Annotated in this window: 56 protein-coding genes, 6 tRNA genes and 1 other annotated feature (1 of these 63 running past the window's edge); of the genes, 22 read left to right on the forward strand and 40 right to left on the reverse strand. The window is 40.1% G+C overall.

The genetic code is table 11. The features are described 5' to 3' along the window. Both L2764_RS00710 and L2764_RS00715 read left to right on the forward strand, forming a co-directional pair. The coding region (locus L2764_RS00710) for a transposase (protein WP_248938330.1) at window positions 1-322 on the forward strand (322 nt) is incomplete at its 5' end. 667 nt (window positions 323-989) lie between these two features. Then, window positions 990-3,164, forward strand: coding sequence for a M4 family metallopeptidase (locus L2764_RS00715; protein WP_248938331.1), 2,175 nt, complete (start codon window positions 990-992; stop codon window positions 3,162-3,164). Between the two features lie 92 nt (window positions 3,165-3,256). On the opposite strand, the gene L2764_RS00720 is transcribed toward L2764_RS00715, so the two are convergent. Continuing rightward, window positions 3,257-4,426 (reverse strand): benzoate/H(+) symporter BenE family transporter, encoded by a 1,170-nt coding sequence (locus L2764_RS00720; RefSeq protein WP_248938332.1) that lies wholly within the window; start codon window positions 4,424-4,426, stop codon window positions 3,257-3,259. A 191-nt stretch (window positions 4,427-4,617) separates the two neighbouring features. Here L2764_RS00720 and L2764_RS00725 point away from each other — a divergent pair, with 191 nt between their 5' ends. Beyond that, window positions 4,618-5,202 (forward strand): helix-turn-helix domain-containing protein, encoded by a 585-nt coding sequence (locus L2764_RS00725; protein WP_248938333.1) that lies wholly within the window; start codon window positions 4,618-4,620, stop codon window positions 5,200-5,202. 134 nt (window positions 5,203-5,336) lie between these two features. On the opposite strand, the gene L2764_RS00730 is transcribed toward L2764_RS00725, so the two are convergent. Continuing rightward, window positions 5,337-5,912 carry a YceI family protein gene (locus L2764_RS00730; protein WP_248938334.1) on the reverse strand — a complete coding sequence of 192 codons (576 nt, stop codon included), beginning with the start codon at window positions 5,910-5,912 and terminating at the stop codon, window positions 5,337-5,339. 106 nt (window positions 5,913-6,018) lie between these two features. Further along, complete coding sequence (locus tag L2764_RS00735) at window positions 6,019-6,570, reverse strand: cytochrome b (protein WP_248938335.1); 552 nt, start codon at window positions 6,568-6,570, stop codon at window positions 6,019-6,021. Window positions 6,571-6,928: 358 nt separating this feature from the next. Between L2764_RS00735 and L2764_RS00740 the strand changes: the two genes are divergently transcribed. The 6 genes from L2764_RS00740 (at window position 6,929) to L2764_RS00765 (ending at window position 7,541) form a co-directional block, all read left to right on the forward strand. Beyond that, window positions 6,929-7,004 (forward strand) — tRNA-Phe (locus L2764_RS00740). Between the two features lie 35 nt (window positions 7,005-7,039). Continuing rightward, a tRNA-Thr gene (locus L2764_RS00745) sits at window positions 7,040-7,115 on the forward strand. A gap of 20 nt (window positions 7,116-7,135) precedes the next feature. After that, window positions 7,136-7,211 (forward strand) — tRNA-Phe (locus tag L2764_RS00750). Window positions 7,212-7,252: 41 nt separating this feature from the next. Next, a tRNA-Thr gene (locus L2764_RS00755) sits at window positions 7,253-7,328 on the forward strand. A 20-nt stretch (window positions 7,329-7,348) separates the two neighbouring features. Further along, window positions 7,349-7,424, forward strand: a tRNA-Phe gene (locus L2764_RS00760). Between the two features lie 41 nt (window positions 7,425-7,465). Next, window positions 7,466-7,541: transfer RNA gene (locus L2764_RS00765), tRNA-Thr, on the forward strand. A 191-nt stretch (window positions 7,542-7,732) separates the two neighbouring features. Here L2764_RS00765 and L2764_RS00770 read toward each other — a convergent pair. After that, window positions 7,733-8,071: a P-II family nitrogen regulator gene (locus L2764_RS00770; RefSeq protein ID WP_248938336.1), complete on the reverse strand. Its 339-nt coding sequence runs from the start codon at window positions 8,069-8,071 to the stop codon at window positions 7,733-7,735. Between the two features lie 267 nt (window positions 8,072-8,338). Between L2764_RS00770 and L2764_RS00775 the strand changes: the two genes are divergently transcribed. Beyond that, window positions 8,339-8,848, forward strand: a complete 510-nt coding sequence (locus L2764_RS00775; protein WP_248938337.1) for a GspH/FimT family pseudopilin — start codon at window positions 8,339-8,341, stop codon at window positions 8,846-8,848. Window positions 8,849-8,955: 107 nt separating this feature from the next. On the opposite strand, the gene L2764_RS00780 is transcribed toward L2764_RS00775, so the two are convergent. The 11 genes from L2764_RS00780 to murJ all read right to left on the reverse strand — a co-directional run bounded on the left by L2764_RS00780 (window position 8,956) and on the right by murJ (window position 22,805). Further along, complete coding sequence (locus L2764_RS00780; RefSeq protein ID WP_248938338.1) at window positions 8,956-9,351, reverse strand: type IV pilin protein; 396 nt, start codon at window positions 9,349-9,351, stop codon at window positions 8,956-8,958. Between the two features lie 76 nt (window positions 9,352-9,427). After that, window positions 9,428-12,994, reverse strand: a complete 3,567-nt coding sequence (locus L2764_RS00785) for a pilus assembly protein (protein ID WP_248938339.1) — start codon at window positions 12,992-12,994, stop codon at window positions 9,428-9,430. Window positions 12,995-12,996: 2 nt separating this feature from the next. Further along, the gene (locus tag L2764_RS00790; protein WP_248938340.1) at window positions 12,997-13,419 is read right to left on the reverse strand and encodes a pilus assembly PilX family protein; all 423 of its coding nucleotides are present in this window, start codon (window positions 13,417-13,419) and stop codon (window positions 12,997-12,999) included. Between the two features lie 124 nt (window positions 13,420-13,543). After that, window positions 13,544-14,497 (reverse strand): PilW family protein, encoded by a 954-nt coding sequence (locus L2764_RS00795; protein WP_248938341.1) that lies wholly within the window; start codon window positions 14,495-14,497, stop codon window positions 13,544-13,546. 14 nt (window positions 14,498-14,511) lie between these two features. Then, window positions 14,512-15,063 carry a type IV pilus modification protein PilV gene (gene pilV / locus L2764_RS00800; RefSeq protein WP_248938342.1) on the reverse strand — a complete coding sequence of 184 codons (552 nt, stop codon included), beginning with the start codon at window positions 15,061-15,063 and terminating at the stop codon, window positions 14,512-14,514. A gap of 203 nt (window positions 15,064-15,266) precedes the next feature. Further along, window positions 15,267-16,196: a 4-hydroxy-3-methylbut-2-enyl diphosphate reductase gene (gene ispH, locus L2764_RS00805; RefSeq protein ID WP_248938343.1), complete on the reverse strand. Its 930-nt coding sequence runs from the start codon at window positions 16,194-16,196 to the stop codon at window positions 15,267-15,269. Next, complete coding sequence (fkpB, locus tag L2764_RS00810; RefSeq protein WP_248938344.1) at window positions 16,193-16,621, reverse strand: FKBP-type peptidyl-prolyl cis-trans isomerase; 429 nt, start codon at window positions 16,619-16,621, stop codon at window positions 16,193-16,195. The genes ispH and fkpB overlap by 4 nt, the downstream gene beginning before the upstream one ends. A gap of 4 nt (window positions 16,622-16,625) precedes the next feature. Beyond that, the gene (lspA, locus tag L2764_RS00815) at window positions 16,626-17,141 is read right to left on the reverse strand and encodes a signal peptidase II (protein WP_248938345.1); all 516 of its coding nucleotides are present in this window, start codon (window positions 17,139-17,141) and stop codon (window positions 16,626-16,628) included. A gap of 12 nt (window positions 17,142-17,153) precedes the next feature. Beyond that, the gene (ileS, locus tag L2764_RS00820) at window positions 17,154-19,976 is read right to left on the reverse strand and encodes an isoleucine--tRNA ligase (RefSeq protein WP_248938346.1); all 2,823 of its coding nucleotides are present in this window, start codon (window positions 19,974-19,976) and stop codon (window positions 17,154-17,156) included. Between the two features lie 31 nt (window positions 19,977-20,007). Next, window positions 20,008-20,943 carry a bifunctional riboflavin kinase/FAD synthetase gene (gene ribF, locus L2764_RS00825; RefSeq protein ID WP_248938347.1) on the reverse strand — a complete coding sequence of 312 codons (936 nt, stop codon included), beginning with the start codon at window positions 20,941-20,943 and terminating at the stop codon, window positions 20,008-20,010. Between the two features lie 305 nt (window positions 20,944-21,248). Continuing rightward, on the reverse strand, window positions 21,249-22,805 hold the full coding sequence (gene murJ, locus L2764_RS00830) for a murein biosynthesis integral membrane protein MurJ (RefSeq protein ID WP_248938348.1): 1,557 nt from the start codon (window positions 22,803-22,805) through the stop codon (window positions 21,249-21,251). Between the two features lie 248 nt (window positions 22,806-23,053). Between murJ and rpsT the strand changes: the two genes are divergently transcribed. Beyond that, window positions 23,054-23,320: a 30S ribosomal protein S20 gene (rpsT, locus tag L2764_RS00835; protein ID WP_248938349.1), complete on the forward strand. Its 267-nt coding sequence runs from the start codon at window positions 23,054-23,056 to the stop codon at window positions 23,318-23,320. A 202-nt stretch (window positions 23,321-23,522) separates the two neighbouring features. Here the strand turns inward: rpsT and L2764_RS00840 are convergent, their stop codons facing one another. After that, window positions 23,523-23,837, reverse strand: a complete 315-nt coding sequence (locus L2764_RS00840; RefSeq protein WP_248938350.1) for an ArsR/SmtB family transcription factor — start codon at window positions 23,835-23,837, stop codon at window positions 23,523-23,525. Between the two features lie 139 nt (window positions 23,838-23,976). Between L2764_RS00840 and L2764_RS00845 the strand changes: the two genes are divergently transcribed. Beyond that, window positions 23,977-25,380, forward strand: coding sequence for a M20/M25/M40 family metallo-hydrolase (locus L2764_RS00845; RefSeq protein WP_376708362.1), 1,404 nt, complete (start codon window positions 23,977-23,979; stop codon window positions 25,378-25,380). A 38-nt stretch (window positions 25,381-25,418) separates the two neighbouring features. On the opposite strand, the gene yaaA is transcribed toward L2764_RS00845, so the two are convergent. Next, the gene (gene yaaA, locus L2764_RS00850; protein WP_248938351.1) at window positions 25,419-26,195 is read right to left on the reverse strand and encodes a peroxide stress protein YaaA; all 777 of its coding nucleotides are present in this window, start codon (window positions 26,193-26,195) and stop codon (window positions 25,419-25,421) included. A gap of 141 nt (window positions 26,196-26,336) precedes the next feature. Further along, the gene (locus tag L2764_RS00855) at window positions 26,337-27,845 is read right to left on the reverse strand and encodes an alanine/glycine:cation symporter family protein (RefSeq protein WP_248938352.1); all 1,509 of its coding nucleotides are present in this window, start codon (window positions 27,843-27,845) and stop codon (window positions 26,337-26,339) included. A gap of 616 nt (window positions 27,846-28,461) precedes the next feature. On the opposite strand from L2764_RS00855, the gene L2764_RS00860 reads away from it, so the two are divergent. The 4 genes from L2764_RS00860 to L2764_RS00875 all read left to right on the forward strand — a co-directional run bounded on the left by L2764_RS00860 (window position 28,462) and on the right by L2764_RS00875 (window position 32,948). Next, entirely contained in the window at window positions 28,462-29,574 is a 1,113-nt protein-coding gene (locus tag L2764_RS00860; RefSeq protein WP_248938353.1) for an OmpA family protein, read from the forward strand. A 298-nt stretch (window positions 29,575-29,872) separates the two neighbouring features. Beyond that, window positions 29,873-30,829 carry a transaldolase gene (gene tal / locus L2764_RS00865; protein WP_248938354.1) on the forward strand — a complete coding sequence of 319 codons (957 nt, stop codon included), beginning with the start codon at window positions 29,873-29,875 and terminating at the stop codon, window positions 30,827-30,829. An 18-nt stretch (window positions 30,830-30,847) separates the two neighbouring features. After that, complete coding sequence (pgi, locus tag L2764_RS00870; protein WP_248938355.1) at window positions 30,848-32,485, forward strand: glucose-6-phosphate isomerase; 1,638 nt, start codon at window positions 30,848-30,850, stop codon at window positions 32,483-32,485. 277 nt (window positions 32,486-32,762) lie between these two features. Beyond that, the gene (locus L2764_RS00875; protein ID WP_248938356.1) at window positions 32,763-32,948 is read left to right on the forward strand and encodes a DUF3545 family protein; all 186 of its coding nucleotides are present in this window, start codon (window positions 32,763-32,765) and stop codon (window positions 32,946-32,948) included. A gap of 104 nt (window positions 32,949-33,052) precedes the next feature. Here L2764_RS00875 and thrC read toward each other — a convergent pair whose 3' ends face one another. From thrC to thrA, 3 genes are all read right to left on the reverse strand, one after another. After that, complete coding sequence (thrC, locus tag L2764_RS00880; RefSeq protein ID WP_248938357.1) at window positions 33,053-34,336, reverse strand: threonine synthase; 1,284 nt, start codon at window positions 34,334-34,336, stop codon at window positions 33,053-33,055. Window positions 34,337-34,430: 94 nt separating this feature from the next. Then, a complete protein-coding gene (gene thrB, locus L2764_RS00885; protein ID WP_248938358.1) occupies window positions 34,431-35,375 on the reverse strand; it encodes a homoserine kinase in 945 nt (314 codons plus the stop codon). Continuing rightward, complete coding sequence (gene thrA / locus L2764_RS00890) at window positions 35,372-37,840, reverse strand: bifunctional aspartate kinase/homoserine dehydrogenase I (RefSeq protein ID WP_248938359.1); 2,469 nt, start codon at window positions 37,838-37,840, stop codon at window positions 35,372-35,374. The genes thrB and thrA overlap by 4 nt, the downstream gene beginning before the upstream one ends. Window positions 37,841-38,467: 627 nt before the next feature. Here thrA and L2764_RS00895 point away from each other — a divergent pair. Continuing rightward, window positions 38,468-39,001 carry an FKBP-type peptidyl-prolyl cis-trans isomerase gene (locus tag L2764_RS00895; protein WP_376708360.1) on the forward strand — a complete coding sequence of 178 codons (534 nt, stop codon included), beginning with the start codon at window positions 38,468-38,470 and terminating at the stop codon, window positions 38,999-39,001. 90 nt (window positions 39,002-39,091) lie between these two features. Here the strand turns inward: L2764_RS00895 and trpR are convergent, their stop codons facing one another. Then, window positions 39,092-39,367, reverse strand: coding sequence for a trp operon repressor (gene trpR, locus L2764_RS00900; protein ID WP_248938360.1), 276 nt, complete (start codon window positions 39,365-39,367; stop codon window positions 39,092-39,094). A 200-nt stretch (window positions 39,368-39,567) separates the two neighbouring features. Between trpR and L2764_RS00905 the strand changes: the two genes are divergently transcribed. Further along, window positions 39,568-40,041, forward strand: coding sequence for a c-type cytochrome (locus L2764_RS00905; protein WP_248938361.1), 474 nt, complete (start codon window positions 39,568-39,570; stop codon window positions 40,039-40,041). Window positions 40,042-40,121: 80 nt separating this feature from the next. Here L2764_RS00905 and L2764_RS00910 read toward each other — a convergent pair whose 3' ends face one another. After that, a complete protein-coding gene (locus L2764_RS00910) occupies window positions 40,122-40,793 on the reverse strand; it encodes a cytochrome b/b6 domain-containing protein (protein WP_248938362.1) in 672 nt (223 codons plus the stop codon). Between the two features lie 300 nt (window positions 40,794-41,093). Between L2764_RS00910 and hpf the strand changes: the two genes are divergently transcribed. Continuing rightward, window positions 41,094-41,456, forward strand: a complete 363-nt coding sequence (gene hpf, locus L2764_RS00915; RefSeq protein WP_248938363.1) for a ribosome hibernation-promoting factor, HPF/YfiA family — start codon at window positions 41,094-41,096, stop codon at window positions 41,454-41,456. A 123-nt stretch (window positions 41,457-41,579) separates the two neighbouring features. Continuing rightward, window positions 41,580-41,699, forward strand: a sequence feature (Phe leader region). A 35-nt stretch (window positions 41,700-41,734) separates the two neighbouring features. Then, window positions 41,735-43,723 carry a prephenate dehydratase gene (gene pheA, locus L2764_RS00920; RefSeq protein WP_248938364.1) on the forward strand — a complete coding sequence of 663 codons (1,989 nt, stop codon included), beginning with the start codon at window positions 41,735-41,737 and terminating at the stop codon, window positions 43,721-43,723. A gap of 427 nt (window positions 43,724-44,150) precedes the next feature. Here pheA and L2764_RS00925 read toward each other — a convergent pair whose 3' ends face one another. The 8 genes from L2764_RS00925 to ffh form a co-directional block, all read right to left on the reverse strand. Beyond that, window positions 44,151-44,501, reverse strand: coding sequence for a hypothetical protein (locus tag L2764_RS00925; RefSeq protein WP_248938365.1), 351 nt, complete (start codon window positions 44,499-44,501; stop codon window positions 44,151-44,153). A gap of 256 nt (window positions 44,502-44,757) precedes the next feature. Continuing rightward, window positions 44,758-45,897 (reverse strand): bifunctional chorismate mutase/prephenate dehydrogenase, encoded by a 1,140-nt coding sequence (gene tyrA, locus L2764_RS00930; protein WP_248938451.1) that lies wholly within the window; start codon window positions 45,895-45,897, stop codon window positions 44,758-44,760. Between the two features lie 29 nt (window positions 45,898-45,926). Continuing rightward, window positions 45,927-47,003, reverse strand: a complete 1,077-nt coding sequence (locus tag L2764_RS00935) for a 3-deoxy-7-phosphoheptulonate synthase (protein ID WP_248938366.1) — start codon at window positions 47,001-47,003, stop codon at window positions 45,927-45,929. Window positions 47,004-47,233: 230 nt separating this feature from the next. After that, window positions 47,234-47,587, reverse strand: a complete 354-nt coding sequence (rplS, locus tag L2764_RS00940; RefSeq protein ID WP_248938367.1) for a 50S ribosomal protein L19 — start codon at window positions 47,585-47,587, stop codon at window positions 47,234-47,236. Between the two features lie 33 nt (window positions 47,588-47,620). Then, window positions 47,621-48,367, reverse strand: coding sequence for a tRNA (guanosine(37)-N1)-methyltransferase TrmD (gene trmD, locus L2764_RS00945; RefSeq protein ID WP_248938368.1), 747 nt, complete (start codon window positions 48,365-48,367; stop codon window positions 47,621-47,623). 15 nt (window positions 48,368-48,382) lie between these two features. Then, on the reverse strand, window positions 48,383-48,913 hold the full coding sequence (gene rimM / locus L2764_RS00950; RefSeq protein ID WP_248938452.1) for a ribosome maturation factor RimM: 531 nt from the start codon (window positions 48,911-48,913) through the stop codon (window positions 48,383-48,385). Window positions 48,914-48,933: 20 nt separating this feature from the next. After that, entirely contained in the window at window positions 48,934-49,185 is a 252-nt protein-coding gene (gene rpsP, locus L2764_RS00955) for a 30S ribosomal protein S16 (protein WP_248938369.1), read from the reverse strand. A gap of 344 nt (window positions 49,186-49,529) precedes the next feature. Next, window positions 49,530-50,903: a signal recognition particle protein gene (ffh, locus tag L2764_RS00960; protein WP_248938370.1), complete on the reverse strand. Its 1,374-nt coding sequence runs from the start codon at window positions 50,901-50,903 to the stop codon at window positions 49,530-49,532. Window positions 50,904-51,257: 354 nt separating this feature from the next. On the opposite strand from ffh, the gene L2764_RS00965 reads away from it, so the two are divergent. Then, complete coding sequence (locus L2764_RS00965) at window positions 51,258-52,046, forward strand: cytochrome C assembly family protein (RefSeq protein ID WP_248938371.1); 789 nt, start codon at window positions 51,258-51,260, stop codon at window positions 52,044-52,046. A 119-nt stretch (window positions 52,047-52,165) separates the two neighbouring features. After that, complete coding sequence (locus tag L2764_RS00970; protein ID WP_248938372.1) at window positions 52,166-53,455, forward strand: HlyC/CorC family transporter; 1,290 nt, start codon at window positions 52,166-52,168, stop codon at window positions 53,453-53,455. 36 nt (window positions 53,456-53,491) lie between these two features. Here L2764_RS00970 and L2764_RS00975 read toward each other — a convergent pair whose 3' ends face one another. From L2764_RS00975 to L2764_RS01015, 9 genes are all read right to left on the reverse strand, one after another. Then, complete coding sequence (locus L2764_RS00975) at window positions 53,492-53,920, reverse strand: hypothetical protein (protein WP_248938373.1); 429 nt, start codon at window positions 53,918-53,920, stop codon at window positions 53,492-53,494. A gap of 61 nt (window positions 53,921-53,981) precedes the next feature. Continuing rightward, on the reverse strand, window positions 53,982-54,401 hold the full coding sequence (locus L2764_RS00980; protein ID WP_248938374.1) for a hypothetical protein: 420 nt from the start codon (window positions 54,399-54,401) through the stop codon (window positions 53,982-53,984). Window positions 54,402-54,443: 42 nt separating this feature from the next. Beyond that, window positions 54,444-54,872, reverse strand: coding sequence for a hypothetical protein (locus L2764_RS00985; RefSeq protein WP_248938375.1), 429 nt, complete (start codon window positions 54,870-54,872; stop codon window positions 54,444-54,446). A 38-nt stretch (window positions 54,873-54,910) separates the two neighbouring features. Continuing rightward, window positions 54,911-55,351 (reverse strand): hypothetical protein, encoded by a 441-nt coding sequence (locus L2764_RS00990; protein ID WP_248938376.1) that lies wholly within the window; start codon window positions 55,349-55,351, stop codon window positions 54,911-54,913. A gap of 11 nt (window positions 55,352-55,362) precedes the next feature. Further along, complete coding sequence (locus L2764_RS00995) at window positions 55,363-55,782, reverse strand: hypothetical protein (RefSeq protein ID WP_248938377.1); 420 nt, start codon at window positions 55,780-55,782, stop codon at window positions 55,363-55,365. A gap of 47 nt (window positions 55,783-55,829) precedes the next feature. Further along, entirely contained in the window at window positions 55,830-56,309 is a 480-nt protein-coding gene (locus tag L2764_RS01000) for a hypothetical protein (RefSeq protein WP_248938378.1), read from the reverse strand. A gap of 68 nt (window positions 56,310-56,377) precedes the next feature. Further along, window positions 56,378-56,818 (reverse strand): hypothetical protein, encoded by a 441-nt coding sequence (locus L2764_RS01005; protein WP_248938379.1) that lies wholly within the window; start codon window positions 56,816-56,818, stop codon window positions 56,378-56,380. A 66-nt stretch (window positions 56,819-56,884) separates the two neighbouring features. Beyond that, window positions 56,885-57,304, reverse strand: coding sequence for a hypothetical protein (locus tag L2764_RS01010; RefSeq protein ID WP_248938380.1), 420 nt, complete (start codon window positions 57,302-57,304; stop codon window positions 56,885-56,887). Between the two features lie 119 nt (window positions 57,305-57,423). After that, window positions 57,424-57,671, reverse strand: partial view of a hypothetical protein gene (locus L2764_RS01015; protein WP_248938381.1) — the 3' portion only. It continues 193 nt past the right edge of the window; the window shows 248 of its 441 coding nt (coding positions 194-441); the start codon falls outside the window, past its right edge — the gene reads right to left on this strand; the stop codon is at window positions 57,424-57,426.

The following is a 57,671-nucleotide window of genomic DNA, read 5'->3' on the forward strand; positions in this document are numbered from 1 at the left end:
ATCGGATGGACTGGCTTGCTTTACAGCGGTTAATGATGCGGAATGTAGCCATTTCAGTATTGTTACAGGTGGTGGGCCCAAGAGTGTTACCAAGCAACAATTTATTTGGGTAAATACGATGATAGGGAATGTAAAAAATGCAATAACAGGGACTTATCATTCAATTAATCCCAAACATTTGCCTAGATATTTAGCTGAGTACTGTTATCGTTTTAATCGAAGGTTCTCGCTTGAAGACATGTTGCCACGATTTATGTATGTCGCACTACGAACTGCTCCTATGCCACAGAAGTATTTAAGCATGGCTGAGCTTTATGGGTAATCAGGAAAATAAATACGCATCTATATTGAATTTATGTTTTCCCGAGTTTAACTCGATGCTAAGTAACCAAACGCACTAAAACTCAGTGCCCTGTTCATTTTTTATTGATATCATTAATATTATTTTAATTAAAGTCGCTTTACAAATGACTCATGTGTTTATTTGTCTCACTATGTATATTATATAAAGCCAATAGTTATGCATTATTGATTTAAGCAAATTGATTAAAATAAGCTAGAGTATTAAAAATATCATTCACACGTCGTTTTGATAAAAGGGTTAATATTGATATTATCGGACACAAAATATTATTTTTTAATTATAAATCATGTAGTAATATAAACTTAACCGCATCAGCCATCACAAAATCACCACCCCACATAATTAACAAAATAAAAACCTTTTATCAACTCTTTTATTACAACCTTACAACATAAAAATACCAAGTGTATATAATGAATATATATTATGCTAAATTAGAATTAGCTTAATAACACCTAAACACCTGATATTCATCTAGTTAGTACTTTTATACTATATGCAAATTTTCAACGCTTCAACAAAGATAACAAAGCTCAGCTCAGGATAGTGGATGTCTTTAATCAAAGCGTGGTCGAGTTAGCAACTTAATTTAATCCATACTTTCTATATAAAGGATCTACACATTATGTCGCTTATCTATAAGCTCACTCCCCTTGCTTTGGCCATTGGTTTAAGTGTGTCTGCACAAGCAGCGCAATGGCAAATACTTTCACACACAGAAGCTAACCTTTCTAGCTCTATTGATAGTTCATCATTATTACAACAACTCAATTTAAATGATGCTTACCAACTAGAAGAAGTCCGTCGCGTTAACATTGCCAATGGAAAGGAAAAGATCCGTTATAAGCAATTATATAAAGGCATTGAAATTTATGATGCCAACGTCGTGACTCAAGCGAATGAATGGAATATCGAGCAAGCACAATTTGCTAATACCTTACAAGATGTTGAAGTCGATCTTAGCAGCACCGCACCTAAACTTACAACTGAACAAGCCTTTAATACGTTATTAGGACAGCACTTATTATCAGGCGGCATCGAAAATAAAAAAAGCCAACTCTTCGTCTATATGGACGATGAAAGTAATGCTCGCTTAGTTTATCAAGTCTCTTTCTTTGATGCAGGCGCAAACCCTAGCCGCCCTTTTGCCATTATTGATGCTCATTCAGGTGACATAATAAAGCAATGGAATGGCCTCAGTCATGCACTCATTGGAACCGGACCCGGTGGTAACGAAAAGACAGGGGAGTACGAGTATGGAACAGATTTTGAGTACCTAGATGTGACTCAATCTGGCACGACTTGTACCATGAACAACGATAATGTGAAAACCGTTAACCTTAATGGCTCCACTTCTGGTTCCAGCGCACACAGTTTCACCTGCCCTCGCAATACTGTCAAAAGTATCAATGGCGCATTTGCTCCCCTTAATGATGCGCACTTCTTCGGTGGTGTTGTATTCAATATGTATAACGATTGGTATGGCACGGCGCCACTCTCTTTTCAATTAACCATGCGGGTACATTACTCTAGTAACTATGAAAATGCTTTTTGGGATGGCTCAGCAATGACCTTTGGTGATGGCGCCAATACCTTTTACCCACTGGTGAGCTTAGATGTCTCTGCTCACGAGGTCAGCCATGGCTTTACTGAACAAAATTCAGATCTCGCCTACAGTGGTCGCTCTGGTGGTATGAATGAAGCCTTCTCCGATATGGCGGGTGAAGCCGCTGAGTTTTTCATGCATGGCAGTAATGATTGGTTAGTGGGTGCACAAATTTTTAAAAGTACTGGCGCATTACGTTATTTTGCCGATCCCACTCAAGATGGCAGCTCCATCGGTCATGCCGATGACTATTCATCAGGCATGAATGTCCATTACTCTAGCGGTGTCTTTAACAAAGCCTTTTATCTGCTCTCCAACACATCAGGCTGGGATACCAAAAAAGCATTCGCTATCATGGTAAAAGCGAATCAGCTTTATTGGTCATCAAACTCTGACTTTGATGAAGGTGGCTGCGGCGCAAAACAAGCGGCTGATGATTTAGGCTATAGCGCTGATGATGTCATTAGTGCCTTCAGCCAAGTCGGTATTAATGCCAGCTGCGGTACGACTCCCCCAGCTGAAGCCATCGAGCTTGTCAATGGCGTGGCACTTTCAGGCTTATCTGGAAGTACCAGCTCACAAACACATTACTTTATTGATGTCCCTGCAGATGCATCAAACTTAAGTGTGCAAATGAGTGGTGGTAGCGGTGATGCCGATCTTTACCTAAAAGCAAGTACCCAACCGACTACCAGTAGCTATGATTGCCGCCCTTATGATAGTGGGAATGATGAAAATTGCAGTGTTACTACACCCGATGCAACTCGATATTACGTCATGCTAAATGGCTATTCTAGCTATTCTAGCGTCACATTAGCGGCAAGCTTCGACGGTGGTGATGGTAATGGTGGTGGAGATCGTTTTGAAAATAATGAGAGTGTTTCTATCCCAGACAATAGTAGCGCTGGTGCCACCAGCTCAATCGCAGTTGACTTAAGCAGCAATGCTGCCAATGTATCAGTAGACGTGAGTATTAGCCATACTTACATCGGTGATTTGGAAGTCACACTAACCAGCCCTAGCGGACAGAGTTACATCTTACACAACAACACAGGTGGTAGTGCCAATAACATTAATGAAACTTATTCTATTAATTTAAGTGGCGATAATGTCGGTGGCGCTTGGCAGCTCAAAGCCGTCGACAGCGCTCGTGTCGATACGGGCTCGATTGACAACTGGAGTCTTACTTTCTAGAAAACAAAAAGTGAATGTGCTTCTTCATTAATAAAAGATCAGCAGCAATGCTGATCTTTTTATTTAATCTCACAAACCGCTCAAGATGATTGTTAATGATTGACCCCATTACTGCGTTTTTTATCCAGCATGTAATAGATTATCAATCCCACCAATATGCCCCAAAAAGCACTGCCTATGTTTAATATCGCCACACCCGATGCTGTGATGACAAAAGTGAATAAAGCCCCTAGACTTTTATCTGCCAATGCAATTTGTAAACTTGTAGAAAACGTCCCTAATAATGCCAGTCCTGCTAACCCCATCACTAATGCACTGGGAAAGAGTGTTAATATTTGTGCTACGGTGGCGGCAAATAAACCCAGAACGACATAAAATCCCCCCGCCCAGACAGCCGCCCAATAACGTTTATTCTTATTCGGGTGAACCTCTTTCCCCATACAAATGGCTGCCGTTATCGCTGCTAGATTAAAAGCAAAGCCACCAAAAGGGGCTAAGCATAAACCGGTGATCCCTGTTGTCGTGATTAAAGGTGATGCCTTCACCTGATAATCATGAGCCTGAAGCACTGCCAATCCGGGTAAATTTTGAGAACACATGGTCACAATAAATAACGGCACCCCAACGCCAATAAGCCCTTCGTATGTCCATTTAGGTTCAATCAATACTGGGGTGGCCAAGTGCCAGTCCAAAGCCACAAAAGATAAGTCCCCTAACAGGTAACTCATCCCAATACCACTGATCAAAACAACGGGAATATTAAATGTCGGCCAACGATATTTACCCAGTAAATAAAGCACCAACATAACAAGGATTAATAATAAATGGGTTTGCGCTGCAACAAAAATATCCAATACGAACTTAAGTAATACCCCAGCAAGCATTGCCGAAGCTAACGATTTAGGAATGAAGCGCATCATTTTATCCATTAAGCCCAATGCGCCGCTCAATGTGATCAATAATGAACATAATAAAAACCCTCCTATCGCTTCATTCAATCCCACACCACTTAAGCTGGTTACCAGCAAAGCCGCCCCAGGCGTTGACCATGCAGTGAGTAATGGCACTTTATAATAGAGAGACAATGCCAGCGTTGATAATCCCATCCCCAACCCAAGAGCCCATATCCATGAAGTGATTTCTGCCGCTGAAGCTCCTACAACATGAGCCGCATTAAACACAATAACCGCTGAACTTGCATAAGCCACAATAACGGTAACGGCTCCCGATAATGCTAAAGAGAGCTGATCTTTAATCGCCATATTGTTCCCTTTCTAGATTGCGCATTAATTATTGAGTCATTTCAGTTAGCGTTTAAACACCCTCTAAAAAGACGGCACTTAAATTCAACACATTTTAACCATAATCAACGCTGTGCGCTATAACATACGTAATGGACAAAGCTAACACAATGCGCTATAACGCACAACAGGTGAACTAAAAAGTCTCTACAATGAATAATCCCAATCAACACTTAGCAAGAATGCTTAAATATTATCGACATCAAAAAAGCTGGAGCTTAGATAAAACAGCACAAGAAACCGGTGTTAGCAAAGCCATGTTAGGCCAAATCGAACGAAAAGAGTCCAGCCCAACGGTGGCAATACTCTGGAAAATAGCCACTGGAATGCGACTTTCTTTATCGCAACTACTTGAACCTATTGACAACGGTGGTGATGTTCAAGCTACAATTATTCACAATCAAGCTCCCATATTTAGACACGCAAGTGCCTTACGATCCCAGCCCACAACAGATAATATGTTGATTGCACCTTTATTTCCCTTTGATCCACAGCTAAAGTTTGAAATTTTTGAATTGACACTGCTTGGTGGCTTTGAAAAACGGTCACAAGCCCATGCAACAGGAGTGATTGAACACATCATTGTCATATCAGGTTCAATAGACGTATTCTTAGGTGCTCAATGGCAAAGAGTGAGTGTAGGCGAAGGGGTTCGTTTTGCTGCAGATACATATCACGGCTATCGAAATCTATCTGATTTGCCTGCAGTATTCCATAACATCATTTATTACCCATAAAAGTCTTCTGCTACTGATCCCAGCTGTAGTCTTTTAAAACTTCATCGCAGACATAAAAAAGGCCCATTGACGGGGCCTTTTTACCATTCTGCTTTTGACTATAAATGCCATAAAATCATGTAGTTACATGTAAATTATTTTTTAATACCTTCGATCACTAAATCAAGCTTTACATGGCTCGAGGCAGGGCCTAAATCCATTTTAATATTATAATCTTTTAAAGCAAATTCGGTACTGCCTTCAAAACCCGCTCGATAGCCACCCCAAGGATCATTACCTTCGCCAATTTCATGCGCAGTGATCGCCAGCGGCTTAGTAACACCATTCAGCGTAAAATCACCATTAATGATGAAATTACCTTGCCCTTTATCAACAACTGACGTTGAGCTAAAGCTTGCTTTAGGAAATTTACCTGTATTTAAAAAATCACTGCCGCGTAAATGCTTATCACGTTCAGCATGATTAGAGTCGACACTGGCGGTATTAATGACGACATTCACTTTCGCATCCGAAACTTTATTTTTATCAAAACTAAAATCGCCTTCAAACTCGTTAAAACGACCGACAACAAAGCTATAGCCTAAATGACTGACTCTAAATTCTATTGATGCGTGTGCACCTTGAGTGTCGATAACGTAATCTGAGGCTTGTGCCACACCACCAAACAGTAACGAAGTCGATAGTGCCATTGATAATAAATGCTTTTTCATGTTTATATCCCTAATATATAATGACGGTAGTCAGAGCCTAATCAATTGAATTAAACTCATTTTAATTTTTAATTTCTTTAATACTAAACGTCGCTGTTTTGCTGTCTTATTTAGATGCTATTTTAAACATTCTAATGAGAGTATTGTCTTTATCTAAAAAATGATGCTTTAGCGCACCAAGGCTGTGAAGGATAGCAAGACCTATTAAGCTATACGCCAATACTTGATGAATTAAACCGGCAATATCAGCTTGATCAGTAAAAAGCTGTCCTAAACTCGGTAACTCGAACCAATCGAATACCCAAATACCTCTATCATCCGCCGTTGAGATTAAATATCCGCTAGACATAATGGCAAACAGTAGTAAGTAAATAATCATATGGGTGTAATGGCTTACTTTCTTCTCCCATTGCTGATGTTCGATTGAAGCCCTAGGTTTAGGGTTAGCAAGACGCCAAGCAAACCGAAACACCGTCAGTAATAACAACAAAATACCGACACTTTTATGTATGTGTGGTGCCGTTTTATACCAAGTACTGTAATAGGTTAAATCAACCATCCAAAACCCGAGAAAAAAGATTCCGAATACTGTCAATGCACTGATCCAATGCACTGCGATACTAACAATACCGTATCCATCACTTGTATTGCGAAACATACCTCCCCCTATTCCTTTACACTCTGTCGATATCATACCGAGAAATTATTAAATTAAAATCAATAAAAATAGATAATTAACTTCTACTTTTTAGAAAGGCCAGAACGCCTCATTAAACAAACAAAAACATAACAAGCTAACCCCTAATTATTGTCATTTAAGTTTCATGTTTGACTCTTCTTCTTGTTAATGAATGAAAAACCATCAACTAACACAGAAAAAGCACAGTTTGCATATTAACTAATCGAACAGTAACGAGATGATAAAAATGACTTGCAGCAAAAGGATCACCGCTATATTATACGCGCACTCCAAAGTGAGATGACGTGAAAATATCTACTGGAAGTCAACATTTATTGCCCGAATAGCTCAGTCGGTAGAGCAGAGGATTGAAAATCCTCGTGTCCCTGGTTCGATTCCGGGTTCGGGCACCATATTAAGTTGTTGATAGATAGCTTAAGCAGTATTTGCCGGTATAGCTCAGTTGGTAGAGCAACTGACTTGTAATCAGTAGGTCCCGAGTTCGACTCTTGGTGCCGGCACCATAAAAATATGAAACAAATTAGCCCGAATAGCTCAGTCGGTAGAGCAGAGGATTGAAAATCCTCGTGTCCCTGGTTCGATTCCGGGTTCGGGCACCATATTAATATTAAGTTGTTGATAGATAGCTTAAGCAGTATTTGCCGGTATAGCTCAGTTGGTAGAGCAACTGACTTGTAATCAGTAGGTCCCGAGTTCAACTCTTGGTGCCGGCACCATAAAAACATGAAAAAAATCAGCCCGAATAGCTCAGTCGGTAGAGCAGAGGATTGAAAATCCTCGTGTCCCTGGTTCGATTCCGGGTTCGGGCACCATATTAATATTAAGTTGTTAATAGATAACCTAAGCAGTATTTGCCGGTATAGCTCAGTTGGTAGAGCAACTGACTTGTAATCAGTAGGTCCCGAGTTCGACTCTTGGTGCCGGCACCATCTCTTTCATTTATCAGAAGCTAATTCTCTTTGTTCTACTCCATGCTACGCTTTATTTTTAAAAGCCCCTACACTCGCTAAATGATACATTCTCATTAACTCAGAAACATTCATCTTCTATTAGATTAAACATAATAGATCATCAGTAAAATGACTTGCCAGTGATTATCATTTATCACTGGCAAATAATATCACACCGCTTCTTCGTTCTCTTCTCCGGTACGAATACGGATAACACGTTCTATATCTGTTACAAATATTTTACCATCACCTATCTTCCCTGTTCTTGCTGTATCCACAATGACTTCTAATGCTTGCTCCAGCAACTCATCTTGGATCACTAACTCTATTTTGACTTTTGGTAAAAAGTCGACCATATACTCAGCACCACGGTAAAGCTCTGTATGGCCTTTTTGCCTACCAAAGCCCTTCACTTCCAGTACCGTCATTCCCGTGATCCCAATTTCAGCAAGCGATTCGCGCACATCATCTAATTTAAAAGGCTTAATAATGGCTTCGACTTTTTTCATCAAACACTCCTGTTATCTTGCAAAATAAGGAAAATACTTGACTTCAAGCTTAACACGATGTCGATTAACACTAAAGCCTCTTATTCATTGAAAAGTTGCGTATTTATTCTAATTAATCCCGTTATCATCTTGAAAAAACAACTAAATTTAAAATAAAAATGAAGCTTCAACATATTAATACTCACTTCTTTTTATGGGATATGGTTATATTTTGTCTATACTTAAAGATGGTATCCGCCTTCCTTCTCGTAAGGGAAAATCGACTATATGAAAATAAATCATGGTTTTACTCTCGTTGAATTAATGACTATTCTAGCCGTTGCAACTACACTCGTTCTAGTGGCCGTACCCTCCTTAACCGCCATTTATCATCATTTAAGGGCTGATTCGAATATTAGGCATATATTGCAAACCTTACAGCTCGCTCGAAATCAAGCCATGAATTATGGTTATACTGTGACAGCTTGCCCCTTAATAGAGAAGACCTGTACAGAAGATTGGCATCAGGGAATTGATGTTTTTTTTGATAACGACCAAGCCAATAAACTTGATGGTGATGATAAGCTTATCTATCAAACCGGCAAGTTCAATGATGCCGATTTTGTCACCTTTAATCGAACATCGATTCGCTTTAAAACCAATGGAATGGCCTCAGGAACAAATGGAACGCTCAAATATTGCCCAGGAGATCCCAGTAGTAGCTACTCTAAAGCCATTATTATTAGTCAATCAGGGCGTGTTCGCTTTTCTAGTGACACCAATATTAGTTGTGAATAGTATTCGTTGGCATTTATGACCCTATGCAGACATTAGCTGTTAATCTCAACACTCAAATGTTCAGCACTCTGAGATTTTGAATACTCAATATTTTCCTTACATTACTATCACCAACAACCCACTGGTGTACGACTACCTTCATAGGTGATGGTTATTTCACCGCAATCGCTATCTCTTGATGCTTGTATGCCTTGTGCTGTCGCCACCATCGTAAAGTCCGTCGTTCCTGTTGAGCTTATACTGTAAAAACCTTTATCCGTAATGTAAGGATCCGCATTCACACCTAAGTCTGTTAAATCCGTTGCATATTCTCTATTATCAAAGTAAAACTGCTCTTGTAAGTTCGTCAGATGAGTTAAGGCTGTAATCGCTTCAGTACGAGCACTTTGAGTCATGTAATCGGCATATAAGGGATAGCCCATAATAGAGAGGATCCCAATGATAATCACCACTATCATTAACTCGACTAATGAATAGCCCAATGTTAGACAGCGAATTTTCATGTTATCTCCTTAAACACTATTTTGTTACTCATCATTCATTTCAGTATTAATCAACATTTGGTATGAAACCATCCAACTATTCATGTCCATGAACATAAATGCGATTTACTCCTGGTTGCCCACCAATACATTGGCTATCTTCTGGTGGGCAATCATCGAGTGGATCCTCTATCCTTTCCATTTCTTCGCCCGCAGCACCAATTCCAATTAAATACATGTAACTGTCATCACTTCCATTAGCGGGGATCACGAGTTGAGGTGTATCAGGCACTCTTTCGCCCATCTCTAAATATTCATGGGTATAAGCGCGTGTTCCACGATGTAAATTAAAGCCATATAGACGTCCCATACCCGATATTAAGCATTGATCAGTATCATTCAAATCACCTGGCACATAAGAAGTAAAAAAGACCGTCCCCTCAACGATTGTGGCTGCAGCCAAGCTTTTTTCACCATTATCAGAGAAATGATAGTACCAACCCCGTTTTTGCCCAAACGCCAAATACTCAGATTCCGTTACAGGGGGAGCGGCAGTGACATCATAAAGATTGTCCAGTGTTAACGGCTCGGGAATATCTCCATCTTCAGTTCCAGTAAACGATTTAGTCACTACATTACGATCTTGCAAAGTGAAAAAATTGTCACTTCTCGACAAGTCAGACGGCTGCGCTCTATGCCCTGTTCCTATCACCACAGCATCATAAGGCACCTTTTGGTAAGTCACTGTTGTCGTTGTTTCTCCGCCTTCTTCTATACTCACTTCCGAAATATTGGTAAATACAGTTTGTACTGCAACTGGTTCAGAGAAAAAGCGTCTATCATTTGACAGTCCTTCAGCACCTAACTCAGCAAATTTAAACGCCGTCCAAGGGTGCTCACTATCAAAAGGATCGCCACCCGGTAAATCCATTCGCCATACATTGCCCCCCGTATCGGCGGCATATATGCGGTCAGTCAACTGATCGCCATTGGCATCTAACACGGCCACTGAACTAGGAATACTGTCGGTTAACGTTGGAATATTGGTTACTTTGCTACCCGTCATTGCTCCAAATGCATGGATAAGCTCCCCGGTTTTCGCATCGACAATAAAGACACCTCTTCCTTGAGCGTCTGGTGTACCTTGCTCTACACCATCTTTTGTTGCTGGTGAGTAACCCGCGCCAAAAACTAATACCGGCGTAGCTCCTTGTCCCCCAGTGTCAACGTTTGATTTAGGAATGAAGGTGATCACAGGTTTTGACCATGTTTGACCCAGTTCTGTCATGCCTGATGAATCGGAACTGATTTTCCACATCATTTTCGGTGAATCTGGCAGGGTAATATCTAATGCATAATAAGATTTCCCGCCACGGCGCATGCCAAAAAACACCCATGCTTTTTCAACCCCATCACTGCCCGTTTCAACATAAGCAATAGGAGGGCTATCGAGCCCATAAACCGAATGCACCCCCGTTGGCACATTAACTCGTAAATCCACTAAATTAGGTAATAACTCATAAGGCATAAATGCCCAAGACTCAGACACACTGTCACCCACATCTTTAAACATATGCATAACGCCGTGATTCGTGCCCACTAAAATACGTAAATCCGGCACTGCAGGCGTACCAAAATTAATGGCGAGGGGTTTAGAATGTAATGGATCGCCAAAAATATCCTGCCGATTATCAGACGTGCTTCCATCATTATCATCATCATCGACATCTTGCCCTTTTGCCCAATTAAATAACGAGTCCAATTGAGATGAGGCCACGCCCATGTAACTGGCTAAATCACTTTCACTGCCCGCTCGGCTTATTGCATTGTTTTTTGAAAAAACGCTTAACATTCCTGAAACACCAAAGTCACCATATAAAGTCCGACTCGAATTATTATTCATTAAGTGCTCAGCCACGCCACCAATTCGAACATCATTGCCATCTCCGCCACCACTGGCAGCACTGCAGGTACTGGTATGAGTCCAATACGAGCAAGCCGATGACTTTAAATTGCCATCAAGGCCAATCGCCAATGCATCATTTTTATCGACGATGTCGCCTGCTCCTGTTACCTTAAATTTTTTAAGATTGCCGCGCCATCTAGGGCCTTTATTGGGGAGAAACATCGCATAATAAACCGAATCAAAAGTTTGGGTTCTATCGAAATTATTACTGGCAATGGAAGGCGAGGTAAAGCTAGCATTGACCTCCAAAATTTGTGAAAAAATTTGTTGCAACGCGGCTTGTAATTGAGACGCATCGTTAGCCGCAAAATAAAGTCCACCGCCATAATCTGCCGCCGCTTGTAATATCGGGGCAGCATCAGCGGCACCCTCGCTAAAGCCGATGGTAAAGGTAGTGACATATTGCTCACCCGCAAGATTAGTATTGACATCTTCTCTATTTAATATGCCTGCTAAGGCGGGTAAATAACTGGTACCAGAACGAGTGCAAGTACGATTATTCCCACAATCATATTCATATTCATAATCTGTGCGCTCAGATTGTCGATAACCGGGTAAATCATCAATATAACTATTTGCATTGGTATCATTTGTGGGAACACCATCAGTCATGTACACCACATAAGCTCGATTGGCACATTGGCTGGCATCGAACGGCGAGATATAACTGCCATTAAGTTCTATACTAGTGTCTCGGCTTGGCATCGAAGTATTGTCATTGTCACCATAAAACACTGATTTACCAGAAAAATAGCGATAGACTTCATACAAGGTTTCACACAAAGGCGTGCTGCCATCATCATCTAAATTATTCACTGTATTAATTAATGCTATTTTATCATTGGTGTCTAAACGTTGAATCCCCGAAACCACTCGGCCTCCATGTTTAGAATTACTATTTCTATTAAAAACAGCTAAACCAAAGTCAACGCTTGGCGTAGTCACTAAAGTATCTTCGATGACTCTTTTTGCTATTTCCATTCGAGTGGATGTTAAGGTCTCTTTGTCACTGTGATACCAAGTGACATAACGCTCAGTATATAAAGTCACCGACTTACCAATGCCTAAATTGGTTAACTTGGCTTTATTTAGCGCACTGGCTATATCGGCTTCAGAAGAGCCACTGCTAACATAGGTATATGGAATAGGTGAAGCTTGAGAACCTAAGCTATCCACTGGAAGCCCGTGCCCCATATCACTGGCATTGATAAATTCAAGTGCAGCACTGTTTTCAAAGTCTTCAAAACAATCTATGGTATTAATGCTACTCGCTAGCTCATCGGATAATTCAGACCAACTGCCACTGTCTCCGACAAAGGAATATTCACGAATAAAACCAGTAAAAAAACCATAATTTTCTAACATAGAGTATGAGGATTTGCAGCCATTGTTTGCCTGATAAATAAAGTTTGAACTGCTCAGCGCTGGAATATCTCCTCCCCCTTTAGTGTAATAAAGCTTGGTCGTTGAGGTTAAGCTTTCTCCCCTGTCATAAGGAGTTTCAGTCTCTTCGTCGTCTCCCATACTCCCCGAGGTATCAAAAATAATCAGCACTTGCGGACGGGCCCCCGAGCGGGCTGAAGATTCAAACACATAAAGCTGGGTATCATCACTATAACTGACACTAATGATTAGAAAAAATAAGCCACCGAAACATAAGCCCACCCATTTAACCTTCCATTTCATTAAATTATTCATGATTAATCCGCCAATACTTCTTGCTCTAAACCGGTCACAAAAGACAACTGAGCGGCATTATCGCGACCAAAACTCACTTGACTGGTTACCTCAACTTTTCGACAAGCCACTCCCGCCGTCGGACGAGTACTGCGCGCGCAGGGTACATCCCCTTCATTTAATGGAATTAGGGTACTCGTGGCTTGATAATCGGGATCATTGATCACAAGCGAGTCATATAAATTCGCGAGTACACTGCCTTGGTTGTCGAGAACCACAGCATTGAGGGCCCCTTGCACAGCGACACTCGCCTTAACCCTATCGGCTCCGGCCTGTGACATGCGTAAAGATTGGGTTGAACTCATGGCAATTGCGACACCAACCACCGTCATAATGAGTAATATGATCAATGAAAAAAATAATACCATCCCTTGCTGATCCTTCATGAGACTGTCCTTAAGATTCCATTTAAAGTACGTTTAACGACATTAAAAATAATGATCTTCTTTCAATGCCCAACGTTAATCACCTCCACCGTATAACCTGTTCTTTAACCTCCATTCAAACAGATCAATCTGCTATGAGAGCATTTTCTAGTGCAAGCGTCTTCATCATTACTTTACGTCTAAAGCCGTCATTACTCGCGGCAATCTCTTTATCCCCTAATCGATAAGATGTCGTATTGGTAAAATTTTTATCTTCATACAATGTTCTGATTAATAAAAATATCCGTAATGCAACCGCGCCTTGGTCCCACATAAGAGACGTCACGTTCTCGGCTGGCATAAAGCTATCAGCACTTCTATCACCATCATTATCAAAGCCGTATAGCACTCTTATATTTTCAACACCTTCAACCAATTGCTCTACACTGCTTGACGTTTTCATTCCGCCATTAGCCAAGATCCGCCTCATTAGAACAGGCATGCCATTGTCTTCTTTAATAAAATACACATGATGCTGATACTCCCAAAAACGGGCATTGTCTAATATTGGCGTCGATTGATCTCCAGCAAAAAATATCGCTTCATTATTAGACATTCCGACATAATATCGATTGTCATCAAAAACAGTTACATTAGGCCCGATTAGTCGCTTAAGCTGTAATACATCGGTATTTGTCGTCACCCCCGTTAGACAGTTCAACGATTCATCACTCACACCTTGCTCATAACCCCAAAGTAATCTAAAGTGCGCAGGCATTAAATTAGGAAAGCTCTCATTATTCAGCCCACTTCCTATACAGTCTTGTTCATCTGTCAAAGCGGGTGCGTTTATTTGTGTATTCACTCCCAGCAAAAAATCCTCACCCGTAAATTCGGCCATAAACCCCTGCATCTGTAGATCTCTCTCAATAAAATCTAGCGCGATACGGCCATTTTCTTGCAGTTGATTAAAATGACTCGTGGTGGTGACATTATTTGCAGACATAATAAAAATAGTCAGTACACCTGCGCTCACAAATAAACCTATAACCATGGCTATCATAAGCTCAACAAGCGATAGTCCTTTTTGTCCGTGCATTTATGTTTACCTGTTTATATAATGAGTGTATTAATGACATAAACGCGTCGCCTTACACTACTCGTACCGCATGCTTGAACAAAGTCATCATATTTTGCTGCTCCATCACTCATACTATTAATGCCTCTCCAAGTCATCACGATTAACACATCACCATTTCCATTCGCTTGAATACACCCCACAGCGGAGTCTAAGCCTCCGACACTATTCTCGCCCTGGAGCTCATAACCACCACTCATGAGTAGCTGCCATTGATAACGATCCCAAGCCAGTGTTTGTGCGGGTGTACACATAGGAGAAGCCGAATTGGCAAGATCGCAGGCAGGTTCTGAAGACGTTGGGGCACTATTATAGGTCCCATTATAAGCTGCTATTTGAGTTGGATTGAGTTTCATCCGATTGATCATATCGCTAGCTAACAAAGCCGCTTGTGTTTGCTGAAAAGATTCAAAGCTACTGCGTTTAGCTATTAAATGAAGATTAAAAATACCGATTAATCCGACCACGAGAATAACGAGTGCAACTAATACTTCAATTAACGTGAATCCTTGTTGCCATTTTTTCATCCTTGTATCCTCTACTGATATGATTACAGAGGAAAAAAACTTTGTTTAAGTAAGTGATCAATATTGAGCTTATACTCAAAATAACCCTAACAAAAATCCAAGCTAACAATGCTAAAGTATAGTATAAAGATGAGGGGAAGGAGGGATTAATAAGAAAAACATAAAAAAGAGGCTGAACGCCTCTTCTTTCATCACGTTATAAGTTAACGCAATTCAGCGGGGACCGCAAAAACAGTATCTTCTTTTCGTCCTTCCACTTCAGTGATCACACTCGGTGCAAGCTCTGCAATGGCTTTAATTACCTGTTGAACTAAAACTTCAGGAGCTGATGCCCCAGCTGTCACAGCGACTCTAGTGACATTATCAAACCACAGAGCCTTGACATCATCGGCATTATCTACAAGGTAAGAATTCGTCCCCTTCTTCTGTGCCAGTTCTTTTAAACGATTCGAGTTAGAACTGTTCTTAGAACCCACCACAATGAATAAATCGACATCTTCAGCCACATTTCTTACCGCATCTTGGCGATTTTGTGTTGCATAACAAATATCATCTTTACGCGGTCCTTCAATAGCAGGAAAACGCTGCTGAAGTGCTTTAATCACATCAGCGGTATCATCCATAGATAACGTCGTTTGCGTCACAAAACACAAATTATCAGGATTTTTAACCTTGAGATTTTCAACATCTGTAGACGACTCGACTATATGTACCCCACCATCAGGGTTATCATATTGCCCCATAGTACCTTCGACTTCAGGATGTCCCTCATGACCAATTAAAATGCATTCAATCGCCTTACGGCTCGCTCTAGTAACCTGTAAATGCACTTTAGTGACCAATGGGCATGTCGCATCAAACACTTTAAGCCCACGTTTTTTTGCCTCCCGACGAACTGCTTGTGACACACCATGCGCACTAAAAATCACAATGCTATCATCAGGAACTTGATGCAGCTCTTCAACAAAAACGGCACCACGATCCTTAAGATTCTGTACCACATAGCGATTATGTACCACCTCATGTCTCACATAAATAGGCGGTGAAAATAGCTCTAATGCACGCTCGACAATACTGATCGCTCTATCGACGCCGGCGCAGAAACCACGAGGATTAGCCAAAAGAATATTCATTTATCAAGCACCTCAACCACTTCAAGCTCAAAAGTAAGCACTTGCCCTGCGAGGGGGTGATTTAAGTCCACCGTCACAGAATCACCGAGTACTTCTCTTACTATTCCGGGGATCTCACTGCCCCCAGGACCAGCAAAACTCACAATAACCCCAGCCTCTAAAGATAAGTCTGCAGGGAAACGACTCTTATCCATATGATGTATAGCATCAGGATTTGAGTCCCCAAAAGCATCTTTAGGCTGTAAAGTAAAACGGTGCTTATCTCCTTGTTTGAGTCCTTTAATTTCAGACTCAAATGCTGGACTTAAACTTTCATCACCGATATTAAATCGAGCTGGTTTACCTGATGCTTTTGTATTATCAGCAGTTGAACCATCTTCGAGTAAGATATTCATATGACATAAAATAGAGGACATACTCGACATTAAACTACCCCTTCACATCATCATTGGCTTTCTTGCTCTCTTTTCCAGCAACCAATGAATCGAGAATAATTAATCCTGCACCCACACAAATAGCAGAATCCGCTAAGTTAAATGCCGGAAAATGACTATTTTTCCAATACACATCCAAAAAATCAACAACAAAACCATGTTGTAACCGATCAATTAAATTACCTAATGCACCACCTATGACCAAGGTGTAAGCTAAATTAAGCCGCCAAGCTTTAAAGGATTGCTGTCTTAACCAAAAGCTCAATAATAAGCTAAACCCTATTGCAACGACGGTAAATAACCAACGCTGCCAGCCGCCGGCATCGCTTAAAAAGCTGAACGCTGCCCCATAATTTCGCACATAGGTAAAATTAAAAAATGGCAACAACTGTATAGAGTCATAAAGTGCAAAATTCGATAACACCCATTGCTTTGACAGTTGATCGGCCAATAATACTAACGCAACAACCCAGTACCAACGTAAGCCACTCTCTTTCCAACTCGACGGCATAACTCTTTCCTTTTATGCAAACTGACGAATTTCACCGTCACCTTCAATATTGGTCACGCAGCGTGTACACAAGCTAGGGTGAGCTTCGACTTGACCCACATCTTCTCTATGATGCCAACAGCGTTCACACTTTGGCGCCTCTGTTTTATGCAAGCCGAGTTTCAAGCTATTCAAATCTGTATCAATCGCATTTTCAGGCGCGTCAGCCAATGCACACAAGGTTGCTTCAGACGTTAATAGTGCAAACCGTAATTCATCACCGATAAGGTTTAAAGTTGACAGTAGCTCAGGCTCAACATATAACGTGACTTTAGCCTCTAATGCCCCACCAATTTGCTTATCGCGTCGAGCTTGCTCAATGACTTTATTGACTTCAGCACGAACACTAAGCAATTGCTCCCAAAAGTCATCACTTAAATCATTGTCTAATGTGATAAATTCAAGACCTTGAAACCACTCTTGGGTAAAGACGAATTGCTCGCGCTCACCCGGTAATAATTGCCAAATCTCATCAGCCGTAAAACTTAAAATAGGCGCAATCCAACGCACCATGGCTTCACTAATGAGATAAAGTGCTGACTGACAACTGCGACGAGCATGACCATCTTGCTTAGCGGTATATTGTCTGTCTTTAATAATGTCTAAGTAAAAGCTGCCTAACTCAATAGAACAAAATTGCATCAACTTTTGCGTCACTAAATGGAAATTATATTGCTCATATGCCTCTAACAATTCTTCTTGCAATACTGACGCACGACGGAGCACCCAACGATCAAGTGCCACCATATCTTCAATAGCAACAATATCAGTAATGGGATCAAATCCATTAATATTGGCTAACAAGAAACGAGCAGTGTTGCGTATACGACGATAAGCATCAGCGCTGCGTTTTAAAATCTCATCAGAGACCGTCATTTCACCGCTATAATCTGTTGCCGCTACCCATAAGCGTAAAATATCTGCGCCTAATTTATTGGTGACATGCTGCGGTGAAATTACATTCCCAACAGACTTTGACATCTTACGACCTTTACCATCAACGGTAAAACCATGGGTTAACACTTGCTTATAAGGGGCTTTACCGTTCATTGCTGTTGAAATCATCAAAGATGACATGAACCAACCGCGATGTTGATCTGAGCCTTCTAAATATAAATCGATATCATGGCCATTAAACTCTGGCCTTGAAGCCACAACTGTCGAGAAACTCGAGCCTGAGTCATACCATACATCTAAGGTATCCGTCACTTTACGGTATTGATCCGCCTCATCACCTAAAAGCTCCTGAGCATCCAGATCCCACCAAGCTTGAATACCTTCTTGTTCGATACGATTAGCCACTCTTTCCATTAAAGAGACACTGTCCGGATGTAACTCTTCCGTTTCTCGATGAACAAACAAGGCAATGGGGACGCCCCAGGTACGTTGTCTTGAAATACACCAATCAGGACGGTTCTCAACCATTTTTTCAATTCGGCTTTGTCCCCAATCTGGGATCCATTGAGTTTGCTCTATTTCACTCAATGCTTGTTTTCTTAAGCCGTTATTATCCATAGAGATAAACCATTGAGGTGTGGCTCTAAAAATAATCGGCGTTTTGTGGCGCCAGCAATGTGGGTAACTATGAGAGATATCGACGTAATGCATTAACGCCTTTTTTTCAGCTAAAAGCTCAATGACATTTTTATTCGCTTTGAAAACATGTTGTCCCGCAAAAATCTCAGTATCAGGCTTAAAAACACCGTTATCACCAACGGGGTTGGCTACTTCAAGCCCATATTGTTGACCGACAATAAAATCGTCTTGGCCGTGACCTGGCGCAGTGTGTACCACTCCCGTGCCCGACTCAACAGTCACATGGTCGCCCAAAATAACAGGTACATCAAAATCATAGAAAGGGTGATTAAACCTTAATAATTCAAGCTCGCTACCTTTAATATGACCAAGAATGCTATGAGAATCTGCACCATAACGTTCAACGCAAGACTCAGCTAACGCTTCAGCTATCACGAAAGCCTGCTTCTCATCTTCGTTGATCATTTCAACTAGCACATAATCTATATTCGCGGCTACCGATAACGCACGGTTCGCGGGTAATGTCCAAGGTGTTGTGGTCCAAATCATCATCGATACTTTTGCCGAATAATCACTCAAACCAAATTTAGAGAGTAACTCAGCCTTATTAACTACCGAAAAAGCCACATCGATAGCGGGTGACATTTTATCTTCATATTCAACTTCCGCTTCAGCCAATGCCGAACCGCAATCGGTGCACCAATGCACAGGCTTAACACCTTTGTGCAAATGCCCACTATCAATCACTTTTGATAATGAGCGAACAATGTTTGCTTCTGTACTGAAATCCATTGTTAAATACGGGTTTTGCCAATCAGCAAATACACCTAAACGAATAAAGTCATCCCGCTGCCCATCCACTTGCTTAGCCGCATACTCTCGGCATTTTTGGCGAAAATCACTGGCACTGATCTTATGGCCTGGCTTACCGACTTTTTGCTCAACTTTGAGTTCAATAGGTAATCCATGACAATCCCAACCTGGGATATAAGGTGCGTCAAACCCTGATAACGTTTTCGCTTTAATAATAATATCTTTTAAGATTTTATTAACCGAATGCCCAATATGAATATCACCATTGGCGTAAGGGGGGCCATCATGCAAAATAAAAGGTTTACAGCCAACACGACTATCACGGATCTGCTGATACAGTCCGTGTTCGGTCCAGGATTTCAACATCTCTGGCTCACGATTAGCCAAATTACCACGCATCGGAAAATCAGTTTCCGGCAAATTCAAAGTAGATTTATAGTCGCTCATTGATCCTACACCGTATTATTAGCTAACGTTATTAGCCAGCATCACTGCCAAGCAAAGCTTTTGCTTTGTCGGCATCATTTTTAATTTGTTGTTTAAGCGCATCTAAAGACTTAAATAGCTGCTCATTTCTAATTTTTGCCACCAGTTCCACCATAACGGCTTTACCATAGAGATCACCTGAAAAATCAAATAGGTGAACTTCTAATTGGCACTTTTGACCCTTGATTGTAGGCCTAAAACCCACATTGGCGACTCCTTCGTAAATATCGCTTCCTTGCCAATAAAATTTGACAGCAAAAACCCCTTTAACAGGACTCACTTTTCGTTTTAATGCAATATTTGCAGTTGGAAAGCCAAGCGTTCGCCCTATCTGGTCACCATGGAACACTTTACCACTTAACACAAAAGGATGTCCTAATAAACGCCTTGCTTGCTCTAGGTTACCTTTAGCCAGCACATCTCTAACTTCTGTGGAACTGACTCGTTTATCTGCCAGCATAAAACTTTGCGTACTCACCACAGCAAAGCCATTTTCTTCGCCGGCACGCTTAAGCATAGAAAAATTGCCTTTACGCTGCCGCCCAAAACAAAAATCATCACCCACAACAAGATATTTGACACCGAGTTTTATCACTAAAAGATCATCAATAAACTCATCAGCGGACAAAGTGGCAAACTTAGTATTAAAATTTACGCATAAAAGTCTATCGATCCCAAACTCATCGAGTAAAGCCAACTTATCACGTAATGAACTTAATCTCGCAGGTGCATTCTCACCGTTAAATAATTCTTGTGGCTGAGGCTCAAAGGTCATCAAAGTCGCGGGCAAGTTAAGGTGCCTCGCTTTTTTAACCAGTTGAGTAATCACTTCAGCATGACCACGATGAACACCATCAAAGTTCCCTATGGTGAGTACACAAGCGTGATGCGCTGGTAAAATGTTATGGATCCCGCGAATTAATTCCATTCTTAATATGATAAGCCTATCTAAATGGGCGGATTATATACTATAGCCAAACGACTTGGAAATGAGAATACCGCCTAAATTCGAACACTTCCACTCACAACTTTCATTTATGTCAAAGTCTCGTTATTGATATAGCAATAAAAGAAACACTTTCCACGTCAACATTAACACTAACCTTCTGTTATTATACTAATTAAACAATATATCAATCACAATATCAAAACGGTTTACAGTCAAGGCTTTAACATAATAATCCAAAATAAAATAGTGAGATGTTAATTTTTAAGGCACAATGATTTTACATTTTAAGCGCCTTTCATTTTCCATGGGCGGACTCCCAATATCACCAAACTCACTAAATAGCTTAATGCACCAGCCCCAATCAACTCTATCAACATGACACCTCGTTGATGTAAAGACCAACCCAACCAGATATTTTGACTCGGATCTAAATGGTATAAGACAAGGGCCATTATCCCAGTTGATAAGAGAACTTTACTGAAAAACACAACAGTAGACGCTTTAATTTTATACACGTTCTGACGATATAAACCGCGATATAATAAGGCCGCATTTAACAGTGCTGATAACGATGTGGCGATGGCAAGGCCTACATAGCCAAAAGGATAAGCTAATAATAAATTCAACCCAATGTTACTTATCATCGCTATGATCCCATAACGCACAGGTGTACGGGTATCTTGCCTTGAATAATACCCAGGCGCTAATATTTTTATCAGCATAAAACTGAGTAAACCACTACCATATGCCATTAAACTGTAAGACGCCATTTCAACATCTTCAAAACTAAATGCTCCCCTCATAAACAACACCATCAGCATAGGTTTTGCCAATAAAATCAAGCCAAACATAGCTGGGAGCCCTAATAGTAATATCGCTCGAACTCCCCATTCCATGGTGCTGGTAAATGCCTCACTGTCGGCATTAACATGTTTCTTCGATAATGCCGGTAAGATAACGGTCGCAATCGCAATGCCAAATAATCCCAGAGGAAATTCAAGTAACCGATCAGAATAATAAAGCCAACTAATTGATCCTGTCATTAAAAAACTAGCAATAAAAGTGTCAAACAATAGGTTAATTTGTGAGACCGATACCCCAAAAAGTGCGGGTAACATTAGCGTCCTAATTTTTACCACACCGGGATGATGCCAATCCCATGAAGGCTTAACCCACACACCCTCTTTTAATAAAAAAGGGATTTGAAACAAGAATTGGACGACGCCACCACAAAAAACTCCCCACGCTAATCCAATTTCAGGTTTGTCCAAATTAGGGGCGATATAGAGCGCTGCGATAATAATGGAAATATTAAGAAAAACAGGCGTAAATGCCGATACCGCAAAACGACCTCGTGTATTCAATATCGAGCCCGACAGTGCGGTGAAAGTAATAAACCATAAATAGGGAAAAGTGATCTTCAACATCAATGATGCAAGTTCAAATTTTGCCCCATCAGGTTCATTATTGAGCCAAGCATAAAACCACCCACCACCAAATAAGGCCGCTAAAATAGGGGAGGCTATCACTCCCACCAACGTCATAACGGTCACTAAGACACCTAACGTTCCCGCAACCTTCGCAAGTAACTCCTTTATTTCATCTGTAGTATTATTTTCTTGGTATTGTGTTAAAACGGGCACAAAAGCCTGTGCAAAGGCCCCTTCAGCAAATAAACGACGTAAAAAATTGGGGATTTTATTCGCAAAGAAAAAAACATCTGCGCTACTACCAGCTCCCATCAAATTAGCGATAATAACATCTCGAACCAAACCTAAAACCCTAGAGATCAATGTCATAAAACTGACAACTATGCCTGATCTAATTAGTTTTCTACTCAAAAAAACCCCCTGAATTGACAAAAAGACGACGATATAACATAAATAGTCGTGCTTACCTCTGTTGCCTGACAGTAATAGCTGCTAGAATTGCGCACCATATTACACGAGTTAAGCCGAAGATAACCAAAGTCGATTGGATTATTTTGTGTTTAAGACACAGATTCAATCATAGTCATTGACAAAATGATTAAAACAAGGCATATTCCTCGACCTTAAAAAATATCAAACCCAGTTTTAGGAGTTGCACCTTGGCTAATAGCAAGTCTGCAAAGAAGCGCGCGCTTCAATCTGAAAAGCGTCGCCAGCATAACGCTAGCCGTCGCTCGATGTTGCGTTCTTACGTAAAAAAAGTAATCGCTGCGATTAAATCAGGCGATCACAAAGCGGCGACAGAAGCATTTGTTGCGGCACAACCCATCGTTGACCGCTTAGCGACTAAAGGCCTTATTCATAAGAATAAAGCTGCACGTCATAAAGCACGTCTGAATGCAAAAATCAAAGCACTTGCTGCTTAATTTTTCTTTCTTATGATGCAAAAAAAACCGGCTTAGGCCGGTTTTTTTAATGTCATTTTCAACGTCCCTGCTATTGATGTGCTGAAATGGTTAAATTAGGAATACTTTCATCATAAAGACTCGATATAAATAGTCCTTACTTTGACTGTCTAGATATCGTTAAACTATCAATCTCCCAACTTATTGATACACTTACTAACGATTAGGCTGCAGTGCAAGTTTCTTGCGCGTAAATAGTATTCAACACCTGAATAATCTCACTCACCTCATCACTATTGAGCGAGTAAAACACTGTTTGTGCTACTTTACGAGTTGTCACTAGATTATCTTTACGAAGCCATGCTAAATGCTGAGACAGTGCTGATTGACTTAACCCCAACTTTTTATTCATGTCACTAACACACATTTCACCTTCATTAAGCAAATAGCATAAAATAAATAGACGACTTTCATTCGCTAACGCTTTTAACAATACAACAGCATTATCTGCTCTTTGTTGCATTAATTTAATATTCATGACTAGCACATTCTCCTAAAACAAACATTAACCCTTAATATACCCCGAATGTAAATATATAGTCGGGACATACCGCACACTTTTTGCTAAATTGTTCAAAAAATGGATATAATCAATAACAATATAAAGGATTTTCATGATAAAAAAATATCAACAATTATGCATTTCATTAATTTCATTGGCTTTAATGGGCTGTCAAAACTATCAATCTAAGATTGAATCGAATGTGGATGTCGCAACAAAATTGAAACAACAAGCTTTTCAATCGCCCTTAGCTTACGACTTAATCGAGTCACTTACTGTTGAAGTTGGGCCCAGACTCACTGGTAGTGAGAAAGATCGTCTTGCTGTTCAATGGGTAGAGAGAAAGCTCAATACACTTGGGTTTGATAAAGTGTATAAAGAAGCCGTAGAGGTCCCCGTTTGGAATAGAGGAGCAGCAAAAGCGGAAGTCATTGCCCCTTTTCAACAACCACTGGTTATTACAGCCTTAGGTGGAAGCATAGGTACGCCCCAAAAAGGAATTCAAGCTAATATTATTCGTTTTAAGACCTTAGATGCATTAAAAGCCGCTTCGATTACTGATGTGAAAGGCAAGATTGTTTTTATTGATCATAAAACCCAAAAAACAGTCACTGGCGCCGGTTACGGCGAAACAGTTTCTGGTCGCTCAAAAGGCGCTATTGTCGCAGCAGAAAAAGGGGCCGTAGCCATACTCATTCGTTCTATTGGTACTGATAGTGATCGTATGGCTCATACCGGAATAATGAAATATGTCGATGGCATACAAAAAATCCCTGCTGCCGCTATGTCAAACCCAGATGCCGATCTTATCAATGCAATGCTTCAACGAGAGCCTATTATCACACTAAGTCTTAATATGTCTTCAGCCAGAAAAGGAGTTGCGCAATCTTTTAATGTCATCGCCGAAGTCACTGGTCAACAAAAACCTGATGAAATAGTGCTTATCAGTGCACATTTAGATTCTTGGGATGAAGGAACGGGTGCCCTTGATGACGGCGCTGGAGTGGCGATAGTAACAGCTGCTGCAAAACTTATCCAAGATCTGCCCAAGAAGCCTGCCCGTACGATCAGGTTAGTGCTATTTGCCGCAGAAGAAGTCGGAATTGTAGGCGCAAAAGCTTATATAAAAGCGCATGAAAAAGAACTGGGGCAACACTATATTGCCGCTGAGTCTGATTTCGGTGCGGGGCTCATTTATCAACTCGATCTTAATGTTAGTAAGCAAGCCTTTCATGAGCTTCATCGCCAATTAAACCCGATGGCATCCAATGGGGTGAAACAGGGTAATAATACCGCTCACGGTGGACCTGATGTGTCGATATTTCCCAGTAGGGGGATCCCCGTTGCTTCATTAAGACAGAATGGATTCGATTATTTTAATTATCACCACACACCAAACGATACTTTAGATAAAATCGACCCTAAAAAACTGCAGCAAAATGTTGCAGCTTATGCACAGTTTGCTTATTTAATGGCACAATCGACGAGTCAATTGAGACCGATGAAATCTAAACAATAATCATCCATACTAGCAAGCAGCTTCACGCTGCTTTTGCTCTACGCCTGTTCTTCCCTTAAAAAAACAGGTCGTTCGAGGTTCGATTCTACTTCACTATAATAGTAACCAGCACTGTCAAACTTCATCAGTTCATCCCGTTCATTGATATCATTCTCGATAATATAACGCGCCATTAATCCTCTTGCCTTCTTTGCATAAAAGCTAATCACCTTATACTGACCGTTCTTTTGATCTTTAAAAACGGGAGTGATCAGTTGTGCATTCAACTTTTTAGGGTTTACTGCCTTAAAATACTCATTAGATGCTAAATTAACAATAATCTCATTTTCTGAAGTCGTCAGTGTTCGATTAATGTCATCCGTTATCATGTCCCCCCAAAATTGATATAAATTACTTCCTTTGCTATTTTCAAGACGCGTTCCCATTTCCAATCTGTACGCTTTCATCAAATCAAGCGGCTTAAGAAGGCCATATAATCCAGACAAAATACGTAATTTTTTCTGTGCTGATTTTAACTCTGTCGTCGATAAAGAATCAGCATCTAATCCGGTATAGACATCACCACGAAAAGCAAAAACCGCCTGCTTAGCATTATCAAGTGTGAAATCAGTAGTCCAACTGTTAAAACGTGCGACATTCAACCCTGCTATTTTATCACTCACCTTCATTAAAGTGGCAATATCAGTCGGGCTTAACTCCCGACAAATCTTAATGAGTTCCGCACTCTCTTTTAATCGCTCAGGAAGTGAGTACTCCTCAGTCATAGAAGAGTTTTCGAAATCCAACGTTTTCGCTGGAGAAATCAAAATCAACATAAAGCACCTTAAAATATTATTCGCTAATACCCACAATCATACTAGCCACAAACAAAAAATCCACGCATTATATTCGTGGATTTTTAGATTGCCTCAATAGATTTTTATCCAGGTTTCAAAAATGCGATTCAATTTGAAAACTCAATATATTCCTTCATCTTTTTTCTGAATCGATACGCTCTTTCTTTTAAGCGGATCTGGATCTCTGGTTATTTCACGCTCACATTCAGTTTTTTCATTCGACCATGCATTATCTTTTAAGCGCATTAACTCGGGGAATTTCTTATAATCAAAACTAGGCAGCTTCCCAGACTTTAATTGATGACAATAATCCTGAATCACTCGCACCGTCAAGCCTGATAATAACAATAACGCAATGATGTTAACCGTTGCCATCAATCCCATCGACACATCAGCTAAGGCCCAAACTAATTCTACTTTAGCAAGAGAGCCAAACATCACCATGCCTAATACTATTAGCCGAAACACGGGCAAAATATGTTCTTTATGGCCAGTCAGGAACAACACATTGGTTTCTGCATAAGAATAATTAGCAATAATCGATGTAAAACAGAAAAATAAAATAGTAAATGCAATAAATGCGCCTCCCTCCTGACCCACATGACCCGTTAACGCATCTATCGTCATTCGAATACCATCGCCATCGCTATCAATATCACCAGTTAACAATATAATGGCTGCCGTTGCTGTACAAATAACCATGGTATCCACAAAAACCCCCATCATTTGTACAAAACCTTGAGATGCGGGATGATTAGGATAGGGAGAAGCACTACCCGCGATATTAGCGGCACTTCCCATACCCGCTTCATTAGAAAATAGACCTCTTGCTATCCCTGACTGCATTGCTTGGGTAACACTATAGGCCACCCCTCCAGCAACGACTTCTTGTAGCCCAAAAGCGCTTTTTACAACTAACATTAATGCTGCGGGAACTTTTTCAAAATTAAGAACCACAACAACCAATGCAACAGTAATATAAGCCAATGCCATAAAAGGCACTAGTAATTCAGACACTCGAGCCACTTTACGTAAGCCACCCATGATGACAAAGCCACTGAAAATGACGAGAATAAGTCCTACATCGGCAGCGGAAAAGCCAAAGACTTGCGTCATAGCAGCCGTAATTGTGTTAGCTTGAACAGCATTGAAAACGAGTCCAAAGGCAATAATGAGAAAAATGGAAAATAGTATCCCCATCCAACGCTGGCCTAAGCCTTTTTCCATGTAATAAGCAGGCCCGCCCCGAAATTGACCGTTTTCATCACGCACTTTATAAATTTGCGCGAGAGTCGATTCAACCATGGCCGTAGCCATTCCAAGTACCGCAATTAACCACATCCAGAAGATAGCACCGGGACCACCAACACTAATGGCAACAGCCACACCCGCCATATTTCCGGCCCCAACACGTGCAGCCATACTCGTACAAAACACTTGAAAAGAAGATAATCCCCCAGCTGTGACGCCTTTTCGACTATTCAATAAAGTAATAATCGAGTGTTTAAAATGCGTAATTTGAATAAAGCCTAATCGTAAGGTAAAAAATAAACCTGCACCAACCAGTCCATAGACGAGTATCTTTCCCCACAAGAGTGCATTAAGAAAATCAACAATCATTTCAAACATATTTCTATTCATCCTCATGACAAATCAAACTAGCAACCTATCACCCAATCAAATGTAGTCATTAAATATGCTCGTTAAAATGTCATAGCATAAAAAGAGTAATAAACCTGACAAATCTAATTTCAGGCCTCGCGAATTAGATCAAGCCTAGAATACTTTACGCACGAAAGTAACATAAAGAACACCCTTTATCATCAAACTTAAAACAAATGTGGAATACGAAGTAACGTAATACTTTTTGAACTTAACTCGTACATGAGGATCTGGCTGCTTTATTAACATTTCATTCAGCCTTCACATTAAGCTTAGTCTCGATCGATAACAATACTGGAGTATTGATAATAAATATCGACAATTCAGCACTGATTAACGGGATATAAATAGAACTCATTGTTATCACTATAAATAAAAATTACATCATCACTCAGCATTTCATTGATTATTATGAAGTACTAAAAATAAACAAAAAATATCTTCATTAAATTGGCAATAACTTCATTTGCGACAGATACTAATGCATGTTAGCCAGTTGTTAAAGGAACTCCACTTGTTATGCTAACGGTGTTTTATATAGAAGTAAGTGGAGGAGTTTTAATTATAAAACATAAGGATTTTAATGATGAACAACACACTCAAAGCCCTATTACTTACATCAATACTGCCCTTTGCTGTCAATGCCGAAGATGGTATGACACCTTGGTATATTGGTGCGGGTATCGGTCTTAATGATTATGAACCTAATTGCGATATGAAAACAATGGCTTCGTGCGGAGAAGATGACCCTTATGCATGGGATGTTTTTGGCGGTTTTCTCTTTAATGAGTATGTCGGCATTGAGGTCGGCTATCGCGATCTTGGCCGGGCTGAATTTACCGACTATTCAGGTAATCTAAACGATATAGGCGTTCATGGTGTCACCGCTGGTTTTGTTGGTATTTTGCCATTAGGTGATCGATGGAGTTTCAATGCAGAAGCCGGAGCTATGCATTATCTATGGTACAACAATGAAAATCACGGTAGTGATTATTATAGTGCAACCGATTTTGCACCGTATTTTGGTGCGGGATTTGGTTTTAATATAACCGATAACTTCAAGCTAGAAATGAAATACCGTCGCTATCAAGACTTAAATGATACTGAATACAACACTTATGATCTGGAAAGTAACTATTGGGGACTCCAACTCAGTTATCGCTTTGGGCATAAATCCCCACAAGAAGTTGTCGTCGTAATCTTTGATTCTGATGGTGATGGTGTACCGGATGATATTGATCAATGTCCAAATACTCCCTTTAATGAGCAAGTGGATGCTTATGGCTGTACCATTTACGAAGATAAAATATTCAAATTTGAAATCGGTGCTGAATTTGACAACAACTCTGCTGTCGTAAAAGAAGCGGCTATGACTGATGTTAAGAAAGTGGCTGACTTTATGATTGAATACCCTGACAGTGTGGTCGAAGTCTCTGGCTACGCCTCAGATGTGGGTGCTCCCAATTATAATATGAAGCTTTCTCAACGTCGAGCCGATGCTGTGGCAGACATACTCGTTAAACGTTTTGGTATTCCTCAGTCTCGAGTCACCTCTAAAGGTTACGGTATTACTCAGCCACTTATTCCGGGGAAATCAGCAGCAGCAAATAAAGCTAACCGCCGAATAGAGGCCCAAGTCACAGGTGTTGAGCAAGTTCCTCTAATGAGAATGGAGAGAATGGAGATAATAGAATAATAAGTCACTTTCAGCGGTAAATAAAGTGATTGAGCTGTACTAAAATAAAGCTCATGCCTGAAATTGGCATGAGCTTTATTTTATTCTAAAATTTTTGATTTAAGTACTTTAAGCAACTAATCATGTAAAAAACTGACTACTTTCCCAATAATATGTTAATTTTTCAATTTTTTAATGATAGTTTACAACTTTTCTGTAATTTTTTTTCATTTAGAGTTGGATTATGGGTTAAAATCGCTTTTAATACCCTATTGCACACACCACATTTACGCTGCCACCAGAGAAGGATGTAATTTTTATGGCTAATACATTAGAACAATTCAAATCCATTACCACTATCGTTGCCGACACTGGCGATATTGAAGCCATTAAACGTTATCAACCAGAAGATGCAACAACGAATCCGTCACTTATCTTAAAAGCGGCACAAATTCCAGAATATAGTGGACTCATTAACAATGCTATTACTTGGGCAAAACAGCAAAGTAATGATATTGCGCAACAAGTTGAAGATTCGGGTGACAAACTCGCGGTCAATATCGGTCTCGAGATCCTAAAACTTGTTCCTGGACGTATTTCAACCGAAGTTGATGCAAGACTTTCTTTTGATAAAGACGCTTCAATTGCAAAAGCACACAAACTGATCCAACTTTATCAAGAGGCCGGGATCGACAAATCACGTATTCTCATAAAACTGGCTTCAACATGGGAAGGGATCTGCGCCGCTAAGCAATTAGAACAAGAAGGCATCAACTGTAACCTAACGTTATTATTTAGCTTTTCTCAAGCAAAAGCCTGTGCTGAAGCTGGCGTTTATCTCATCTCCCCTTTTGTTGGCCGTATTCTTGACTGGTATAAAAAAGATACCGGCATAGATTACACTGCAGCTGAAGATCCTGGGGTTGTTTCTGTCACTCAAATTTATAATTACTATAAGGAACATAGCTTTAAAACGGTTGTGATGGGAGCAAGCTTCCGTAATACAGGTGAAATTATTGAACTTGCGGGTTGTGATCGTTTAACGATTGGCCCCGCATTACTTGAAGAGCTCGCCAATTCAAATCAAATCATAGAACGTAAGTTATTACCTGCAGAGTCAACTCAAACGCCTAAAGCCCCATTAACAGAAGCACAGTTTCGTTGGGAGTTTAATGAAGATCCTATGGCAGTTGAAAAGCTCGCTGAAGGCATTCGCAATTTTGCCATCGATCAAGGCAAACTTGAAACTATGCTTAAAACAAAATTGACATCTTAAGCTAGTAGGCAGACAACCATGACTGAATTAACCCAATTATCATCTTGGAAAGCATTAAAAATCCATCGCGAGGCAGTGCCTCATATGCGTAAGCTCTTTGCTGCTGATCCTAAGCGTTTTGACAATCTGTCTTTATCCGCTTGTGGATTATTTTTAGATTATTCCAAAAATAAAGTGACCGATGAAACATTGTCACTATTATTCACATTAGCGAAAGAGTCTCAATTAGCCCCCAAAATTCAAGCTATGTTCAACGGCGATAAAATTAATACCACAGAGCAACGTGCAGTACTTCACAGCGCATTGCGGGCTAACTCAAACCAAGATATCCAAGTTGATGATAAAAATATTATCCCTGAAATTAAACACACCTTGGATAAAATGGCCGCTTTTGTTGATGAAATCATCTCAGGTTCATGGGAAGGCTATACCGGTAAAAAAATTACCGATATTGTCAGTATCGGCATTGGGGGATCCTTTTTAGGGCCTAAAATTGTTTCTCAAGCACTGCGCCCATACTGGACAGGCGATATTAATTGTCACTTTGTTGCTAATGTTGATGCCACTTCTATCGTTGAAAAATTGAAAGGCCTCAATGCAGAAACAACGCTGTTTATCATGTCATCCAAGTCATTTGGTACGCAGGAGACATTAACCAATACCTTAAGTGCAAGAGAATGGTTCATCAGTCAAGGTGGCAGCCAAAATAACGTCGCTAAACATTTTGTTGCGGTGAGTTCTAACGTAAAAAAAGCAACCGAATTTGGTATTGCCGCTGAAAACATTTTTCCTATGTGGGATTGGGTTGGCGGACGCTATTCACTTTGGTCCGCAATCGGCCTGCCTATTGCCCTACTCATCGGAATGACACGCTTTCGAGAGCTTCTCGATGGTGCAAATGAGATGGATGAGCATTTTTCTACGGCTCCACTCAGTCAAAATATGCCTGTCATCATGGGACTTTTATCGGTTTGGTATGTCAACTTTTTTAATGCCCAATCTCATGTGGTGTTAACTTACGACCATTATTTACGGGGCCTACCGGCCTATTTTCAACAACTTGATATGGAAAGTAATGGTAAATCCGTCACTCTTCAAGGCCAAGCTGTTGATTATAGTACTGGGCCTGTGATTTGGGGTGGTGAAGGTACTAATGGCCAACATGCTTATCATCAGCTATTGCATCAAGGGACGGCTTTAATTCCTGCTGACTTTATCATGCCACTTAATAGCCATAACCCATTAGGTGAACACCATGTTCAGTTAGCATCCAACTGTTTCGGGCAAACTCAAGCGCTGATGCAAGGAAGAACCTTTGAGGAAGCCTTAGCTGAGCTAGAAGACAGTTCACTCAGTGATGATGAAAAACAGCTTATCGCCAAACATAAAGTCATGCCAGGCAACAAACCCAACAATACGTTACTCATGGATAAATTAACCCCTGCAACATTAGGTGCGTTAATTGCTTTATATGAGCATAAAACCTTTGTTCAAGGCGCTATTTGGCAAATCAACTCCTTTGATCAATGGGGCGTAGAGCTTGGAAAACTATTAGGTGATGATGTATTAGCCCGCTTAAAGGCTGACAAGAATACCTCTGAACTTGATAACTCAAGTAATGGCTTAATTAACTTATTTCGCCAACAGCGAATTTAACCTACCAATATTCCCACTGATTAAACAATCTTAAGGCCAATGATCTCATCATTGGCTTTTTTTATATCATCTGAATAACAGCTCCATGCCACTCACTTTTCTCTTTGACAGTCAAATCCTTCCTTCTTTGATCGCTTTTAACTTTACGCTATTTCACGTGATAAGTATAAATAAATAAATAAAACACCTTAATTTAACAAATATGAAACATTTTTGTTGCACCATGTTTGAAAAACATGCTATTTATTTGAATACAAAGAAACGACAGGAGGTTGCTATGAATCGTTTAGATTATGGTTGTGCGCTAGATAATATAGTAGAAAAACCCAGCCGCTCGAGAAATTCCAACAAGAAGCGAAAATGGCGTGAAATAGAAGCGCTAAAAGAAAAACATCGCTTACTCAAAGAACTTCAAGATATCGATGATAATTTCAATGATGAAATAGACAACTTATTCATATAGTTTTCTATATGCTCAGCGACCAGAAACAGAATCTAGAAACTAGAAACTGAGGTAATAAAAGGAGCAGCCTAACTCGCTGCTCTTTTTATTTATATTGTCGTTAACTACGTTAAAATTTTAAATAAATGTGCTTTTAAATCACTAAAGTTTGCTGACAAGTCGATCGATAAAATAGTTTTATCTACAACAACCGCTAATGGCTCAGGTAAAGGCACTTCAATGTTTAGCTCCGCCTCAACCACTTCATTGAATTTAGCTGGGTGAGCGGTACCGAGAAAAATACCTTTTTCCTCCGCGCACATTATTTGAGTTAAGGCATCTGCAGCTATCGCCCCATGAGGCTCAGATAAATAGCCCACTTCATGTAATGTGCGTAGCCCTCTTGACGTTTGCGCCTCAGATAAAGCGACGCCTTTAATATCGGCTAACGACCAATCCATTTTATCCACAATGGCTTCGACTCTGGGCCAGTTACTCGGCTCAGCGACATCCATTGCATTAGACATTGTCGCAACAGTGGTATTCGGTAACCACTGACCTTCCGCCAAATAACGAGGAACGGTATCATTACTATTGGTTGCTGCAACAAAATATTTAATGGGTAATCCCATCGCTTTAGCAAAGAGTCCTGCCGTTAGATTACCAAAGTTACCACTGGGAACCGCAATCACAGGTAAGTCATCATGTTGTCGCTTAAACTGTGCCACTGCTTCAAAATAATAGCAAATCTGAGCAAGCAATCTACTAATGTTAATCGAATTTGCCGAATTTAGATGAAGCCCATCACGGATCTCACTGTCTTCAAAAGACTGCTTGACTAAACCCTGACATGCATCAAAATCTGAATCAATCGCGACGGTATGAATATTTTTCCCTAACGTGGTGAACATTTTTTCTTGTAGTAAACTAATTTTACCTTTGGGATACAGCACCACTACATTGATAGCATCGAGTCCAAAAAAAGCATCAGCCACAGCAGCGCCAGTATCACCTGAGGTGGCCGTTAAAATGTTAATTTTCTCACCTTTCGCCAGAACATTAAGACATTGCGCCATAAAACGCGCACCAAAATCTTTAAAGGCTAAAGTCGGTCCATGAAAGAGCTCTAAACAATAACGGTTTTCATCGGCTTTGACTAAAGGCAAGTCAAAATTAAAGGCATTTTCAACCAGTGTATCAACGGTATCTTGCCCCAGCTCTGATGCAAGCCAAGCCCCGATGACTTTTTTACTTCGCTCAACAAAAGGCTGTGATAATAACGTTTCCATATCTTCCAACACAGGAATATGAGTCGGAAAAAATAATCCTCTGTCTTTACCAAGCCCAAGCTTTACTGCTTCCGTAAAACTCACCACTTGTGAAGGATGTTTTAAATTATATAGCTGCATAACAACTTGCCCTTACTGTAAAATACGATATTCATTGCATGATGGCGAAACCTATTAATCAACATAACAAAGAAACATAATAGGCTCGACACAATTAAATTCTTCTTGCACCTTTAGGATCGACTTGGCAGATGTGTGAAAAGCCATTTTCATCTTTAAGGTAATGTGTGTTTAACCAAGCTTGCGCTTGTTGCGCTTTTTCTAAACTGCTTGTAATCGAAAATAACGTGGGTCCACTGCCTGAAATCCCTGTCGCTAGCATTCCCATTTTAGTCAGTTCAGCTTTAGCCTCGAGGTAACCTGGAATGGATCCCGCTCGATAAGGTTCGGCAAGCACATCTTTTAACACCTCGATAGCTAAGGCTTCATCTTGCTTATAAGAAGCATGAACAAAAGCGCTTAAATGGCGACCAAATTCAATGGCAGTCGATTTATCATATTGCTCTGGTAACAACTGTCTCATTTTAGCCGTTGATAAAGAAACGCCTGAATACGACATCACCCAATACCAATGATTAAAGTTTGGGATCGCATCGCACACTTGTGTATTGCCATTAAGAATAAGTTGCATCTGACCTAAATAACAAGGTGCCACATTATCGTAATGCACCGAGCCGCTGATCTGACCTTCAAACTTCCCCATTAGTAAGAGTAAATGTTGTTCCGAAAAAGGATTTTCAAAATACTCATTTAACGCATAAAGGGCCGCAACAACTGAACTCGCACTTGAACCCAGTCCACTACCCACTGGCAAATTTTTATGTAAAGTGAGCTTTATTCCCGTTGAGCTAACCCCTTTATCTGCTAGCTGTGCGATAAAAAATTCAGCACATTGATAAACAATATTCTCCGCAGGATCTTGGGGGAGTTTATTTGCCCAAGTACCCATCACTTCTAAAGACATGCCTTCAACTGCGGCTTCAATGGATACAGTATCACCCAGTAAAGAGCCATCAATAGGCGCTAAAGCGGCGCCCAATGTATCAAAGCCTACGCTGATATTCGCAATGGATGCCGGAGCATAAACCTTTACACTCATAACGATACCTCACGCGTCCAATTTAAGGTTCTTAATACATCAGAAAACGCGCCCGCTGCAGTCACTTCGGTGCCCGCACCATAACCCCGAAGCACAAATGGAATAGGTTGATAATAAAGACTATTAAAAGCCAGTGCATTTTCGCCCCCTTTGACACTATAGAGGGGATCATTCGCATCGACCTCAACAATTTTCACTCGACAACCTTGCTCATCGATTTGACCCACATAGCGTAATAATCGACCTTGTTTTTTTGCATTGCTCACTTGCGTGGCGACATCCTCATCGAGCTGACTTAAATTGGCCATAAAAATATCAACATCACCCGATGCATCAAAATGAGGCGGTAATACCGATTCAACCTTGATGTCTTTCAGCTCTAAATTTAACCCGACTTCTCGAGCTAAAATCAACACTTTGCGCGCAACATCCATCCCACTGAGATCATCTCTAGGATCGGGCTCAGTAAAACATTTTTCTCTCGCTATACGGGTTGCTTCAGATAAACTCATTCCTTCATCCAGCATCCCAAAAATATAAGACAAGCTGCCAGATAAAATTCCGCTAAAGCTCAGTAACTTATCTCCTGCACACAACAGCTTTTTCAGATTATCTATAACCGGTAAACCTGCGCCGACGGTGGTTTCATATAAAAATTGGCGACGTTGTTTTAATGCGGTTTTTCGTAACTGGTGATAATAAGCCATATCACGGGTATTGGCTTTTTTATTGGGCGTAACGACATGCAAGCCTGCATTCATCACATCAAGGTATTTATCTGATACATAATCACTCGACGTACAATCAACAAGTACAGGGTTGAGTAATTGCTGTTCTTTTGCCCAGCGCAGCATGAAATCAATATCACTTTTCTGTGCACTTTCACTGAGTAAAGATTGCCACTCATTCAGCTCGATACCTTGTGCATTGAGCAACATTTTACTGGAATTCACAATACCGCATACTCGGATACTGATATGCTGCTCTTTTAACATTTCTGCTTGTTGGGCGATTTGATCTAATAATCCAGCACCAACATTACCGCAGCCGACAAGGAATACATCTAAATATTGTTGCACATCGAAGAAGCTTTGATGACAAGCCGAGATCGCATTTTTGATTTTACGTTGCTCAATGACAGCCGAAATCGAACGCTCTGATGAACCTTGAGCGATCGCAATAATGTTGACCGTCGCTTGGGCTAATGCTTGAGAAAAGGTAGCCGTAACGCCTTTATTCGTTCGCATGCCATCACCAATCAATGAGACTATGGCTAAGTTATGACGCATTTCTAACGGCTCTAAAAGCTCACTTTGTAATTCAAGCTCAAATTCTTGCTCTAAGGCTTGTTTCGCACTGGCGGCATCTGAAGTACTCACACAGAAACTAATACTGTATTCAGATGAGCTTTGTGTGATTAAAGAAACCGAAACACCACTTCTAGAAATCGCCCCCAATGTTCTACTCGCCATACCCACCATGCCTTTCATCCCTGGGCCTGATACATCAAACATGGTCTGTTCATCCAAGTTCGAGATAGCTTTAACACTTAACCCTGACTCATCTTGCTGGCTAGAAACGAGTGTCCCTACCGCATCAGGGTTAAAGCTATTACGTATATAACAGGGAATATGATACTGAGCGATAGGGGCTACCGTTTTTGGGTGCAATACTTTCGCCCCAAAATAAGAGACTTCCATCGCTTCTTGATAGCTCATTTGGGCTAATAATTTAGCATCGGATACCACACGAGGATCGGTATTATAAATACCATCAACATCGGTCCAGATTTCACAACAACTCGCATTAATACAAGCGGCTAATACAGCTGCAGAATAATCAGAACCATTACGTCCCAATGTCACTACACTGCCATCTTTACCGCCAGCGGTAAAACCTGGCATTACCCAGACACGATGTTCATCTAAATTAATGGCTTTAAAATTGACTTTACTGGCTTCAATATCCACAGCTGATTCAAGCCTTGGGCCATGAGCCAGTAATAAAGCTTGTGGATTAAGTAACGCTGCGCTATGGCCCATGGCATTAATTAGCTGCTCCATCAAAACAGAAGATAGCTTTTCTCCACCAATAATCACTTCAGCTCTCACGCTATCTGGACAGACACCTAATAGTGAAATCCCCTGTAGTTTTCGGCCCCAAAAAGCAAGCTGCTTATCTAAACACCTTTGTAGGTACTGACTTTGCTCATCTGTTAATACTGCATCGTTAGCTTGCTGATAAAGTCCAGTGAAAACTTGTTCTATTCTGGATAACACAGAATCAAACTCGCCGCCATCAATGGCGACATCCACCACTTCCAGTAAACGATTGGTTATCGTTGCGGGCGCAGATAAGACAACCGCAATTGACTCTTCGTTAGCCGACTTGGCAACAATCGCAGCAGCAGCTTGAAATCGCTCCCAATTAGCAAGCGAGGTACCACCAAACTTCATGACTTTCATACTTTCTCCTCTACCCGCCCCACTAAGAAACAAAAAAGCCTGCTTCTTTGTGGGAAGCAGGCTCAATGTATAATCTTATATTAGATACGCTCAGCCTGTCCCCACGATAATAATCGTGGTGGTCGTAATCAAGGTGGTTACAACACATACGCGGCTAAACATCATAAAATGGATTAAATTCAATATTTCGTTAATTTATGCATACAGAATTGCTTTTTACGCGCTAACTGTCAAGTCCCTTTTTATGAATAATTTTAACCGAGTAACACCATATTTGTGTTTAGATGTTAAATAGGCTGAATATTTTATTCTTGCGCTAAACATAACGCCAAGAAAGATGTTTCATTACAGGACAGATAACTGTTAACATATTGTTGGAGTTGGTGTTAATTAAGTTTAACGTTATCACATCAACATATCGACTATCGACAAGTCATCATCTTCTCATCACCATCCCCGTCTTTACTTCCCACCGATGACGATAAACAGCCTTGAATGAATATGCAAATAATATCAATTAACCCTCATATTATGGTTACCCCATCACGCCATCATATTGGCTACAGTTATCGCATATTGAATAAAATCCAGTTAAAATGCCCGTCATTAATTTATTGGAGCTACCCCATGAAAATCACTCAACAATGTGCTGTCACTATCCATTATCAACTCAAAGATGATGAAGACCGAGTCATCGAAAACTCATTTGATAATGAGCCTATGCTTTATCTTCATGGTACTGAAAGTATGATCCCCGGCCTTGAAGCTGAATTAGAAGGTAAAATTATTGGGGATAAAATTGAAACCAGTATCAATGCAGAAGATGGTTACGGTGAATACCATGATGGCTTACGTCAAGAAGTGCCATTGAATGCCTTTGGTGATGTAGAAGATATTGTTCCAGGTATGCGTTTCATTGCAGAAACAGAAATGGGTCAAAGACCCGTACAAGTCGTAGAAGTCAAAGATGATGTTGCTGTTGTCGATGGAAATCACCCATTAGCAGGCCAAACCCTGCATTTTAACGTTGAAGTCATTGATGTTCGGGAAGCCACCGAAGAAGAACTTGCCCATGGCCATGTCCATACATCCGGCAGCTGCGAAAACCAAGATACCCCACAGCAGCATGAGTATACAGACGGCTGCAGTGCTGAGCATTAATCACTGTAGCAATAAAAATACAGCTTGAATATAAGGGCCTCTATTCTGATTGTTAAATAGAGGCTTTTTTAAAAAAAAGACAATTTAACATTATAATATTAATGATTTTATTTTATTCTTTTTTTCTAATGGCATGTTTTTTAAATAATTTGAACACCGAGTAATTGTTGCAATACTAATTTGATATTCTTGCGCTATTTGTCTTTGGCTCATGTCACCATACAGTAGTGCTTGAAAAACTTTCAATCTGCTGGCTATTGCACTACGTTCATCTTCTGTTAGCAATAATTCAAATAAATCAATCAATCCATTATGATCATGATGGGAAGTTACTTTTTCTAACACTAAATTCCACTCTGCTCGCATGATGCCCCCACTCCTCCAGCACTAATAACTAAGTCGTATTGTAACAAGATTATTATTCAATACCCTATGAGTTTATGTATCCAAGTGCCTCTATTTTTACTCTTAAAAGAAAAAGAATATAAATTAAATAGAGTTAAATGTAACAATGTGACTACAATTACACCCAACTTAAAATAATATTAAAACAGTGAGTATTAACGATGAAAAACAAACTAACACTGAGGCTGCTGGCCTTTTTTACCAGCACCGTAATGGCCGCCAGTGTCGCCGATACGGCGCCAACGAATAACTTTAAAAAACCAGAAGATGCTGTTAAATATAGACAATCAGCCTTTAGTTTGATGGCCTATAATTTTGGTGACATTGGCGCAATGCTAAAAGGTAAAAAGCCTTATGATGCCGCTACGGTAACGGTACGCGCAGAAAATGTCGCCGCACTATCAAAACTGCCTTTAGAGGGCTTCATTCAAGTCAAAGGTTTAGATCAACGTGATGCGCTGAATAAAATCTGGGACGAAAAAGCCCGTTTCAATGAAAAAATGCAAACACTACAAAAAAATGCCAGCTTACTTGTAGTGGCTGCACAAAGTGGTGATAAAAGAGCGGTACAAAAAGCCTTTATGGAAACAGGAAAGAGTTGTAAATCTTGCCACGATAATTATAAACAAGATTAACGACATCGTTGATTAAAAATGAGGGGCTATTGACAGAAATAGACCCTTTCAACATAGCCACTCATTATCATTTTTACACCTTAGAGCATCGAAAGCAGAGGTATCACCCAATAATAAAAAATCACGCTACCAATAACCAAAAATGCCCCTAATGCGATAAAGGAAGAAACAAACTTTATTGGTTTATGTTGTGCTTTAACTGGTGATTTACTACCAGTGAACATCGCTGTGATTAAATTATCCCCTTTAAAAAGGTGCACTAATACCGCCAGTACATGCATACTCGAGAAGACCAATAATAAATCAAAGTTATTTTTATGTAGCCAAGTTAACCATGCCGAAGTACTGCTACTGACGTAACTAAACAGTGGACCTTCAGTAAAAATCTCATCTGTTGCAAATAAACCACTTACGAGCTGAATACAGAGTAGTAATATCAGTAACAACACCATATACCCGCCAATGGGATTATGCCCCAATGTGGGTTTGTGTTCGCTTCGAGACCATAAATACATCAAGGCTCTTTTCGGAGAAACCATAAAAAAAGAAAAACGTGCTGTGTCACTCCCTATCAATCCCCATATCAATCGACATAAAACCAAATTCAACAACACATATCCCAGTAACTGATGCCACTGCATCTCACCGACCGACGCCGTCCACCACAGTCCACCGATCAATCCCACCATTAACCAATGAAATAAGCGAGTAGGGACATCCCACACTTTAATGCTCAATCTAGTTTGATCCATATTGCCTTATTCTCTTAAAAATGAAACGCACCGCTTGAAAGGCATGTATCAATAAAAAATAGGTGGGTTTCATGTACAATGGAGGTGAAATAATCATAGCAACCTTAAGGTTATCCCATCAAATATGCACCGGTTTATGACAAGTTTCAAGGTAATTAGTGGAAATATTTTCTATTTTTGTCTAAGTGATCAAATAAAACGCGAACGATTAAAAATCACTAAAAAAATGTGATTTAGGTCACGACTTTTCCGAGAGAGGTTGGTAGTCTGAATTCAAGGAAACAACAGAAGGTTCGACATATGATAAAGATTACTAGTAAGCAATTTGACGTAACTGACTCTATCCGTGAACGTATTGAAAGCAGAATTGCCAAGCTTTCAAGGCACGATGTGCAGTTCCTTAATCCACATGTCATTATTATACAGGAGAAGCAAACCTTCAAAATCGAAGCCTCTGTTGGCATTCCTAATGCGACATTATTTGCACAGGCGAAAAGCGCAGACCTTTATGCCGCCATTAATGCAATGGGGCAAAAATTGGAAAAACAACTCAATCGCCAAACCCATAAACCTGAAAGCCAACGCCGAGCAACACTTAATTTAGAAGATGATGCGAGAGACGATGACTTTATCTATGATAATGAGGAGGAATACGCAGCTTGATTACATTACATTTACTTAAAAGCGTATCTTCGGATGCGCTTTTTACTTTATTCCCGTCAATATGACGACTTTATGACTTTTTGATTGACACTAAGCCAACAGGCTATTATTTTTAAGCCATGAAAACTTTCATCTACGATACTTTTACTTTCTTTTTTATACCTCCCCCCCTCAGAGGCGGATTTTCGGTATATAAACGAAAGTGAAAATTCCAAAGCCTCCTAAAACGGAGGCTTTTTTATTTTTAAAACAGCAAAAAATAGGATGTAGAGGCCAGAATGAGTAAACCACAACCCTTAAACCATACCCGAGAGCAAATTACTGCACTGGATAATGACTTACTCGCTTTACTGGCTAAACGACGAGAATTAAGCTTAGATGTCGCTCGTAGCAAAGAAGTGGATGTACGGCCCATACGAGACACAAAGCGTGAAAAAGAATTATTAGCTCGCTTAGTTAAACAAGGTAGAGAAAAAGGACTCGATGCACATTATGTCATTTCACTCTATCAAAGTATTATCGAAGATTCAGTGCTTAATCAACAGGCTTTTTTACACGGACGGGCTAATCCCGACACGCAAAAACCACAATATACGGCTGCTTATTTAGGTGCTAAAGGTTCTTACTCTTACCTTGCTGCCACCCGTTATTGCGCCCGCCGTCAAGTTGACATGCAAGAGTTCGGTTGCCAAAGTTTTGATGCTATCATTCAAGCCGTCGAATCGGGCCAAGCTGATTATGGTTTTCTACCCATCGAAAATACCTCATCGGGCTCCATTAATGAAGTTTATGATGTGCTACAACATACCAGCTTAGCTATCGTGGGCGAGACGACGATTGAAGTCGAGCATTGCTTACTCGTGCAATCAGGCAGCAACATTAATCACATTAAAACAGTTTACGCCCATCCACAACCGATCAGCCAATGCAGTCGTTATCTTGGACTTCACGGGCAACTTAAACTGGAATATTGTGCTAGTAGCGCTGAAGCAATGGAGAAAGTGAAGCAAAGTAAAACGGCAGATGTTGCTGCTATCGGCAGTGCAGAAGGAGGCTCGTTATATCAACTTGAAGCCATAGAAAAAGGGCTTGCTAACCAAAAAATAAACCAAAGCCGCTTTATCGTTGTCGCCCAGAAATCTGTAGACGTACCAGAACAATTACCTGCAAAATCAACTCTTATTATGGCTACGGGTCAAAAACCAGGTGCGTTAGTCGATGCACTTTCTGTATTAAAAGCACATAATTTGAACATGAGTAAACTCGAGTCTAGACCCATTGCTGGTACTCCTTGGGAAGAAATGTTTTACCTTGATATTGAAGCTAACTTATCTTCAAGTTCAATGACAGCTGCACTGAAAGAATTAGAAAAAATCACGCGCTTTATTAAAGTATTAGGCTGCTATCCGAGCGAATCTGTCAAGCCAACACATTTAGATCATCAGCAACTCATGCTCGGCAGCACTTCGGAGCAGCCTGAGAGACTAGCAACAACAGAAAATAGCCAACCCCTTCGTTACAGTAAAGCCTATAAAACCACACACACTCTCATAAAGTGCGGACAACTTGAATTTAATGCCGAGCAACCCGGCGCTATCATTCAAATTCAGTTACCCATAGAACCCAATGTATTTGAGCAACAAGTAAAGACATTAAAAGAATCGGGCTTTCAGGCAGTCCTCCTTCGAGGCTTGCACTTACAACAAGATGTAGAAAATGCCCTAGTCCAATTTAAAAAGTCATTGGATCATTTCAATCTCGCTTGTATCATTGTCATTGAATATGGATCTGACTTAACACTCGCTGCACATTATGGTGATATTTTATTTCTCGATGGTGCACAAATGTTTAATCAATCACTATTGACACAACTGGGTACTTTATTATTACCTGTCATTGTCGAACGGAATCATATGGCTAATACAGAAGCACTATTAACCGCCAGTAATACGGTATTAAGCCAAGGAAACCAACAGGTCATATTATGTGAGTCGGGTATCAACATGAACACGGGTATCAACATGAACAATAGTGAGCACATCTCATTAGACTTAGCCGGATTAGTCTCCTTGAAAAATGCCACACACTTACCCGTGATAACCAACCCCTGTTATGCGGTAGAAATGACTCAAATCAATACCTATATACCCGCCATTAAAAATTTACGCGCCGACGGTTTAGTACTTCACTTATCACAATCGACACAAGCCATTAATCCCGATGAAGTCAGCCAACTCAATGATATTTTACGTTCTCTTTATCATTAAAAGGCATTATTGAGCCACTTCCACTAAAAATGCCGCACATTATGCGGTATTTTATTCTGATAGTGCAGGTGAAATAGTATCAATAAAAGTGAAGGGGACTCTCGTATTCCCTTCGCCATCGGTATCTTCAGCGTCAACTGTTAATACTCCAGGCCATGACGCCTCCAAAGTTACGATACTGCGTCTCTGTCAGCGCCGTGTATTCAGCGGCAAATCATCATAACGACCATAGATTCATGCCTCAAGTGGCATCGTTAATTTGCTTAGCTAGATAGCAAGTGATCACTAGAAATTTCAACACAGATAGAAGCATAATTAAATCAATAGATGGAGGTATACATCAACAGCGAGGTAAGAGTCAGTCAGTAAACAATACAAACTCCCCTATTCTAGAGCTATACATTCAAACAACCCGCTTTTGATGGGCTCAAATTGAACGACCTTCGAGTAAACTCAACCAGCCTTTAAAAAGGCGAGCGGTGAACCATACTGTTCCCAGTAAATATAACGTCATACTCGCCCATGTTACTGTGAGGCTATAGCCTAAAAGTAATACTGCCAGTAAACCAAACATCGAACGTCGCTGCCAGCCTAAATGTGACTTCAATACATCTCCCATACCCGCTTCACGCTGTAACATATTAATCAGTAAACTGAATAAAGAGGGTAATAAAAGTAAAGGAAAGGCCGCCAGCAATCCATACAAAAAATGGCCTAAACTGGTATCTTCCTGCAGTTTTTCAACGGTAAGGTTTGATGTTGAAGTGATTAAGGTCATATATTTACTCCATAAAGGAAAAGCAGTTTAGGAGCAAATCCGTTCGTTTCCTAATATTAACTTTACTTTCTATTTTGCTTTTCTGCAACCTTCAGAATGTAACAAAAGGATCGAAACCACACTAATCGGCATATTTCTGGTCAATATTATTAACTCACCTAAGATATAAAAGAGCATCGAACTCTCTTTTATACCTCATAAGATAGTAATGCCAGCCCCCCCTTGATGGTCAGTAAATAATCACAGCATTATAATCTTAATCCGTTTTCATATCATTGACTGACTGCAACATAGCTCGACTCTCTTTTTGAAATTGAGGAGCGAAATCACCAAACCACTGTGAAACCACTTTAAACTGCTCAATGAAGCCCTCTCGATCACCACTCTTAAGTAAAAATAAAGCTTGAGTATAATTCTCCAAGTAGTCACTAATGACCGCAATACTCTCACGCTGCGAAAAAATGATATCCGCATAGAGCTCTGGACTTTGTGCAAATAATCGACCGACCATAGCCAATTCGAGTCTATAAATCGGTGAGCTAAATTGTAGTAAGGTTTCAATATCAGCCGACTCTTTACAAAGATTCAATCCATAAACAAAAGAAGAAAAATGGCGCATGGCTTGCACCAACTGCATAGATTTATCATGTTGTTGTGGTTCAGCTTCAACCAATCTTGCGCCCCAAATAGTGATTTGCTCAAGTAGCCATTGATAAGCCTCTGGCTTTCTACCGTTGCATACCACCACCACTTGTTTCGCCAAACTCCCGACATCGGGACCAAACATAGGGTGTAATCCTAAAACAGGACCGGAATGAGCCTCAAGCATCGCCGTCATTGGGGCCGATTTTATCGAGGTTAAATCCGCTAAAATACAGCTTTTTGGTAATTGAGTCAGCTTAGTGGCAATTAAATCACAGGTAATTTGAATAGGAACCGTCACAATAACTAGCCCCGCCCCAGCCAATAAGCTATCAGCTCTCTCCCAATCCTCTTTATCTAAAGATTTAACTTGATAACCTGACAAGGTCAGCATTTGTGAAAACAAGCCACCAAGCTGACCTTCGCCACCAATGACAACCACATGACCTAAATCAGGTTTAACTTGCTTAAAGCCAACGTCTTTTTCATTTTGATAAGACTCTCTCATCAAACGTCGTAAGATATCTTCAATTAATTGGGGGGACACATTCATTTTTTCAGCTTCACCACGCCGCTTCGCGAGCATTGCCGCTTCACGCTGAGGAGCATAAATAGGCAAGCCTGCCCCATGCTTAACAGCGCCAACTTGTGCCACCAAATCTAAGCGTTTTCTCAACAGGTGAATTAATTGTTGGTCAACACCATCAATCAAGCCCCTAAGGTTTTCCAGATCTGCCGTTGTTCTCTCATTCATTTGTTCTATTTCCATCAAGCATTCATCTGTTAAAGAGTATCAAATCGATGAGGCAAAGTAGACGATAAACTCTGGGCACCACTTCTCAGTAATATTTCCGTTGCTTGCCAATTAATACAAGCATCAGTGACTGACACACCATACGCTAATTCACTCATCGGCTTATCACTACTTTGATTACCTTCATTCAAATGACTTTCCAGCATCACGCCAATGATTGATTTATTTCCTTGACGAATTTGTTCAAAAACATCCTGACAGACTTGAGGTTGTTTATCATGAGCTTTCGAAGAATTACCATGACTACAGTCAATCACTAGCCTAGCATTAAGGTTTGCTGCGTGTAATTGCTTCTCACACTCCGCGACACTGTGTGCATCATAATTAGGCTCCTTACCACCGCGTAAAATAACGTGACCATCAGGATTACCTTCTGTCTTTAACAGCGCCACTTGACCCTGTTGATTAATCCCCATAAAGCGGTGACCGCTAGCCGCTGACTCTAACGCATTAATCGCTACTTGTAACTTACCGTCGGTACCATTTTTAAACCCGACTGGCATAGATAAACCCGATGCCATTTCTCTGTGAGTTTGTGACTCTGTCGTACGCGCACCAATCGCTGACCAAGTGACAAGCTCTGACATATATTGCGGACTGATAGGATCTAAAGCTTCGGTGGCGACTGGGAGCTCTAATTCGGCTAACCAAATCATCAGCTCTCTTGCTTGACGCAGCCCTTTGTCAACATTAAAAGACTCATCCATATCAGGATCATTAATCATGCCTTTCCAGCCCACGGTAGTACGTGGCTTTTCAAAATAAACCCGCATTAAAATAAAGAATTCATCACTCAATTCATCATGCAACGTCTTTAATTTTAATGCATATTCTTTTGCTGCATCCAGATCATGAATAGAGCAAGGTCCAGTAACAATAAGCACGCGATTATCGCGTTTATGCACAATATCAGCGACCGTTTTACGCGCATTTAATACATACTGGCAAGCATGATCCGATAACGGTAAAGCCTGTTTAAGCTCCTGCGGGCTAATTAACACCTCTTCAGAGGTAATATGTACATTATTAATGATGTCTTGTTGCATGAGGCCCACCTAAAGCTTGCTAATATTGTTGTAAACGATAAACTGTAGCAGTGTAACGCTACACCATTACACTGCCAAACAACTATGCCAGCAATACTCATTTTAAGCAAGGCATAATCTTGCTGTCAGCTGACAAAGAATGATGAAATCCACAAGTAACAGACACAAAAAACCGCCTCAAGGGCGGTCTTTTGTGCGAACACTGCATCTTTTTGTCTAACCAATAAACATTACTTGGTAGATAGTTTCTCACGGATCCGTGCAGATTTACCTGAACGCTCACGTAGATAGTAAAGCTTAGCACGACGAACACGACCGCGACGCTTAACTTCGATGCCTGCGATGATTGGGCTATGCGTTTGGAATGCACGCTCAACACCTTCGCCATTAGAGATTTTACGTACTGTGAATGCCGAATGCAGACCACGGTTACGCTTTGCGATTACAACGCCTTCAAAAGCCTGTAAACGCTCTTTTCCGCCTTCTTTTACACGTACTTTAACAACGACAGTATCACCTGCGCCGAATGCTGGTACGTCAGTTTTCATTTGCTCATCGTTGAGCATTTTAATGATGTTATTCATGAATAAACTCCATTCTAGTGTAACTGAACCTAACTAACCATGCTTGTTCATGGCGTCGACAAACTCCGTTAATAACATTGTTTGCTCGTCAGTCAGAGCTAGATTTTCAAATAATTCTGGCCTTATCAACAAGGTCTTACCCAGACTTTGTTGCAAACGCCAGCGTCTAATATGTTCGTGGTTGCCACTTAACAACACGGCCGGTACATCATGTCCATCCAAACATTCGGGACGCGTATAGTGTGGACAATCCAGTAACCCATCAGAGAAAGAATCTTGCTCTGCTGAAGCTTGCTTACCTAGCACGCCAGGTACCAATCTTGATACTGAATCTATCAAAGCCATCGCAGGGAGTTCACCGCCCGAAAGCACGTAATCACCTATCGACCACTCTTCATCCACTTCTGTTTGTATAATGCGCTCGTCAATACCTTCATATCGACCACACACTAAAACCAAACTCGATGATTTAGCTAACTCTTCAACGCCTTGCTGTGTAAGCTTGCGTCCCTGAGGAGATAAATAAATCACCTTTACATCTTCGCCTGCTGCAGCCTTAGCGGCATGAATGGCATCACGTAAAGGTTGCACCATCATTAACATTCCAGGACCACCGCCGTAAGGCCTGTCATCCACGGTATTATGTTTATCATGGGTGAAATCTCTCGGATTCCACGTTTGCAACGCTAAAAGGCCCTTGTTAACGGCCCGACCCGTTACTCCGAAATCTGTGACGGCACGAAACATCTCCGGAAACAGGGTTACAACCCCTAACCACATCTGCTGTACCTCGACTTAAAAGTCCGGATCCCAATCCACTAAAATCTGTTTTGCCGATAGATCCACTGTTTTAATGAATTGCTCGGTGACAAAGGGGATCATACGTTCCGCTTTACCAAAGCCATCTTTCGCATTAGCTTTAACAAGGAGTACATCATTTGATCCTGTTTCCACGATCTCCTGCACTTTTCCCATGTTATAACCATTAGTATTCACCACTTCACAGCCAATAAGATCACGCCAATAGAATTCATCTACGGGCAAATCAAGCATGTTTTCAGCAGGGATCGCAATCTCACAGTTAGTGAGCATTTGCGCTCTTTCCCGCGTATTAACACCTTCAAGTTCAGCAATAACGGCCTTACCTTGAAAACGCCATTGAGTGACTTTAACTTCGCGCCATTCACCTTGCTCTTTTATTAACCAAGGAGAATAGTCAAAAATACCTTCAACAGAATCGGTATAGGTAGTGATCTTCAACCAACCTTTAATGCCGTGACAGGAACCTAATTTTCCTAACACAACGGGTTCTTGTTTACTGCTCATCATCTATACCTTCAACGCCATTAAGCCGCAGCTTTTTGTGCGTCTTTGATCAATTTTGCTACGCGGTCTGAAGTGCCAGCACCATTAGCAACCCAATGCTCAACACGATCAAGATCTAAACGTAATGTTTCTTCTTGACCACGAGCTAATGGGTTAAAAAAGCCAACGCGCTCGATGAAACGACCATCACGAGCATTACGGCTATCAGCAACTACGATATTATAAAATGGACGCTTTTTTGCGCCGCCACGAGCTAAACGAATGGTAACCATGCGTTTTATTCCTCTAATGATTTGCTTTTATAAAAGCAAAAATAAAAACTGATCCTCCGTGTTCGCGAAGAGTATCAGATAGAAAGCCGGAAGATTTTACCCTACTTCACGGCGAATGCAACAAAATTAGACATTTTTACCACGGATATATTGTCTCGACGCCAAATAATGCGACATGAGATACCAATACAGTCTCATTATCTGGATAAATTGAAACTCAATCTGGAAAAGATAAAAGGGTAAAAGCACATCGGGCTGATGTGCTTTTTTAGTATACTCAAATCCAATTTAAGCTGATGAGTTCCAGCAAGACGTTCAATCTGACATATTGACGACTGGGTATATTAACGGCCTGGCATTTTCATTCCAGGGGGTAACATACCACTCATACCTCGCATCATTTTTTTCATTCCTCCTTTCGAGGACATTTTCTTCATCATTTTTTGCATCTGTGAAAATTGCTTCAATAATCGATTCACATCTTGTATTTGAGTACCGGATCCAGCTGCAATTCGACGTTTCCTAGAACCTTTAATAATATCTGGACGCTGACGTTCAACAACCGTCATTGAACCAATAATTGCTTCCATTTGCCCTGTCATTTTTCCATTTTGTACTTGGGCTAATGCTTCAGGAGGAAGCTGACCGACACCGGGAAGTTTTTCGATCATATTCATCATTCCTCCCATGTTTTTCATTTGAGAAAGCTGCTCCCGAAAGTCTTCTAGGTCAAAATTGCCGCCTTTTTTGACTTTAGCAGCTAACTTCATGGCTTTATCTTGATCAACGCCACGCTCAACATCTTCAATCAATGAAAGAACATCACCCATCCCTAAGATACGTGAAGCAATACGATCGGGATGAAAAGCCTCTAAGGCATCAGTTTTCTCACCCACACCTAAGAACTTAATCGGTTTTCCCGTAATATGACGTATCGATAGCGCCGCACCACCTCGAGCATCACCATCAACTTTCGTTAATACAACCCCTGTTAAAGGTAACGCTTCATTGAATGCTTTTGCTGTAGTAGCCGCATCTTGACCTGTCATCGCATCAACGACAAATAAGGTTTCAACGGGATTTACCGCTGAGTGCAAGTCTTTAATTTCATCCATCATTGCATCATCGACGTGTAAACGACCTGCGGTATCAAGGATCACCACATCGATAAATTTAAGTTTGGCATGAGCAATTGCGGCATTCGCAATATCAAGAGGCTTTTGACTCACATCAGAGGGGAAAAACTCGACTTCAACTTCTGCAGCTAATGTTTCAAGCTGTTTAATTGCCGCAGGGCGATACACATCCGCACTAACCACCAGAACTGACTTTTTCTCACGCTCACGTAAGAATTTTGACAATTTTGCCACACTGGTGGTTTTACCTGCACCTTGAAGACCTGCCACCATAATCACAGCAGGCGGCTGCATGGATAAATCCAACGCTTCATTCGCCTCGCCCATGGAATTTTCTAATTCACTTTGGACAATTTTGATAAAGGCTTGACCTGGGCTTAAACTTTTTGAGACTTCTTGTCCAACAGCACGCTCTTTAACGCTATTAACAAACTCTCGTACCACAGGCAGGGCCACATCGGCCTCAAGAAGTGCCATGCGGACTTCCCGCAGTGTATCCTTAACATTCTCTTCGGTTAAGCGACCACGGCCACTGATATTTTTCAGAGTGCGTGACAATCTGTCAGTTAAGTTCTCAAACATTATCCAGTTCTTACCGTTTAATTTTAATATAGATAGGAGTGTATTATAGCGATGCCCAGACATTATGCTACTGCATCACACAATAATCCTAAAAAGTGAATAACATTCATTTGTTAGAATTGAGAACTAACACAAAGAATCAATTCGATTTTACGCGTATTGTTATTGTTCAAAAGTATCCTGATCATGTTATCCTAGCTGAAAATACGATTGTGTAAAAATGATACATAGAACAATATAAAGCACATTAGATCCAACAATCACCTTGGCATTTTCAGCGATGCACTTGGAATCATGCGCCGCTATTGGATTTTATAACTCGTGAATATCAACAAAATCATAGGCTAATACTTAATGATTATTTTTTCAGCTTCGGCCATATTGTTTTATTTTCTGGCTTTGGTTTTGATCGCTAGTAAGCTCTTTCATCGCGACGGTCCTAATCGCTACCTTGTTGCTATTGTTGTTGCTATTGCTGTAGGGCTGCACGCTGCTGCCTTATCAGAAGCCATTTTTACCGAAAATGGACAAAATTTCAGCCTAACCAATGTCATTTCTCTGGTTAATTGGATTATCGCCTTTAGTTTTACTCTGTTAATCTTTAGAGTTAAAGTCATTGTGGTGCTGCCCGTCGTCTATGCATGCTCCATATTATCGGTGGCCTTACTATGGTTAGTCCCCCCCAAACTTATCATTCATTTTGAATTGTATCCAGAAGTCTTGGCTCATGTCATTTTATCCTTAATGGCGTACAGTGCTTTGATGATTGCGGCGTTATATGCCATACAATTAGCCATCATTCAACACAAATTAAAAAGTAAACAGCTGATTTTAAGTCCTTCTATTCCTCCATTAATGACGGTTGAGAAACAACTTTATCACTTAGTCGTTATCGGTGTTATCTTACTCAGCCTTGCCTTAGCGACTGGTTTTATTTTTCTAGATGATATGTTTGCAGACGGTAAAGGACACAAAACCTTATTATCTATGTTGGCTTGGCTAGTTTATATCGCCATGTTAGCACAGCAATATTGGGTAGGATGCAGGATTAGAACAGCGGTTATCTACACTCTATCAGGTGCCACTTTATTGTCATTAGCTTATTTTGGTGCTCGAATTGTTAAAGAGCTTATTTTAAAATAAGCTTAATTTTCATTAATATCTGGCTCTTTTGTGAAGACATGTTGTCTTTATTTTAATGGATCCTAATATTAAATTTTGATTTATTTTCTTGACCATTACCCCCTTTAACGGAGCCCTTTTTGGACGCGATACATACCAGTGCACTTTTTATTATTCTATTAGTGTTAATCATACTGTCAGCCTACTTTTCAGGCTCTGAAACCGCAATGATGACCCTTAACCGCTATCGACTTCGTCATTTAGCATCCAGTGGTCATAAGGGAGCCCTACGGGCCATCAAATTACTGGAACGTCCAGATAGATTAATTGGACTCATTTTAATCGGTAATAACTTAGTTAATATCTTAGCTTCAGCCATTGCCACTATTATCGGGATCCGTTTATATGGTGATATGGGTGTCGCTATCGCGACAGGGGTTTTAACACTAGTGGTTCTGGTTTTCGCCGAAGTAACCCCTAAAACCGTTGCCGCTTTGCATCCTGAACGCATTGCCTTTCCTTCAAGTATTATATTGCAACTACTATTAACCGTACTCTCCCCGATTGTTAAAGCCGTCAATCTCATTACGTCTGGTTTTTTACGCTTAATGTGCATTCACTCCCAAGGAAGTAGTGACGCGCTAAGCCAAGAGGAGTTACGTACCGTAGTGCATGAAGCAGGGGCATTAATTCCAAGACGACATCAGGAAATGTTATTATCTATTTTAGATCTCGAAAAAGTCACCGTTGAAGACATTATGGTCCCCAGAGCGGAACTTTATGCCATTAATATCAATGCTGATTTTAAATTAATTAATAAACAAGTTATCCAAAGCCCGCACACTCGCATATTACTCTATCGAGATAAAATTGATGATGCAGTCGGTTTTGTTCATGTTCGTGATGCACTGCGATTACAATCAAAAGACCAATTTAGTAAGTCATCATTGTTAAGGGCCGTCAAAGAGCTGTATTTTATCCCTGAAGGCACTCCGCTAAACGTACAATTGACTAATTTTCAGCAAAATAAAGAACGAATTGGTATGGTTGTTGATGAATATGGTGATATTCAAGGCTTAGTCACACTTGAAGATATTCTTGAGGAAATCGTGGGGGATTTCACAACTTCAATGCTCCCGACTCCAAGCGAAGAAATTAGAAAACAACAAGATGGCAGCTATTTAATCGAAGCGACTATTAATATTAGAGAACTAAATAAAGAAATGGATTGGCACTTCCCTATTGATGGTCCAAAAACGCTTAACGGTTTAGTCGTTGAGTATATGGAAGAGATCCCAAAACCCAATACCAGTATGAGAATTTCAGGTTATCCTATTGAAGTCGTTGATGTGGGAGAAAATAGGGTTAAAACTGTCAGGGTGATCCCTCAGCACTATAAGAAAAGCACAACAGGGCTCCTCAAAAAATAGACACAACAAGAACGCGTCAATATGCACTCCATAACCTTAAGGATTATTCTTTCTGTTCGTTATAATATAACTACCTGTATTTTGACGAACATTGGGTTTAAGTTCACCATGAGTTTGAGTAAAAATATATTTTCCCGTCAATGAAGTGTCACAAGCAAAGATAATTTTTGACTGACTGGGTTCAGGGCCTTGAGTTAATGTTGAAATAAGTACCGCAACTTCAGGTGCTAATAATTTATACTGGAAGGCCCCTTGATTAAGCTCCCGCGTTTCTAAGCTCACATCTTTTACAGTACTAGCAGTGAATGTCAGCTCTTGCAACCCTCCGGCTTTAGGGTTTGAGGGTTGATAAAATTGATCAATCTCCAAGATAATACGCCAACTAGATAAATTTGCAGGTAATTGACAATCTTTCGCCATTATATTAAATGGCACAAAAATTAAAAACCAACATACACTTTTCATAAGCCCCCCTTAAACTTAAAATCGACTTACTCATCTTACATCACTCTATTTATTAAGATTTTTATTTAAAAATATATCGACCAGTATTTTGTCGTACCTCAGGCTTTACTCTCCCCTGAAAAGTACTAAAGATATAATATCCTGAGATATCCGTTTGACACACAAATGTTTCTGTATAATGTGCTCTTACCCCTTCTTTTACTTCTTCAACACTTATCTCTGCTAAGTCCCTTTCGTAACGATGGTATTTATACTCACCTCCAATTATTTCACCCGTTTTCAATACTTTAGATAAGTAGGATTTTTCCTTGAAAAACATTTCAATAATATTATCCGCATATGGATTACTCTGAGATGGTAAGCCATATACTCGCAATAATAAGCTTTTACCCACTAAGCTTATGGGTAACTGACACTCTTGAGCGATACATTTAGCCAATAAGCTAAACAACATCATCCCAGATAAAAGAAGTACTTTCAAAAACTCTCCCCCCATAAAATAGTCATAACAATGATCCATTATTTACTGAACTGATTTAATCACATAAGTACCTATATCATGGGGAGCAGTGACTTGTTCAGGTCCTTGCCTCAAACTAAATATAACAAACCCCATTCGATTGGTTTTGCATACTAATGTTTTAGAGTACAGTGCTAAATTAGCCCCAGTACCTTCCCTGACATTAAAACGAGCAAACTTGGGTAAAAAACGTTGATAATCATAACTTCCAGTAAAGGCTTCACCAGTGTCTAATACTTCAATGGTATAGGTTTTATCACTAAATGTAGATTCGAGCAGCATTCCAGCCATAGTATTACTTGGAGAATAAACCGTTGAAATGTTAAATAAAAACGTAATACCATTTAAACTTTCAGGTAGTTCACACACCTTGGCTTGCGCTTTAAATAGGCTTGCAAACATGATTAGCAGCACAAAAAGTAAATATTTCACCCCTCCCTACTCCTCTAAGAATAAACCAAGCTAATCACTTAGTTTTTATGCTTTCTCAAAATATACTTCCCCGTTATTTGGCTCTTAGATACACCCGGGATACTAATATTCATTTCGGGTGTATAAATGAGTTGACCAATAAAATCAGATTGACACACAAGTACATTTCTATATTGCCGAACCATAGATATCTCATCCCTATAAACGTCAATAAAAGCCACATCGGGCGTAAATAACTGATAACGGTACTTCGCTTTAAAGTGTTTTCCTGTTACCAAGCTTTTATCTTCAAAACTATATTTCAAAAATGATAACTCTCTAAACACCATCGCATCAGGGCTAACCTTATAACTCATGCCACTTATTCTAAATAACAAAGTATAATTTTCTAAGTTTTGTGGCAAATTACATTGCTTAGAAACAGCTTCCACATGAAAAAAAACTAACGCAATAAATAACAAGCGTACCCAATTATTCATACTAGTCGTCCTTACTTTTGTATAATAAATACGCCTGTATTTTGCCTTATATCGGATACCCCCTCGTTCTTTTTTTGACTAAAAATCGTATAACCAATGGTATCGGTTTCACATACAAAAGTATTAGAATAAACAGTCAGTTTGGCTTTACTGCCTTCTAATACACTAAATCGAGCTAACATTGGAGTAAGTTGGCGATATTGATAAATTCCACTTCGGCTTTGTTTCGTATTTAAGATCGTAACTTGATAACTTTTCTTCTCAAATACATATTCAAGAACCATATCTGCCAGCACATTATTAGGAGAGTACATCCCATTGACTCTAATGAGTAAAGTCAGTCCATTCAAACTCACCGGTAACTGACATTTACCCGCAACACCTAGATCACTAAACGTCATCAACAATATAAATACACCCCAACGCCGCATTCTTCCTCCTCAATGACATAACCATTCTGGAAAATGGTTAATTTCTATTACCGCAATATATATAACCCTGTATCACGATGGACATTTGGCATTCTTTCACCATGTTCTAAGCTATAAATGAAATACCCTTGAATATCACTGATACAAACTAATAAAATTTGATATTTTGATACTAAGTTTCCTACAACTTCTTTTATACTAATGATAGCTAAATCCTTATCTATAACCTGATAATCATAATTACCAGGAAAAACATACTGGCTTTGAATCACATTATTAATGAAGCTCTTTTCCTTAAAATGAAATTCAATTAAGCCTATGACTTCTGGACTATAAAGAGAATATTCTTCATCTACCGAAAAAAGAATCATCTTTGTATTAAGACTTTGAGGAACACTACAATCTGTTTTAAATTCTGCATACGAAAAACACACAGGTATCTGCGATAAAAAAATAAGCAATACTGTTTTTATACATATATTCATCAATCGCGATGCTACCCCTCTCATTTTTAATGGCTTTTTCACGATTACTGGCTTGATATAAGCACATTAATGGCAATCAATATAGTCACACTAATATAAACATTATAGATTCAATTTAACAATAGAATAGCAGGCTCAATTATATAATCACCGGTATTTTGCCTTCTATCAGGTTTCATTACCCCTTGGGATTGGCTAAAAATATACTTACCACTAAAATTATTTTTACACATTAGTATCATTCTAAAAATAGCTCTATCGTCACCTTCAATTAACTGAGCCTCAACAAGAGCAACACCAGAGGCAATAATGCGATATTGGTAAGCACCCTGACTTGTAATACCTTTTCTTAACTCCGTAGCCGTTAGGTTTTTCTCCGTAAAATTTACCTGCTGGATCCCTCCCGCATTTGGATTTGAAGGTATATACATTTCATTCATCATAAAAAGTAACTGACTTTTATTTAGACTCTTGGGCTGCTGGCAACCTTCTGCTAAACTAGTTTTTGAAAAAATAAATAATACAATAATTATTAAAACGTTACATTTCATAAAATATACCCGCCTTAGAAATTAATCACCTACCAGAAGATAATCCATATTAGATTAACTCATGAATTATTTACGAATAACATAAATACCAGTATTTTGACGAACATCAGGCTTAATGGTGCCTTTAGTTTGGCTAAAAATAAAATATCCAGTGGTATTGGTTTCACAAACAAAAGTTTCAGTATACAGAGATAAATCATCACCCACGCCCTCTCGCATGTTAAGCTGGCCTAAGTTCGTATCTAAATGTGTATAACGATACGAACCCTCAACACTCTCTCTCGTATTCATAATGGTACTTTTATAGTTAAGTCGATTAAATGTCATTTCCTGTAATGTTCCCGCCATCGGATTTTCTGGAGAATAGTTACCATCGACCCTGATCAATAATGTTAACCCTGTAAAACTTTTAGGCATAGAACAACTCTCAGCGGCAGTTTGCCCGACAATACAGACAAATAAAAATAAGCTAAACAATAGCTTCATGTTTTACCCTTATGTTTAATACGCTATGAAAAGTGTAGATGAAATTGGTGCCCTGAGCGGGTATTTTTACAAAAATAATCCAGTGGTCATGTAGAATATCTCGGTAACTGCATGCTACATCATTTGTAAATAACATAGCGCTCGATCATAATACCGAGTTGTGGTCCACCTTTCCCTGCTGTCGGAGCATAAGTATAGCTCCCTTCATAACCCGTTTCACATATTAGAGTCAGACTATATTGTAATATATCCGCCCCAAAGAACTCCCTTGTTTTGATCTGAGCAACATTACTGGTTAATTTCCTATAAGTGTATTCACCCATAAAGTTTCGATTTTTTCGATGACCGATTGCACGATAGCTTTGCT

This window comes from Shewanella surugensis, assembly GCF_023284005.1.
Taxonomy (GTDB): Bacteria; Pseudomonadota; Gammaproteobacteria; order Enterobacterales; family Shewanellaceae; genus Shewanella; species Shewanella surugensis.

Bases quoted from the DNA above. Each gene is read 5' to 3' on its own strand.
- L2764_RS00855 (WP_248938352.1), bottom strand. From the start codon at position 27,845: ATGTTTGAAATGATTGTTGATTTTCTTAATGCACTCTTGTGGGGAAAG.
- L2764_RS00790 (WP_248938340.1), bottom strand. From the start codon at position 13,419: ATGAAGGATCAGCAAGGGATGGTATTATTTTTTTCATTGATCATATTA.
- L2764_RS00735 (WP_248938335.1), bottom strand. From the start codon at position 6,570: ATGTTTCGCAATACAAGTGATGGATACGGTATTGTTAGTATCGCAGTG.
- L2764_RS00770 (WP_248938336.1), bottom strand. From the start codon at position 8,071: ATGAAAAAAGTCGAAGCCATTATTAAGCCTTTTAAATTAGATGATGTG.
- L2764_RS01010 (WP_248938380.1), bottom strand. From the start codon at position 57,304: ATGAAGCTATTGTTTAGCTTATTTTTATTTGTCTGTATTGTCGGGCAA.
- thrA (WP_248938359.1), bottom strand. From the start codon at position 37,840: ATGAAAGTCATGAAGTTTGGTGGTACCTCGCTTGCTAATTGGGAGCGA.
- L2764_RS00795 (WP_248938341.1), bottom strand. From the start codon at position 14,497: ATGCACGGACAAAAAGGACTATCGCTTGTTGAGCTTATGATAGCCATG.
- yaaA (WP_248938351.1), bottom strand. From the start codon at position 26,195: ATGTTGATTTTGATTTCTCCAGCGAAAACGTTGGATTTCGAAAACTCT.
- pgi (WP_248938355.1), top strand. From the start codon at position 30,848: ATGACTGAATTAACCCAATTATCATCTTGGAAAGCATTAAAAATCCAT.
- L2764_RS00725 (WP_248938333.1), top strand. From the start codon at position 4,618: ATGAATAATCCCAATCAACACTTAGCAAGAATGCTTAAATATTATCGA.
- L2764_RS00895 (WP_376708360.1), top strand. From the start codon at position 38,468: ATGAAAATCACTCAACAATGTGCTGTCACTATCCATTATCAACTCAAA.
- ffh (WP_248938370.1), bottom strand. From the start codon at position 50,903: ATGTTTGAGAACTTAACTGACAGATTGTCACGCACTCTGAAAAATATC.
- thrB (WP_248938358.1), bottom strand. From the start codon at position 35,375: ATGAGTGTAAAGGTTTATGCTCCGGCATCCATTGCGAATATCAGCGTA.
- pheA (WP_248938364.1), top strand. From the start codon at position 41,735: ATGAGTAAACCACAACCCTTAAACCATACCCGAGAGCAAATTACTGCA.
- thrC (WP_248938357.1), bottom strand. From the start codon at position 34,336: ATGCAGCTATATAATTTAAAACATCCTTCACAAGTGGTGAGTTTTACG.
- hpf (WP_248938363.1), top strand. From the start codon at position 41,094: ATGATAAAGATTACTAGTAAGCAATTTGACGTAACTGACTCTATCCGT.
- rplS (WP_248938367.1), bottom strand. From the start codon at position 47,587: ATGAATAACATCATTAAAATGCTCAACGATGAGCAAATGAAAACTGAC.
- L2764_RS00975 (WP_248938373.1), bottom strand. From the start codon at position 53,920: ATGAAAAGTGTATGTTGGTTTTTAATTTTTGTGCCATTTAATATAATG.
- L2764_RS00840 (WP_248938350.1), bottom strand. From the start codon at position 23,837: ATGAATATTAAATTAATGCAACAAAGAGCAGATAATGCTGTTGTATTG.
- L2764_RS00935 (WP_248938366.1), bottom strand. From the start codon at position 47,003: ATGCAACAAGACATCATTAATAATGTACATATTACCTCTGAAGAGGTG.
- rpsP (WP_248938369.1), bottom strand. From the start codon at position 49,185: ATGGTTACCATTCGTTTAGCTCGTGGCGGCGCAAAAAAGCGTCCATTT.
- ispH (WP_248938343.1), bottom strand. From the start codon at position 16,196: ATGAATATTCTTTTGGCTAATCCTCGTGGTTTCTGCGCCGGCGTCGAT.
- L2764_RS00720 (WP_248938332.1), bottom strand. From the start codon at position 4,426: ATGGCGATTAAAGATCAGCTCTCTTTAGCATTATCGGGAGCCGTTACC.
- L2764_RS00780 (WP_248938338.1), bottom strand. From the start codon at position 9,351: ATGAAAATTCGCTGTCTAACATTGGGCTATTCATTAGTCGAGTTAATG.
- fkpB (WP_248938344.1), bottom strand. From the start codon at position 16,621: ATGTCGAGTATGTCCTCTATTTTATGTCATATGAATATCTTACTCGAA.
- tyrA (WP_248938451.1), bottom strand. From the start codon at position 45,897: ATGAATGAGAGAACAACGGCAGATCTGGAAAACCTTAGGGGCTTGATT.
- L2764_RS00925 (WP_248938365.1), bottom strand. From the start codon at position 44,501: ATGACCTTAATCACTTCAACATCAAACCTTACCGTTGAAAAACTGCAG.
- trpR (WP_248938360.1), bottom strand. From the start codon at position 39,367: ATGCGAGCAGAGTGGAATTTAGTGTTAGAAAAAGTAACTTCCCATCAT.
- L2764_RS00965 (WP_248938371.1), top strand. From the start codon at position 51,258: ATGATTATTTTTTCAGCTTCGGCCATATTGTTTTATTTTCTGGCTTTG.
- trmD (WP_248938368.1), bottom strand. From the start codon at position 48,367: ATGTGGTTAGGGGTTGTAACCCTGTTTCCGGAGATGTTTCGTGCCGTC.
- L2764_RS00785 (WP_248938339.1), bottom strand. From the start codon at position 12,994: ATGAATAATTTAATGAAATGGAAGGTTAAATGGGTGGGCTTATGTTTC.
- L2764_RS00990 (WP_248938376.1), bottom strand. From the start codon at position 55,351: ATGAATAATTGGGTACGCTTGTTATTTATTGCGTTAGTTTTTTTTCAT.
- L2764_RS00715 (WP_248938331.1), top strand. From the start codon at position 990: ATGTCGCTTATCTATAAGCTCACTCCCCTTGCTTTGGCCATTGGTTTA.
- ribF (WP_248938347.1), bottom strand. From the start codon at position 20,943: ATGGAATTAATTCGCGGGATCCATAACATTTTACCAGCGCATCACGCT.
- L2764_RS00775 (WP_248938337.1), top strand. From the start codon at position 8,339: ATGAAAATAAATCATGGTTTTACTCTCGTTGAATTAATGACTATTCTA.
- lspA (WP_248938345.1), bottom strand. From the start codon at position 17,141: ATGCCGTCGAGTTGGAAAGAGAGTGGCTTACGTTGGTACTGGGTTGTT.
- L2764_RS00910 (WP_248938362.1), bottom strand. From the start codon at position 40,793: ATGGATCAAACTAGATTGAGCATTAAAGTGTGGGATGTCCCTACTCGC.
- rimM (WP_248938452.1), bottom strand. From the start codon at position 48,913: ATGAGCAGTAAACAAGAACCCGTTGTGTTAGGAAAATTAGGTTCCTGT.
- pilV (WP_248938342.1), bottom strand. From the start codon at position 15,063: ATGAAAAAATGGCAACAAGGATTCACGTTAATTGAAGTATTAGTTGCA.
- L2764_RS00730 (WP_248938334.1), bottom strand. From the start codon at position 5,912: ATGAAAAAGCATTTATTATCAATGGCACTATCGACTTCGTTACTGTTT.
- tal (WP_248938354.1), top strand. From the start codon at position 29,873: ATGGCTAATACATTAGAACAATTCAAATCCATTACCACTATCGTTGCC.
- L2764_RS00875 (WP_248938356.1), top strand. From the start codon at position 32,763: ATGAATCGTTTAGATTATGGTTGTGCGCTAGATAATATAGTAGAAAAA.
- L2764_RS00860 (WP_248938353.1), top strand. From the start codon at position 28,462: ATGATGAACAACACACTCAAAGCCCTATTACTTACATCAATACTGCCC.
- L2764_RS00995 (WP_248938377.1), bottom strand. From the start codon at position 55,782: ATGCGGCGTTGGGGTGTATTTATATTGTTGATGACGTTTAGTGATCTA.
- ileS (WP_248938346.1), bottom strand. From the start codon at position 19,976: ATGAGCGACTATAAATCTACTTTGAATTTGCCGGAAACTGATTTTCCG.
- L2764_RS01005 (WP_248938379.1), bottom strand. From the start codon at position 56,818: ATGAAATGTAACGTTTTAATAATTATTGTATTATTTATTTTTTCAAAA.
- L2764_RS00905 (WP_248938361.1), top strand. From the start codon at position 39,568: ATGAAAAACAAACTAACACTGAGGCTGCTGGCCTTTTTTACCAGCACC.